The sequence below is a fragment of the Heliobacterium chlorum genome (assembly GCF_014502795.1).
GTDB classification, from domain to species: domain Bacteria; phylum Bacillota; class Desulfitobacteriia; order Heliobacteriales; family Heliobacteriaceae; genus Heliobacterium; species Heliobacterium chlorum.
This window is the reverse complement of the sequence record NZ_JACVHF010000004.1, coordinates 173,015-219,191: the sequence shown is the minus strand read 5'-3', so window position 1 is coordinate 219,191 and position 46,177 is coordinate 173,015. Positions and strand designations below refer to the sequence as shown.

Genomic DNA, 46,177 nt, shown 5'->3' with positions numbered 1-46,177 from the left:
TAAAATAATCTTGCCTATTTGCCACTTTTCTTTAGTTTAATTTGTTAGAGGCGCATAGTAGGGGTGTCGAATGTGCGATCTAAAAATGATCATTGTGGTATCCGTGAACAGAGAACGAGTACTCATCCTTCGAAACACTTAGCTGCTACGTAAACACAAAAAAGCGACCCCGCCAATAATGGAGAGATCGCTCGGATATAAAAGGACGCGTTTGTTCATTTGGTCATACTGATCTCAAAACAGCTCGGCCCGATTTGTTCCGCTGCCGTTGTGATTCAAGCCATTCCCGAATAAAGACTCATCATACATTTATGCAATTGTAAAAACAATTATTTGACGATTTTCCTTTATCCGATCATTTGGCGACTCTGATATCGCTCGTTTTTAAGATTCTTCACCCGATTTATAGCCTGAATTAACTTCTCCAATTCAGGCCTTCCCTGGGCTCGTTTGAGCGATGCTTCAACTAGTACTAGCTCCATCATTTCTCGGCTCATTTCGCCTAGGACCTCGACTAATTCATTTGACTCACGCTCAATTAACCTCTTCGTTCCTATGCTTAACAAGGAATGTCACCTTTCCCCTAATAAGCGACTCGATTGCTAGGAACAATCTGGGCTAATCATTCAGACAAATCTCATTATATCAACACATTTCAACTATTTCCATAATTTTCTTTGAGGTTTTATAGCATTGCTTGATTACAGGTACAAACTCTCCCCTCCATGCCCCCTGCTCCTCTTAAAAGACCAACGATACTATTTACTATTCATCCACACCAAGGGGGGCAAATCGGACGTTGGTCATTACAGTGGCTTTATGTGGATAATGGGTTAGGTGAAAATTTTTAGGGAAAATTTAAGTCAATTTATCATTTCCGAAGCATAAAACAGGGATATTTCTCTCAGGAAAAGAAGACTTCAATAACAACGAATTAGCTAAATCAGGAGATGGAGTACATGAAAGTAATTGGTATTAATGGAAGTCCACGAAGAAACGGTAATACATGCATCTTAATTCAAACGATATTTGAAGAACTTAATCAGCACGGAATCGAAACCGAGCTAATCCAATTAGCCGATCATCCGATTAAGGGTTGTATTGCGTGCGGTGGGTGCGTCCTTCAAAAAAACAAACAATGTGTTGTCGTTGACGACTCCTTTAACAGTTGCTTAGAAAAAATGATTGCTGCCGACGGCATTATACTTGGTTCCCCGGTATATTCCGCTGGAGTCACTTCGCAAATAAAAGCTTTAATTGACCGGGCCAGCATCGTTTTGGCGAGTAACAGAGGTCTTTTGAAACATAAAGTTGGTGCCGCTGTAACGGCTGTCCGACGTGGTGGTGCGATCAGTGCCGTTGATACGCTGCATCATTTTCTGCACAGCAAGGAAATGTTTCTAGTTGGGTCAACTTACTGGAACATGGTTTATGGAAGAGATATTGGAGAGGTAGAGCAAGACCAAGAAGGCATGTCTAATATGAAGAATCTTGGTCAAAACATGGCGTGGATTTTGAAAAAGATTCATGGATAAGAGTCTTTCACGTATGAATTTACCGACAATCAGGGACAACAAAAGCTCGCCGTAGTTGGCGAGCTTTTACATTCATGCACTCCTAATAGATGTACTTCTCCTGAGAAGTACTACCGTTAGCCTATCCTTGACGTAATAACTTCCCCCAACCGCTGAATGCCCAGTCGGGTTGTATCCTCATTCGTACAAGAGAAGTTCAGTCGTAATGTATTGACTCCCTTTTTGTTGATATAAAAGGGGTCACCGGGAACAAAGGCCACCTTCCTCGCGATGGCTTCGTTAAACACTTCAACCGCGGAAACGCCTTCGGGGAGCGTGACCCAGAGGAACATTCCCCCTTCGGGTTTGGTGTATTCGATATCTTTGGGGAAATACTCTTCGATAGCTTCTACCATGGCATCCCTTTGGATCCCGTAGGCTTTCCGGATAGTTTGGATATGATCATCGATCGGGTAATCTGTTAACAGTTGATGAATAATCCGTTGACCGAAATAGTTCGTGTGTAAATCAGAGGCCTGCTTGGCGATGATCAGCTTCTCCATGACTTCTTTCCGTGCCACAATCCAGCCGATCCGGAACGAAGGAACTACGATCTTCGAGAAGGAACCGAGTAACACCGTGTTTTCCGGAATGAGTTTGTAAAAAGAGGGTTGTTCACTGCCTAAGAAGCGCAATTCGCCATAAGGGTCGTCTTCGATAATGATGGTATTGGTTCCCCTCACGATGTCGGCGATTGCGTTCCGCTTTTCCAAGGTGTAGCTAATGCCGGCCGGGTTATGAAAGTTGGGAACGCAGTAAAACAGTTTTATGTTGTGGTTTCGAACAGCTTGTTCGAATTTTTGAATGTCAACGCCGTCGGTCTCTAACGGAATCGGATGAAATGTCGGCTTATATAAGGAGAAGGCTTGAATCGCCCCCAAGTAACCAGGCTCTTCCATCACCACATCATCGCCGTCATTGAGAATCGTCTTTCCTAATAAGTCTAATCCCTGCTGGGACCCGGCTGTGATGAGAATATCATCAGGGTCAACATCGATGTTCTTTCTCGTCTTATACCGCTGTGCGATCCACTCTCTCAGTCCCAGAAAGCCCTCCGATGCACTGTACTGCAAGACATCAGCACCGAATAAATCGAGGACTTTGTTGGTGGCCCTTTTGATTTCGTTTACAGGGAAAAGGTCTCGATTGGGCAAACCACCGGCAAATGAAATGATAGATTCATCGACGGTAACCTTTAAGATTTCTCGAATGAAAGATCTCGGTACATCGGTGATTCTATCAGAGAAAATCCCGTTCACAACGTACACTTCCTTATCCAATGTTTCTTACTAAGTATACGCCTATTTTTCCTACGATTTCAAACGAATCATGACTTTTTCTAGGGATGTTGCTTATACCCGAAGGAACCACTGGTTTCAATTTTGTGTAAAAATAATTAATGCAATTACATAATTCGACAAGATTCACTCGATTCATAGTGCATAATGAAGAAAAAACAGTATATCGGGTGATATGATTGTCGTATATACTTGATAAACCAACGCATAAATCGGACTTTAACCTACTTTATTTATTTCCCATCATCATGGTGTCCACTACTTTAACGTCGATTGCCTTCGAGCCTTTTTGGAGCTCCCATTACCAGGTAACACATAGCCTGATTGAAGGCATCTGTATCTACCTTGCATTCACCGGTTTTATTATCGCATTGACCTTATTTAAGCGGGCTCCCCAAGAGATCCAGTTACTCGGCGTCGGCTTTTTATCAGCAGCAGTATTTGATACTGCTCACATCCTATCTTCCGTGGGAGTCATTACGAACTCACTGGTTACCTATGATTTAGCCGGTCGGTATTGGGTCGCCGGCAGGTTAGTAGAAGCAATTGTATTATATTTAACGACACAAGGGGTTTCTTTTCGGTATAATCGCTGGCTTTGCTTTTCTGTTACATTTGCTGTGGTGTCCCTTCTTTCATTCGCCTTTTGGCGTTTTCCTAACTTACTTCCTCCTCTGTATCTGGTAGGGGTAGGCGCTACATTGACGAAAGCCATCATTGAATATACGATTGTGGCCATCTTTTCGTTAAGTTTGATACAAATTTATCGTACCTATGCGGGTGAACATTTTTTTAATAAACGTCATGTCGTCTTAGCGATTCTGACTGCGATCCCGGCGGAACTCATCTTCGCCGTCTTCCCTTCCACGACTTCTTTTCAAAGTGCTTGGGGCCATTGTCTGAAAATCTGTTATTATTATTACCTGTTTAAAGGCATTTTTGCCAACACCATTATTTATCCGTATCAGCAGATGGAACAATCGTCCGAACGATTCATGCTATCTTTCCATTCCAGCCCCGTGATGAAGGCTATCGTTTCTGTAAAAGACTATAGATTTATTGATGTCAATCAAGCCTATTTAAACAACACCGGTTTTACCCGAGAGGACGTCATCGGCAAAACACAACGAGAAATCAGTTGTCTAGCACTGGACACCCACCAATTGATTGCGAACGGACCCGTAAGTAATCTCCAAATCAAGTACAACACCAAACAGCGTCATATCAGAGAGGCTATTTTAAACACGGAAGTTATCCTTCTCAACGGCAATCGGTACCTTTACTATGAGTTTATCGATATCACCGAAAAGAACAGATATGAGAGAGAACTGACCCGGTTAGACCGTTTAAATATCGTCGGTCAAATGGCAGCAGGAATCGGCCATGAGGTGAGAAATCCCCTAACCACCGTTCGGGGATTTCTACAGATATTTGCCAATAATGCGGAGCTAAAAAAATACGATGATTATCTTCATTTGATGATCAGTGAACTCGACCGGGCGAACGCGATCATCACAGAGTTCCTTTCCTTAACCCGAACAAAGTCCTCTCATCAAAGCGAGCATAGTTTGAATGAAATCATCGATCATCTTATGCCCTTATTGCAAGCAAAAGCCTGGAAGGAAGATAAATCGATCACCCCCGACTTACATCCCATTCCAAAGATTCTTCTTAACGAAGATGAGATCCGTCAATTGTTATTAAACTTGATCAACAACGGTCTCGACGCCACCGAAAGAAAAGGTGCAGTAACGATACGCACCTATAGCGAAGGGGAAGCTATCGTTCTTGCTATCAAAGACGAAGGTACAGGAATTCCAGAGGAAGCACAGGAAAAAATCGGACTTCCCTTTTATACGACCAAAGCGAACGGGACAGGGCTGGGGTTAGCGACTTGTTACAAAATCGCCGAACGTCATAACGCAAAAATGGATTTTATCACAGGCTCGGAAGGAACTACATTCTTTGTCAAATTCCAACCGGTTCGTTACGAAAAAGAACACAGGACAACCAGCTTAGCCATATCGGCGTAGTAAAAAAGCGTGGCCCGCTTCGGTCACGCTTTTCTTGATCGTGATTCAAAAATAAAAGGTAAGGTTATCCGAGAGGCGAATATACCCATGTAGTTTATTTTTGGAAGGTGATTATGATGTTGATTCGCCATCGCGGCTATGAGCCAAAGGTGGATCGGACTACCTACATCGCTCCCACGTCGACGTTGGTGGGAAAGGTGACTGTGGGTCCTCATGGGAGAGTCATGTTCGGAGCGGTTGTAAACGCTGAATCATCGGAGATTACCATCGGCAAGTATGCCATCATCAGCGAAAATGCCGTGCTCCGTGGGAACAGGTCGTCTACGGACCTGCCCGTACACATTGGCGATCATGTGTTTATCGGTCCCCATGCTACGCTCCTAGGATGTACCGTCGATTCTTGTACGTACATCGCGACGGGGGCCACCGTGCTCCAAGGAGCGAAAATCGGCTCCGGTGCGGTAATTGCTGTCGGTGCCCTGGTCCATGCCATGACAGTTATCCCTAGCGGTTTTTTTGTTCCACCCTTTTCTATCGCCATTGGCGATCCTGTTACTCTCTATAGCCCCGATCAACTCGAAGCCGTCAGTGAGGCGATTCGAAAGGTCGGCTTTGCCAAAGCCGCTTTTGGTATCGAAGGAACCTTTGCAGAAAGAAAAGATCTATACCAGATGACGACAACGATCCGCGCTGATCAGTATGCGGCTCACTTTCAGGACGTAGTTCTAGATCCCCTGGATTGACTCCCTTTTATCTGCTCCAGATTAGTTTGATATCCCTTTCATCGGCTCCTTCTAAGTACACCTTGGTCACATCTTTTAGCCCTTCCGGTATTTTAATTTCAAAATTGCCCGTCCGATGTATGCGGCTCACAAGACTATAACGCAATTGCAAATAAATGATATTATGATCAACCCTGTAGTGATAACCGCTGAATCCTAGAGAACTGCTCCTAGTGTCCCCTTTCAAATACAGCGCATTATCACCTTCCTCTTTGATTTGATCGATGATCACAGATTCGGGCTGAACAACTTGGCCATGGACGAACAGAGTGAACAGCCCGTAAGAACTCACCATCAGGATAAAGACAACCATCATCACTATCGTTCTTTTCGTAGAAAACAACCTTGTCACTCCCGTAACCCTCACCTGTTTGGAGGCTCCCTCTCCGGTACCCCGAAACGTACCTCAGTCTAGTCGCTCCCACCTCCGCCTCCGCCGCCGTCTCCACCACTGTCGCTGCCACAATCGCCGCCACTGTTACCTCCACAGTCACCGCCGCAATCATTACCGCTGTTGTCACAGTCTCCATCGACGTCACTACCCCAGAAATTCCAACCTCCGTCACTGCTGCTGCAATCATCGCCAGTTCCAAAGTCGACATCTCCGCCGTCACGATCGAATCTTTGACCACGGAAGATTTTCATGACTATAGCTATAACCGCTATAACAGCCACCAACAGAAAGGAGTCCATCCTCTCGCCTCCTCTACCGTTAGAATCGTTGATACCCTTCGTGGAAGATATCACAAAATCCTCCTCTCATTAGGAGAATCACATGGTATCGACTGTAAAAACGAGCGACATAAAAAACAGCCTAGGTATGTTCCTAGGCTGTTAACGGGCCAAATCTTGTCTATACGTTAAAATACCGACCAGATGACAACTACAGATAAGATTACGGTAACCATCACTTCGATGCCATTAACAAAACTTTCCCGCTTTTCATGCTCGTAATCTAATGACTGTTTCATCATGACACCTCCGCCACATTCGAAATTAAATTGTCTAATTGGGTAAACTGTAAAGTTTCTTCGCAAATTCATTATAAAGTAGGTTTATTAATAATTACTACTAGTATTGAAAATTTAATAAAAGTGCGTAAGTTATTTCTTTAGTGCGTAAGTTATTTCTTTTCCTTATTACCGCTGTGAATAAATGAACCGCCAACATCGTAATATTCTCATCGTTTTTCCCCCTCTCCGAGCCCGCGACAAAAACAAAGAGGCCCGGTACAAAAGTACCGAGCCTCCAGTATTTCTGGTGAGCTCTTCCATAAGGATTCTTGTTGTGTTTTAATTATATGCGAGGACTCACTGTTGGTTCAACCCTCACGTATATATTTTTCCACGATTTGTTTTCCATAAGAATAGATACTTCCGAAGGCGATGGTAAACTTTTCACTGCATACCTACATCGATTCTTCAGAAACTAGATTTTACGAACAGCGAAAGGAGCGGAAAGATGTTTCAAAAGATAGACCATGTCGCCATCACCGTAAAAGACCGCGTTGCTTCAATTCGCTTTTATGAAGAGCATTTTGGTTTTCAAAAATACTATGAGCACGATGTTCCCGCCCCGGGGATTGAGAAAATTGCCTATCTTCGTTTGGGAGATACAGTCCTCGAACTGATCCACATGCCTGAGGGTCCGAAAAACAGCGGCTATCACTTTTGCCTGCTCAGTGATGATTTTGACGGAGATTTTAACCGTCTAAAAGCTGCTGGCATACCGATAGCCCAACTCCCTCATTCTTCGGCGGCACGAACTCCCGAAGAAGAAGGCTGGATACGAGTGGTATTTCTCGGTCCTGACGAAGAGATGATTGAATTTCGCGGATAGGATAGTATCTAGCGTTCTTTCATCGTCTACCACTTATTTTCTCGGTTCGGTGCATTCCCATGACACAAATATATATCGCTTAAAATTCAAGTGGCTCATCGCTTTACCAAGCTTGAGCCACTTCTTCTTTGCGTTCCTGCAATCTAAGCTTCGCTCGTGAAAAATGACTTGCCTCAATCGCCTTTCGGATTTACGCTGTCTTTTTCGACCATGAGAATGACTGTTTTCTCCGGAGCTCTTGTACGATGGACTACCCCTTTCGGAACGGTATAGCCTTGTTGGGGATGTAATTCTATCGACTCATTTTCCAGATCGATGTACAACTTGCCGGACACAACATAAAAGAACTCATCCTCCTGTTCATGCTGGTGCCAGTGAAACTCCCCCTCGATCACACCGAGCCGGACTAGTGAATCATTTACCTGCGAAAGGGTTACATTGATCCACTTTTCGGTTACGGAATCAACGATGGAAGGCACATCGATGATTTTTAGTTGACCGATTTTTTCCATCACGTTGAATCATTCCTTCCCTTGTAACCTCTTCCTTATAATGAATTACGATTTAGGAATCATAGATAAGCGATATAACGATACGCTTCGTCCTTCGATACTCGAAGGCGATTCACCCATATACGTGGCTCCCAGCTTGTCATAGAAACCTCTCGCATAGGGATCGGAAAATATGAATAAATCGGCGATTCCTTTTTCCCGGCAAATCTCTTTGATGAAAGAGATCAGTTTGGAGCCGATGCCTTTCTTTATGTACACAGGACGAATGAAAATATGCTCCAACCAGAACCCTTTCTGTACAAATACTTTTCCTGCCCAAAAGTCCTCTTTTACTTCCACCACAGACATATACCCGGCAATCTGCCCGTCAACTTCAGCCACGAAGACCATGTTGTTCTCTACGTAAGCAGGGGTAATGGTCAATTCATTTCTCCAGACATCGAAGTATTCCTTTGGGTAGTTCCAATATTGTTTCGACGAAAAAGAAATCTCCGTCAAGGTTTCGCTTTCTGCGACTTGTGCTTCTCTGATTCTCAGTTCCATAATTCTTAAGCCCCCAGATTATCCTCGTTATACCTTTTTCATCAGCTTGTTGATCATTGAGATGACTCGCTTCGAGTTGGCTTCCAGCTGTTTGAGCATTCTACGTGCTTCATCGTGGTTACCAGCCTGGTATGCCTGGGCTGCTTTCAAGGCGTATTCGTGAACCTTCTGGTGCGGCTCATCGATAGCGAGGAAATGTTTATCGTCTTTGAAGGAGTTATTTGCATCAAAATACCATTTGCCTAATGCACACTCGCGGTGAGTATTCACGTCCTCGGGACGCACTTGCTCTGTTCCGTTGATCATGTTGACGATTCGAACCTTCCAGAGTAAGTGGTCTGATTTCGCTTTGATCAGATGTTCTTCGTTCGACCAATTTTTAGACGATGAATCGACGTTGAATAGCTCCACCAAATTTCTCAGTTCTTGCGCCATGGCGCTCGATTCCTCAGCACTGGCGGCAATCGTTTCCACAGAAGCTGTCGTTTCCTCCGTCGATGCTGCCACCTGCTGGACATGAATCGCCAGGGAGTCGATGACGGTCGCAAGCGTGTTGATCAGGCTGACGATGCGGTCGGAGCTGGCTACTTCGTCCTCGGTCAGTTTGACGATACCTTGGATGGCTTGCTCTGTTTCTTGAACCGCCAGAAGGATGTTATCCAAGGCTTTGCCAGCTTCCGAAACGACCCGAACGCCTTCCTCCACTTCTTTTCGGCTCTCGTTGGTCGCTTGTACCGTTGCCTGCGTGCTGGCGGAGATTTTTTGGACCAGTGCCGAGACTTCTGCCGCCCCTTGAGAGGATTGATCGGCTAGTTTGCGTACTTCTTCGGCAACTACGGCAAAGCCACGACCAGCTTCCCCGGCTCTCGCAGCTTCGATCGCCGCATTTAAGGCCAACAGGTTCGTTTGGTTCGCCAGATTGGTGATCGTCTCCGTGATGACCCCGATTTCCTGAGAAAACTGGACCAGTTGGTTCATGAGTTTGCCCGTCTCTTCTGCCTTTTGGTTGATATTTTCCATCCGGCGTACGGTCTGCTTCACCGTTTCTTTACCAATCTCGGCTGTATCCATGGTCGCGTGGGAGGTAGCTGAGGCTTGTTTGGCCTTCTCTTTCGCCATCTGAATGAGCGAGGAAAGCTCCAACAGCACTTCCGATGACTCCAATACAGCCTCAGTGCCTCGCTCCGACTTCTCGGCTACATTTTGCATGTTCTGGGCGACTTCCTGGACAGCCACCGATACTTCTGCTGCCGACGCAGCCGTTTCTTCAGACCCTGCGGCTAGTTCGTCGGCCGCTTTGCGTGCGTGCTCCACCATTGCCGCTTGGCTTTTGACCATTTTATTGAAAGAGGCAGTCAGGTCACCGATTTCATCCATACCCTGAACGTCACCGAAGACGGTCAGGTCACCCGACCCAGCCTTAGCCATTAATCGCTCCATGTCGACAACTGGTTTGGATATAAGGCGGGCCATCCATGCCCCTAGCCCGAAAGATACCACCGTCGATAATAAAATGGCTCCCAACATGGTGTAGATCGACCGGGAAAAATCGGCCTCTACTTTTTGCTGGATCTGATTCGCTTGGGCTTCTCTGTATTTGCCTAATTCCCGGCGAAGAAGTGTGTTGGTCACGGAGTTGTTTAAATTGGCCCTATAGGCGTCTATAGCTCCCTGGCGATTTCCTTCCATCGCCAGTTGGATCGCATGGTTTCGGGCTTCACGGTTTTTCGGAATAATGTCCACCAATACTTTGACGATCGCTTGCTCTTGTTCCGATAATGTTTTTTCTTGGTATTGGGCAAACAGTTCGTTTGATTGCTTAACATTTTCATCGAGACGCTGCTTGATCTCTTTTTGTTTGTTTAGATCCGGTTCGTTGATGATTTCTAGAAGGTATTTATCGTTCATCAAGTTCAGTGCACGCGTTTCGTTCAGCCACTGTATGGGAAGTAACTGATCATGATACAACCGCTGTGATGCCTGATCCATCTCTTTCATGAAATAGAGTCCCACTCCGCCGATGGTAATGCTGAACAAAACACCAACGAGAACAACGAGGATGATCTTTTTAGAGATTTTTATGTCATAAATCCAACTCACGAGTACGATCCCTCCCTTTTTTTAGCCATCAGGTTCGTTTTAGCCACCAGGTTAGATAATCTGGTAGATGAATCATCGTCAACTACCGATGAATCCGCTCAAGTGGTATCCCTTCAAGTTTTCCATCAATGAGAGGTTTTTCTCGGGATGCATGTACATCTTAACGCTTTTTCCCACCGACTTAGGCTAGGCAGAATTGGTACAGTCGATCTTGTTCCATTTCCATAAAAAGATCTGGCGAAGCTTCTGAGATGGGGATATCGAGCCTTGATTTGATCGTAAATTCTTCTGTTCGAACACCTCCGCTATACCAATGGTACAATAATCCCATTCGTGACGTATAACCGGAGGATATAACCTCACGAATGAATTTCATCCATTTTTCCGCTTCTAAGGCATGTTCCGATGTTTCCTGTTCATCAGTACCAGGTCGCCTTAGGTTATCCGGTATGATGCCCCCCGCTTCCGTAAGCGCTTTGATCTCTCTTTCCATCTGTTCGTTTCTCCATATGGCACCTAAAACGGTTCCACAGTCACAATATCTTTTTGTCGCGGTTACTGAAAATAAAATGGTATTCTGGATATATTTATAATACCATGGTCAGATAAAGTGCTTCAATCTTTAGCCGAATATATGAAAAAACACTTTCCGACATTTGTGTCTTAGAAAAGCGATTGATTGATAAACGGCTCTATTGACTTTGACGTAACGTCATAGTTTATTCTAATTCACGAGGTGATGGGATGACCTATAAAGTAAAAGACGTGGCTGAGACGGCCGGGGTGAGCGTGCGTACCCTTCACCACTACGATCAGATCGGCCTGTTAAAGCCCACATCCACCACTGATTCCGGCTATCGGCTTTATACGGACCAGGACCTCGAACGGTTGCAACAAATCATGTTCCTTAAAGAACTTGACTTCAGTCTGCAAGAAGTTAGGGAAATCTTGGACACCCCCGGCTTTGACCGAATGCAAGCGTTGGCCTCCCAAAAGAAATTACTACTCGAAAAACGGAAACGGCTTGACGCGATTATCGACTTAGTGGACAAAACACTCTACACCATCGAAGGAGGAGACCTCATGGCGAAAAAGGAAATGTTCGAGGCTTTCGACATGACCGAAATCGAACGGCATCAGCAGCAATATGCAGAAGAAACACGCCAGAAATATGTCCGTTCTTCTGCATATCAAGAAAGCCAAAAGAAAACGGCTGGCTATTCGCAAGATGACTGGGCGGTGATTCAGACAAAGGCAAATAAAATCTATCAAAACCTCGCCGATTTGATGGATTATGAGCCATCTGAGCCTCAGGTACAAGAGGCTATCGGTCAATGGCGTCAGCACATTACGGATCACTTTTACACTTGCACCTTAGAAATTTTTCGAGGCCTCGGCGATCTATATGTGCAGGATGAGCGCTTTACGGCGAACATTGACGGCATAAAACCGGGTCTTGCCGCCTTTATGTGTGAGGCGATGCATATCTATTGTGACCGGAACGCAGAATAACCTTCCTCGTCACCAAATCGAGTCGATTACTATCACCAAATGGTAATAAGTCTATATCTGATTCATCGCAAAAAAGCCGTCTCCGATGTAAAACCATATTGGAGACGGCTTTCTTTGATTCGAAAAGGAATCCTGACATAGACCCTGAGGATAGACTCCCATTTAGAGGTCCGGATTTAGGTTAAGCATCTTCGCTACGGCCACCGCCGCATCGGCACGAGTAACCTTTTGGTCAGGTACAAATCGGCCATCCTGAGCCGGTACGATTCCAAGCGCATCGGCAATGACAGCATAGCCGATTCCTTCAGCCGGGACTGCATCGGCATCGCTGAAGGGAACTTTATAGATTTGACTTAGCCGGGCAGAACGTTCCAAGCCACAATAGCGGACAATAATTTTCGCTAGGTTCAACCGGTCGATTTTATCTTCTGCCTTTACATCGGCATCAATCCAATTATTCTGGCGAGCGTAGCGCATCACATCTTCATCCCTCGATAGGGGACCAACCTGTTTTCCAAACTGAGTATCATAGATGGCCCGCAGCAGTGAAACGGTTGTGATTTCTTCATCGGGATGAAAGTCCTCGCCATATTCGCGGAACAGATTCATCTGAGCGAGAAGTTTAATCTCTTTTTCGCCTCGATGTCCACGGGTGTCTTGAAAGATATCCCTTATAGGAAGGGCGATAGCTTGTCCGCTCCAGTCGAGCGGCTGACCTGTCCTCCCATCGATGCTGTTGTACCCGCTCATCCCTGGCTTTAAAACAGGTTGATAGACTAACTTTGGTGTTTTGGCATCAAGGGGGCTTAGCGCCGTCGTATAGCATAAGGTCATTGGACTATAGGCAAGGTATTTATCGGCTGCTTGCTCCGGAGAAAGCAGTCCATCGAGGGTTGGAAAGGAGACATCTTCATTCCACTCACTAGTAAAGCTGGCAATGCGTTTGTTCACTGTATCGACATTGACCTCTAAATAGTTTTGCATAAAGGGCACGCCATTGACCATCTGCCGGTATCTGAACGTTTGATAGGGCATATTCTTTCCATCTGCACGAACGAAATTTCTCATGTCGTAGTTGTCCAGTTTTGTCTGGGGAAATTTCTTCGACTGCACCGTTTTAAGGAACTCCTCAGCGATCGGCTGTGCTTCCTGGCGGTTCATTTGACCTGGCAGATTCTCCGATGCCGTAAATGTTTCGAAGCGATATAATTCTCCGGTCTTGGCACTGACTGCGGCACTCGCAACCATCTCATGACTTTTATTTGCTACCCAATAAAAAGACCAAACCGGGCCTTGTTTATCGTCGGGATTGTCCAGTAATTGGGCAGAATTTAAGATTGAATCAGGAGGCAGTGCCAACCACTTCATTATCGCTGCGAGGGCCGTCTCTTTTTTCACCAGATCGTTCGAAAGCTTTATGGCTGCTTGTTCCTGCGGTGTCCATTTAGCGTTATCCGGGATGCCACCTCCCATTCCGCCCATACCGCCACCTACAAAACCATATTCTTCATAAAACATAGGCGGTGGTGTGATAGGCTTGCCCGTAAACGCGTCGATATTCCCGTCGGCCCGGTTGTACATCCGGTAGACAATTTTGGCCTGCCTCTTCTCTTTGGGATTTGAATGTACGCCTTCCTGCAGTATGTATTGCAGTTCCAGCATCGGCGTATTCTTAAAGGTTTCTACCGCTTGCTGGATAGAAATCAAGTTCTGCGGAGGAAGCAATGGCTCCTTATTCCATGTAAAACTATAGTTGTTTACATGACCGTCGCTGCCAGCCACAGAAATGGATACGCCATCTCCCGGAAAGGGGATCCCGTTGGCTTTACGCCGCCATTCAAAATGGTAGTATCCCTCTCTCTCCCAAGGAGACCATTGAACACCGTCGACGGAGTTATCAAGTAATTCCATTTCAGCGATCTGTTCGTCACCGAGAGTTTTTTGCATGATAGCTTTGGCCTTGGCCAGAGCCCCCTGGCGGGAGATGTTTCGTGTTTTGTAGGCGTCTGGACGCATACTGCCGCCGCCCCTCGATTCGAACATGTTCAAGATCATTCCTGTGTCGGCATCAATGCGAATATTGATACTTCCCTCTTCCCCTACCTTCTGACAACTCCAATTTAACGACCAGAAGTGATTTTTATCAGAGGTCTCGTAATTAGAGGTAAATTGGTCATACTCTGGAGGGAGCTCAAAACAGGATCGGGCCAATTGAATCGCTTCTGCCAGTGTAGAAGCACTTTTCTTCTTGGCTTGTGCTGTGGAGAGCACCTCCACATTTGCCGTTGATGGGATTTCAGCAAATCCGATTGGGACTGCCGAAGTCAGCAACAGGGCCGTCAAACTGGCGGCGAGAAGCTTGGGGACCGGTTTGCGCATATGTACGTTCTCTTCCTTTCTCCAATAGGATTGGGATGTTATGTACTTATTAGATGTTGTATATATGACGTTTTCTGGAATAGAAAGGTTCCCCTTTTTTCAACTAGCAAAAGGCTGTCCCTTTCCCTTTATTCAAATTTATTCACGCTTCTTTTCACGATTCCAACCAGCGTCGCACCTAAGCAGATGAGCAGGATTACTTCCCCTAAAATCATGACTGGAATGTAATAAACGGCGATAGCTAGATTTGCACTGACGCATCCACCGATCAGCGCGAACCCTAGATATCGTTTTATTTTTTCTGAAAACCAGACCTCATTCCACATTAGCCCTGCGAGAAGTACCAAAATCGAAAAACCAATCCCGTGCGCATGTTGTGCGTTGATCCTATTCCACCGACTTGTTGCATCCCAATATAAAGCCAAACTGTTGTCTGCAACAGCTTGCTTGATGAGAGCTTCGAATACTCCATGCTGGTATCCCAGGTAATAGCCATAAATACAGTAGACCAAAACCCCGAAGAGACCGAAGACCAGTAAAGTCCGACGCATGGGACGACCTCCCTTGTTCAAGCGTTACTTTTCATTTTTAATAGTAAATTTATGAAGCTTTACGATTTGTATGTCACCGGTGAAAGTATAATAAAAGACTGCCTCTAGATCGGGCAGTCTTTTTTATCAAGAGTTAGTCTTTAATTGTCCACTCATTTCCTTTACCCATCCGATGAGGTCGATTAGTAATGTTCCCCGTTCTCATAGTACTTTTCTTCGTTCAGCACGATGAAGTAGACTTCCACCTGTTCATATCCGGCGTCACGGACATAACTGTCGATGACCTTCGCCGCTTTATCTTGAATCTCTTGTCCCCGGTCAAACCAGTTTACCTGAATAAAGGGATAGGCCTTCGTGATCTCCCCGTCGGCGATAAAAGTCGAATGGATTTGCTCGATAGTAAAATAATCTCGTGGGCAACCGATGACCTCACTGAGTTCGTCGACGAGAGGCTTGCTGATCCTTTTAATGTCGTTTAGTTCCATGCCTCGTATCATGATTTGCGGCATACTTCATCTCCTCCCTACTTCTTTCCCGTAGTCTATTATGTACAAGGTGCTATCGTAGCGGCTACGAAATTACTTGATTAATGGAGACAGTTCTTTGAATAACTCTGTTCCCGCTCGCTTGAGTAGGTCGAAAAACACTGTTTCCGTGTTTGTTACGACGGCACCCATGGAGGCCATCAACTCGAGTCCGTTCCGGCGGTTATCATCATCTCTGGAACAAACTGCATCGGAAACCACGAACACACGATATTTATCGCGCAGTAAGTCCCGAACGGTTTGAAAGACGCAGACATGGGTCTCCATCCCGGCCACGATGATTTTTCTACGCTTCATTTGAACAAGGCAGGACATGACTTCTCCCGTACAGCCGGAAAAGGTGATTTTCTCAAAGTGGTGGGCGTCCTTAAGATTGTCCGCAAGGGCTGTGACCATTCTCCCCAACCCCTTCGGGTACATCTCTACATAAATGATCGGGACGCCGAGACGTTTGGCGGCAGCGATGAGGACGCCCGTCTTACGAACTACTTCATTGCCCCGCTCCATCACCGCATAGAGTCGCTCCTGAATATCGATGATCATCAGGACCGTACTTTTTGCATCGAGGTAATACTTGTCCATACCTTTTCTCCTTAAGAAAGGTTTTACTCAGCTACGGTGATTAATGATGACTGTAAAACCTTTCTTCTCCACATATCACCATTATCCTCCTGTATTTTGAAGTCATTACTTTACTTTTTCACAGCGAGATGTCCTTGGATAAATTCGACGATCTCATTCATCGCCTGCCGTGCCTCTGGTATAAAGGCCGGCAAAAAAGGATAGCAATGAACCATTCTCTCTCCCACTCGCAAAGTGACATCGACACCCGCTGCTTTCGCATTTTTCGCGAAGGCGATGGAATCATCGAATAGCTCATCATCTTCTCCCGCATTGAGGAGTAGAGGAGGCAGCCCGTGAAGCTCACCATAGAGCGGGGATATCCATGGTAACGTGGGGTCCTTATCACCGGCGTAATATTTACTGAACACGGTCCACGAATTCAACGGAGCTAGGGATACTTCGTTTTTTGACCGGTAAGAGTCTCCTGTGCACTTCAGATCTGTCCAAGGAGAGATGGCTACGGCAGCAGCGGGAAGGGCGATCTGTAAGTCCCGGAGGGCCAGCAACAGGGCTAAGGCTAGACCGCCGCCAGCCGATTCTCCTGCGATCAGCATATTCGACGGTGAAAACCCTTGGCCTAAAAGCCATCGGTATACATCGACGGCATCGTCGATAGCGGCCGGGTAGGGATGCTCAGGCGCTAGACGGTACTCGAAGAGCAATGCCGTTATACCGGTGCTCTTGACAATTCTTGCGACGATCGCGCGGTGATCACTGCAAGAGCCTGAAACATATCCCCCGCCATGAACATAGACGATAAGTTTATCTTTCGGCTGCTCTGATGGCTGGATCCATTCTGCCGTGATGTTGTTGATTTGCAAGGGTGTTACGTCGATCCCTTCCGGTAACTTCCCAAATAAGCGAGCGCCCTTTTCACAGTCTTCGCGGAACTCAGCGATCGACGTAGTAAAATCAAAATGGGTTCTTCGCTTGCGCTGAAAGCGCAATAAATGGCGGTGCTCCAGTACAAAACGAAATAAACGAGCCTGGATGCTCGGCATTTTAATCCTCCTCTAGGTAATTTGGTTTAACTCACGCTTTCGCTCCCTGAATAAAGAGATCGATGCATTGCTCGATACTACTTTGAACCGAAAGCCCCTCAGGTTCTAAATAGCACTGTTTTACGACCTCGACGAAGGCAAACTCACAGAGATCGACCAACACATGGGTCGGCACATCGTCTCGAATTTCCCCGCCTTTTTGTCCCATATGGATGATCTCCTGTGCTACTAAGTAAAATCCACTTTTCTCACTATCGTCTTGCTTGAAGGACACCATATTCCGCATTCGGTATACGATGTATTTTTCGAAAAACTCTTTGTTCGCCAATACTCCTTCCATCAATTCGTGGAAGATGACCGTCATGCGAGAGCGTGTGTCCGGCAGTTCCTGTAAGCGCAGCATCCTTTCGGCATTTTTTACACGAAAGGTCCTCTTGATATGCTCGTCAATGATCGCTTCCTTGACGGGGAAGTAATTATAAAGGGTTCCTTTGGCGATATCGACCTCCCGGGCGATTTGCTCCATCGTCGTCGCCTCAAAACCCTGTTGCTTAAATAACTGCAAAGCAACGGCAATGATCTTCTTTTTGGTTTCTTCCTTTTTTCTCTCCATCCGCCCCTGGCCGATAGGTTCGTTGGTGGGCATCGATTTCACATCCTAGAAAGAATTTTATTATCTTTGTTGTTCCGTATCGTAGATTTCTGGGCCTTGGCGACTTTTGAATTACGCATATTTTCGATTACGTATATATTTTGACTACGCATGTTTTTTGACTACGTATGTTTTTGAACGTAGTACAGTTTTATTCTTCGTATAGATAGTACCAAGACAGTAAAAGAAACACAACCCTGAAAGTGACTTAGACAGAAAGAAAAACGGGCTTGCCCCCGATGAAAGGAGACAAACCCGTCTTTATCTTGACTCTTCAATGATTTTCTGTTGTTCCAGATAAGCTTGCAGCAGCCGGACGACCTCATTGATCCGCTCTAAGGCGTTAATCTCCGCTCGTAGCCGCGAGGCGCCTCGTATGCCTTTTAAGTACCAACTCAAGTGCCCCCGCATCTCACGGACGCCCCGGTCTTCCCCCTTCATCGCTACCATGCGTTCCAGGTGAATGAGGGCTTGCCGGATCCTTTCTTCTGCAGTGGGAGGAGGCGGCAATTCACCTGTTTCGACCCAGCGGACCAGGCGAGAGAAGATCCAAGGGTTACCCATACTGCCACGGCCGATCATGACACCGGCACAACCTGTCTCAGCTAGCATCCGCATAGCGTCCTCGGGCTCCCAGATGTCTCCGTTACCGATGACCGGGATCGAGACATTCTCCGCTGTCGCACGAATGATAGACCAATCGGCTTTGCCGGAATAGAACATCTCCCGCGTCCGCCCGTGGACGGTGACCGCTCGGACACCGACACTCTCCAGTCGCCGGGCCAGTTCCGGAGCCACGATTTGGCCGCCAGACCAGCCGGATCGCATCTTGACGGTGACAGGAACTTTGACGGCGTTGACGACAGCTTCGGCGATTTTTACGGCCAAGTCCGGTGTCTTCAGGAGGCAGGAGCCTTCCTGATTGCGGACGATCTTCGGCGCCGGGCAGCCCATATTGATATCGATAATCGAGGCGCCTTCCGCTTCCACTATCTGCGCCGCTTTCGCCATCACATTCGGTTCAGAACCAAAGATCTGCAGAGCAATAGGCCGCGGCTCCCCCGCGATATCCAACAGTTCTAAGGTGTTGCGATTGCCGTAGGTGAGCGCCTTGTCCGATATCATCTCTGTGTAGACTAAGGGACAGCAATGGTCTTTGAGCACCGACCGGAAGGGTTTATCCGTAATTCCCGCCATAGGTGCAGCAAAAAAGGGCAGTGAGATGGTCCAGGGACCGATGCGTACCGGTTTTACCTGCTTCAAGCCCATTTGGACCAGTGGCTGCCTCTCTTCTCCCTGATTTCCTTCCCTATGCTGTTGCTGGGGCATAATTTTTTCGTCTCTATTCATGCTTCCATCCATTTATCATTCATCACATATGTCAGATTTCCATGCTGCTGTATCGCTATTTTACGGGGCTATTGTACCTCGTAAATATTAGATTTCGCAGATTTGAACCTCATAGAAGAATCTGGGGTGTAATGACAGAGTGAGCGTTCCTATTATCAATTTGCCCGTGATTTTTGATAAATAATCCGCAGCCCTTCCAGCGTAAGCCACTGGTCGACCAGATCGATCGTCTTCGTCTCTGCTGCGATGAGCTCAGCCATTTCACCGGTCGCGATCACTTGGGTCTCTTCGCCGAGTTCCTTCTTCATCTGTGTCACGATTCCGTCCACTTGTCCGGCAAAACCGTAGATAATTCCGGCCTGCATGCCTGTGACAGTGTTTTTCGCGATGACCCGCGGCGGTTTGACCAGTTCGATCCGGGGCAGTTTCGCCGCCCGGGCAAAGAGCGCTTCCGCCGATACGACTACACCTGGAGCGATGGCGCCGCCGATGTACTCCCCTTTTGCAGAGATGGCCGAACAAGTCGTCGCCGTGCCGAAATCGACGATGATCAACGGTCCGCCATAGCGTTCAAAAGCGGCCACAGCGTTGACAATCAGGTCGGCACCGATTTCTTTGGGGTTTTCCATGATCACCGGCATACCTGTTTTCGTCCCGGGGCCGATGATCATAGGGGTGAGTCCGAAATAAGCGCGGCTCATCCGCTCCAGTGTCGGCGTGAGCGGCGGCACGACCGAAGATATGACAATCGCTTTGACAGCCTTCGGATCGACGCCGTCAAAGCGAAAAAGGTTGCGGATCAAGATGGCATATTCGTCAGACGTTCGGTTGCGATCGGTCGATAGTTTCCAGTGAAACTTCAACTCCGGTTGAGGCTCCAGTTGAAAGATCCCCAACACGATGTCGCTGTTCCCCACATCAACGGCCAAAATCATAGCCTTGTCCTCCTTCCGGCCGGAGGCTCACTTCGCCGCTGATCAGGCGTTGTAGTTCCCCGTCTTCGTTTCGGACCAGAAGGGCGCCGTCCGTGTCGATGCCTTCCGCCTGACCTAGCCATTCCTGCTTTCCAGCGATGATCCGTACCGTTGTCCCCATCCCCGCCGCTCGGGCCAGCCACTCCTCTCGCAGCTGTCCAAAACCATTTTGCAGCCAGTGGTCGTAGTCGGCTTCAAAGAAACTGAGCAATGTGGTCAGGAATCGAATCCGGTCGACCGGTTCACCGCCGGCGATGGCCGCCGATGTGGCTACGTTAGCCACGTCACCGGGAAAGTCGGCCGGCTGTTGGTTTAGGTTGATCCCGATGCCGACGACGAGATAGTTGACGGCTTCCATCTCCGCATTCAGTTCTGTCAGGATCCCGCAGAGTTTTTTTCCGTTCACCAGGATGTCGTTGGGCCACTTGATCTGGGGCCGGACCGCTGTGACTGCCTCTAAGGCTTTGCAGACAGCCACCGAAGCGAGCAGCGTCACCTGGGGCGTCTGTCCTAAGGGAATGCGAGGACGCATGATGAGGGACATGTAGATACCCAGGCCAGGCGGAGAATACCAACCGCGGCCTAAGCGGCCTCGACCGGCCGTCTGCTCTTCCGTCAGCACGACGGTGCCCTCCAGGGCGCCTTGCCGGGCCAGTTCCTTGGCGGTTATATTGCTTGAAGGCAAGCTCGTATGAAAATGATAGTTACGGCCGAAGCGTTCCGTCTCCAGCCGCGGTTCCACTTCGGCAGGGATGAGAAAGGTGCTCGCCCGCTCTAGTTTGTAACCAAGTCGGGTATGCGCTTGGATTTCATAGCCTTCCTGACGGAGGGCGACGATATGTTTCCATACGGCGGAACGGCTCATTCCTAATGTGCGGCTTAAATCTTCCCCGGAAAGATATCCGTCGGCTTTTTTTAAGGCTGCCAATATGGCTTTACGTGGCATCGGCGCTCCCCCGTTTAATCTCTTCCACGTCCAGGCTGATGTCTAAAGATTTGATGCTGTGGGTCAGCGATCCCATGGATATCAAGTGCACTCCTGTCTTGGCGATCTCTACCAGGCTTTCCTCCGAAACGCCGCCCGAAGCTTCAATCAAAGCATTTCCGCCGATCATGCGTACCGCTTCCTTCATCACATCGGGTGCCATGTTGTCAAGCATAATGATGTCGGCCTTCGCTTCTAAGGCTTCGGCGACACCGGCCAAATCTTCCACTTCCACTTCGATCTTGACGGTATGGGGAACAGCCTGCCGGGCTTGGCTGACCGCTTGAGCGATGCCGCCAGCCATTTTGATGTGGTTGTCTTTAATCAGCACGCCGTCGTAAAGGCCGAAGCGGTGATTTTTGCCGCCGCCGATGCGGACGGCGTATTTTTCTACCGAGCGCAGTCCCGGTGTGGTTTTGCGAGTGTCCACAATGCGAGCTTGATAATAAGCGACTTGCTCGACGCAACGGGCTGTTTTAGTCGCGATGCCGGACAAGCGCTGCAGAAAGTTTAAGGCGACCCGCTCACCGATCAGCACCGAACGGGCGCTGCCGAAGACTTCGGCGATGACGGTCCCTTTCTCCACCTTATCTCCCTCTTGGACCATGGCCTCAAAACGCAAGCTCGGGTCCACAGTCTCAAAGACCCTTTGGGCCACCGGAAGTCCGGCGATCACTCCGGCCTCTTTCGCATGGATAATCCCTCGCGTGTAGGCATCAGCGGGAACCAGATTCATCGTCGTCAGGTCGCCGTTGCCAATATCCTCCCGCAGCGCCCGGGTAACGAGTTCACGAATTTCCGGATCGAACAGTTCCATCGTACCACCCTCTCTAACTGCGCTTGTTTATACGGACATGATGATGTGCCGGAGCCACTGCAAGCGGCTTTCGGGATAATCCACACGGTAGTGTCCGCCTCGGCTTTCGCTGCGCGTCTGTGCGGCTTTGGCCGTTAGCCGGGCTAACAAGTGCATATTGGCTGCTTCCACTGCCCGAGTGACCGTGCTTTGCTGGGCGACAGTTCCGTCGATCCCACCGAGGGCTTCCAGGGCAGACCGTAAGCTGTCGGCGGAGCGCCAGAGGCCGACTTTTTCCCACATGATCTGCTGCACTTTCGCCGCGACCAGATCGGCCTTTTCCGGAGCTTCCCCGTCAGGAAGGCGATCATAGAGGCTGTCTTTGCCCCAGGGACCGTGGTAGATCTGCCGGTTTAAGCGTTTCCCCAGCCAGTGCAGTCCTCCTTCCACGATACGGGCACCAAAGACGAGCCCTTCGAGGAGAGAGTTCGAGGCGAGACGGTTCGCGCCGTGAACACCGTTACAGGCAGCCTCACCACAGGCGTATAAGCGGGGGATATTCGTTTGCCCCCAGAGATCGGTACGGATCCCACCCATGAGGTAATGAGCTGCCGGGGCTACGGGGATGCGTTCCTGAGGAACTTGAATGCCGTAGGAGTGGCAGGTTCTCGATATCCAAGGAAAACGCTTGGCAAAGCTATCTTCTTCCATGTGACTCACGTCGAGAAGGACGGAAGGAGCACCGGTTTCGGCCATCTCTTTCCATATCGCCAGGGCGACCACGTTCCGCGGGGCCAGTTCTGCCAGTTGGTGGTACCGAGGCATAAACCGCTCGCCACGGCTGTTATATAGCTTTGCTCCTTCTCCGCGAACCGCTTCGGAGATGAGAAAGGTCGGCCAGCCTGCTTTCGTAAGCGCCGTCGGGTGAAACTGGACAAATTCCAGATCCATGATTTCAGCACCGGCCCGGTAGGCGGCGGCAATGCCGTCGCCGGTCGTCACTTCCGGGTTGGTCGAGTATTTGTACAGCTGGCCGTTTCCGCCGGTAGCCAGCACCGTCAACTTACCCCGGTATATATGTAAGCCTTGGCTGGAGTTCCAGGCCAACAGGCCCATGCATTGGCGGTCTTGGTTCAGCAGGATGTCGATGACATGGGTATCTTCATGGATTCCGATTTCCTGGTGAACCTGGCATTGTTCCCAGAGGCTGCGACGGATTTCTTCCCCGGTTGCGTCGCCGCTGGCATGGAGGATCCGGCGCCGGGAGTGTGCGCCTTCGCGGGTCAGGGCTAATTCCCCTTCGATAGTGTCAAACTGTGTACCCATGCGAATCAGTTCTTCGACCCTTGTCGGGCCTTCACTGACAAGCACTTCCACGGCCATCACGTCGTTCAGTCCTGCGCCGGCTTCCAAGGTGTCTTGCAAGTGCAGCGACGGTGAGTCACTGCGATCGATGGCCGCAGCAATCCCCCCTTGGGCCTGTCCCGTGTTGGAGTCTTCGATTTTGCGCTTGGTCAACAAGGTGACCCGGCCGTATTCTACGGCTTTCAGCGCCGTATAGAGACCGGCTATCCCGCTGCCTACGATCAAAAAATCCGTCTCGACCTCCGGCAGGCGGGTGATGTCGAAGGGGACTAAATAGCGCCGGAACACGGCAAAGCCTCCTTAATGCGGAAACAGCCGCCGGCAGTACGCCGGTGGCTGCTCTCACTTCTGCGATTCTATAACGTTTCGTTGCGGAGGGCGCCTAGACGATCGCCAACATTTTCTCCAAGGAAGCCAGTGCTTTTTCCCGGATAACCGGGTCAACAGTGATGCGGGGGCGCATTTCCTGGAGGGACCAAAGGACCTTTTCCAAGCTTGTCGCCTTCATGTTGGGGCAGATCAATTGGCGCGTCGCCAAGTAGTAATTTTTCAGGGGCGCTTTCTTGCGCAGCGGATGCAGCACGCCTTCTTCCGTGCCGATGATGAAGGAGTCTTTCGGTGAATTGACAGCGTAATTGATGAGACCCGTCGTCGAAGCGACAAAGTCGGCTTTTGCTACCACTTCCGGTTGACACTCAGGGTGAACGATCACTTCGGCTTCCGGGTGTTCCGCTTTGGCCTTGTCGATGTCGGCTGCGGTGAGGCGGTCGTGAGTGTTGCAATAACCTTCCCAGAGGATGATGTCCTTGCGCCCCGTTTGCTGAGCGACCCAGTGCCCTAGGTTCTTATCAGGAATAAAGAGAATGGGCCGGTCTTTCGGAAGCGATTGGACGACTTTAAGGGCATTGGAAGAGGTACAACAAATATCGCATTCGGCCTTTACATCAGCCGAGGAGTTGACATAGGCGACGACTTGGACGCCGGGGATCTCCGCTTTGCGTTTGCGCAGCGCTTCTGCCGTCACCATGTCAGCCATGGGACAACCGGCATTCTCTTCCGGAAGCAGGACGATTTTATCGGGTGATAAAATGGCTGCGCTTTCCGCCATAAAGTGAACACCGCAAAAGACGATCACGTCCGCGTCGGTTTTGGCGGCCTGCTGGGCAAGCTGCAATGAGTCGCCGACATAATCGGCCACTTCTTGAATTTCGGGCCGCTGGTACACGTGTCCTAAAATGACTGCATTGCGTTCTTTTTTTAGTTTTGTCAGTGTATCGGATAAGGACGCGAACTTCTCCGGGTCCATCGGTCGAGGACTCAAGTGCCTACCCCTTTCCATTCCCCGGCCTGCCGAAAAAAATTTTGTGAGGCAGGCAAAATATATGATTATTCTAGCCCAGGGAGCTTTTTATTGTCAAGAAAGGTCGGTCGGCCCCGTCGTCCGAGCTTTTTCCACGGTCGTTTGGTGGATGATCCGGTTGTCATCGCCGACGAAGACGACGGTCGGCTTGTGTCGACGAGCTTCCTCATCGGTGTACATGCCATAAGTGATCAAGATGACCTTGTCGCCCGGTTGGACAAGCCGGGCGGCTGCACCGTTTAAGCAGATCATGCCGGAGCCTCGTTTACCGGTGATGACGTACGTCTCAAAACGGGCGCCATTGTTATTATTCACGACCTGGATCTTTTCATTCTCCAGGATGTCGGCAGCATCCATCAGGTCTTCGTCGATGGTGATGGAACCGACATAATTCAAATTGGCCTCCGTGACGGTGGCCCGGTGAATTTTCGATTTATGCATCATGCGAATCATTCGGTTACACCTCCATGACCAGGTTGTCGATGAGTCGAGTTTTACCAAAGCGCACAGCTAAGGCAATGAGACATTCGCCTTCGAGGCGCTCCATCGGCTGGATGAAGCGGTTGTCCACGATTTGCACATAGTCGATGTTGGCGAGCGGTTCCGCTTCGATGACCTCGATGATCGCCTGGCGGATCCGTTCCGCCTCTCCTTCGCCCTCTCCGATAAGCTCTTTCGCCTTTTTCAAGGACTGTGACAAGACGAGGGCGGCTTTCCGCTCCGCTGGGGAGAGGTATACGTTCCGCGAAGAGAGGGCCAGTCCATCGGCTTCGCGGACGATGGGGACGCCGACGATGGCGATACCCATGTTCAGGTCTTCCACCATCCGCCGGATGATGGCGAGCTGTTGGGCGTCTTTTTGACCGAAAAAGGCAATTTCAGGCCGAACGATGTTAAAGAGTTTTGAAACAACCGTCGTCACGCCGCGAAAGTGACCGGGACGAGCGGCGCCACAGAGGTGATCGCTGACCTGCTCCACTTCGACAAAGCTGGAGTATCCCTTGGGGTACATATCTTTGACGGCGGGTGCGAAAATGACGTCCACTCCGGCTGAATCGGCCAATTGGCTGTCCCGGGTGAGATCGCGAGGGTATTCTTCATAGTCTTCCCCGGCACCAAACTGAAGAGGGTTGACAAAGATGCTCACAACGACTTTTTCACAATTTTCTTTGGCCCGGCGCATGAGGGCCAGGTGCCCTTCGTGGAGGTAGCCCATGGTGGGAACCAGTCCGATGGTATGGCCGACCCGGCGCTGTTCTTTCGCCCAGGCCATCATTTCGTTAACACTGCTGATAAGGCGCATATATGGAAAAACCTCCTTCTTCCGCCGTTTTTCCCGTGAGGAAACGGTGAGGAAGAAGGAGGTCGAGTCTATCGTCATCACAATCGACACTGAACTGCCATGCTGCCGTCCATGCCGAATTTTTAAGACGTTGTTGACCTGCTTCCGATATTCCTTCCGTCTCGGTCCCAGGAGGCTCCAAGCGGTGAAATGGATAGCATTTTTGGGGCTGCTGTCTTGAAAGTGCCGCTTCCATCGAGATTGGAATACAGCCTTCCTACAAAATTCAGCACTTTATATTGTAACGGAGCTTTTCGGTACATGCAAGATCACATCGCTGGAATCGTTCAGACGGCTTACATGCTGGCGCGTTGTCATGCCGTCTAAATGAATGTAGTCGGGGGCGATCTCTGCCAGCGGCAGAAGGACAAAGGCCCGCTCGTACATGCGTTCATGTGGGACGATTAGGTCGTCCGTGCGAACGACTTGATCGCCGTAAAGGAGCAAATCTAAATCGATCGTCCGCGGTCCCCAGCGTAAGGTTCGCTCCCGTCCCAGTTCCTTTTCCGTCTCCAGTAAAACCCGGAGCAGTTCCTGCGGTGTCAACCAACTGAGGATGCGGGCGACGCCGTTCATGAAATCATCTTGGTCTGTAAAACCGACCGGTTTTGATAAGTACCAGGAGGAGTGGTCCACCACGGCAAGGCCGGGCACCTGGGCCAGCATCCGCAGCGCCTGCGTAAGGTTACCGGCTTTATGGCCCATATTGCTGCCCAGTCCGATAAAGCAAGGCGTCGGTGCCGACCGAAACATCTCCACGGTCATCGAACGGAAAATGCCGGGAACCGGGGCTTTTGGCTTTTGAACACGGACTCGGATGCCTTGCACCTTGGGAAAGCGCCCGTAGACGGCTTCGATGATGCTGTTCGCCACAGCTTCAATCGAGGCTTTGGGCGGACCCTCTAGGATTCGCTTGACTTCTTCGTAGACTTCACCATAATGGACTGACTCTTCCACCTTGTCCCACTTGCCTGCCCGCGCGAGGTCCACATGGAGGTCTAGGTCGACTTGAAAAGGTTGCCCGAGCACCGTTTCCTCCGGCAGAGCGCCATGGTAGCCGTAAAAGGTCATGCCCTCCAGTAAGATACGATCGGTTGTCGACGGCAGGTCTTTACTCCCGCTCTCTTTCATATCTTCTTTCACCCCCTATCGTCAAAGCGTTACTCCCTATTCGGGGTCTGCGCACCATCGCATCGGTCATCTTCGCTGCCCTCGCATTGGCTAAGACATCGTGAACGCGGACGATATCGACACCCTTAGCGATGCCAAAGGCAGTCGTGGCGAGGGTGCCTTCAAGGCGCTCATCGACAGGCAGATTGAGCGTTTTAGCGATGATGGATTTTCTCGAAGTGCCCAGTAGGATCGGCTGGCCGAGCACTTTTAGTTCGCCGAGACGGTGCATCACTTCTAGGTTATGATCATAGGTCTTGCCAAAGCCAATCCCTGGATCGATGATGATCGCTTCTTGGGGCACACCAGCGTCTCTCGCCCGGTCGATGCTCCCTTGTAAAAAAGTAAGTATGTCTCCCATAAGATCGTTGTATTCGGTCCCCTCTTGGTTATGCATCACGACGACAGGCGCACCGTAGGCGGCCGCGACGGCAGCCATCTCAGGATCTCCTTGCAGTCCCCAGATGTCGTTGAGGATGTGCACCCCGGTTTCAAGGGCCTGCTTCGCCGTGGAGGCTTTATAGGTATCTACTGAAATGGGCACAGGGCAATGGGGAACGATTTCCCGCAAGAAGGGCAGCAGTCGTTCCATCTCTTCTTCCGCGGTCAGAGGCCTGTGGCCGGGACGAGTCGATTCGGCACCGATATCGATGATGTCAGCGCCTTCTTCGACCATCTCCTCTACTCGCCGGAGAGCTTCCCGGACCGTTGGGTAGGAACCGCCGTCGGAAAAACTGTCTGGCGTAAGGTTTAAGATGCCCATGATCAAGGTTCGTTCGCCAATGGGCAGCGATTTACCCCGGCAATCGAGTCGGTACGATTGTCGTCGTTCTACCTTTTCCAGGGTGGTTAAAATCGCTTGTCCCAATTTTTTTAGGCCAAAGGGTTGGACTTGTAGTTTTCGGCAAAGATCTCTGTATTGCCGCTCCGTTCCCATGAGGATCACGTCGGTCTTGTCGACGTCGAGGACGCAGGTCAGGCGGTGGACGGCGCAGTCTCCACCCCGGGCAAGCATCTCCTGCTTCAACAGGTTGGCTCCTTTGGCGGAAACACCGGTGACCCGCAAGACTCGATAGGAGCCTTTTGCCGTCATGATCGCTGTTCCAGCCGGATCGCAGCCTGTAGCTGCAATATATGCTTCCAGTTCCCTCTTATCCTGAATATCCAGCACTTGTATAGGTCCCATCCATGTCACCTACTTAGTAAATCAACGTTTCCTGCTTTTTCTTCCAGTTACAGTCGTTCGTTTGTTCACAGCGGCAGCAAAGCCGGGAGTATCCGTCTGCTCGCGCGAGGATTTGTCCCAAAAAGGTGGGGCTCATTTTCCGTTCTTTTTTCCGGTGGTGGCGAATGGCCTCAGCGATCAGGTCAATTTCGATGTCACTGAATCCACAATCTTTTAATAGGGGTTTACAAAGCTCGGCACCGACCTTGGCATGGTCTTCCCCAGTCTCATACTGTTTCCACTTGCCCATGTCATGGAGCAAAGCCGCGCTGTAGATTACTTCTTTGGCCTTTGCCTTGATCTGATCATCTATCGTTAGATTTGCCTTTTCCACGGCCTCAGCTTTTTCGTCCTTCACGGTTTCGCTGACACCTTGAATTCTAGCATCGGCGGCGTGGCTCCTCTGGTGCAAGGCCTGGGTGAACTGCCGATACTCGTCAGGAGATTCCAAAGCGAGGATGTAGGCGATGCGGGCCACATCGAGCAGGTGGGTGAGATCGTGGTGGCAAAACAAGCGGTCCTTTTCCCAGGCTGCGTTTTGTTCCAGGCATTGCAGAAAGAATGGTTGTTCTAAGATGCGTCGAACCCTGTTCAGCGTACACCCTCCCAAGGATCTTTTTGTGGGAAAAATCGTTATGTCCATTAAGAAATCCCCGGATAGGGAAATTCCCATCCGGGGACTGTTCTGCCGCTTAAAACAAGCCGACGATTTTTCCGTTTTCGTCGATATCGATGGAACAGGCAGCCGGGCGTTTCGGCAATCCCGGCATGGTCATGATGGCCCCGGTGATCGCCACGAGGAATCCGGCACCGGCAGACAGGCGAACTTCGCGCACGCCCACCGTAAAGCCCGAGGGTCGGCCGATTTTCGACATATCATCGGAGAGAGAATACTGGGTTTTCGCCATACAGATCGGCAGGTGCCCATAGCCGAGTTCGGTGAAGGTTTGAATATGTTTTTCTGCTTCGGCAGAAAAGGTGACATCACTGCCGCCGTAGACTTCCCGCACGATAGTGGCGATCTTCGCTTTGATGGGAAGTTCCGTGTCGTAGAGGACTTGAAAGCGGGAGGGCTTGTTTTCAATAGCGGCGATGACTTTTTCGGCCAACTCAATTCCGCCTTCACCGCCTTTGGCCCAGACTTCCGATAGGGCCACGTCGACGCCCATTTCCCGGCAGCGGGCGTAGACGTAGTCCAGTTCCGCTTTCGTATCGGTGGGGAAGGCGTTGATGGCTACGACAGCCGGCACGCCGAACTTGGATACGTTTTCGATATGCTTTTCCAGGTTGCCAAAACCCTCGGCTAGGGCTTCGAGGTCTTCCTGGTTCAGTTCTGTTTTCGGAACGCCGCCATGGGACTTGAGCGCCCGGACGGTAGCGACGATGACCGTACAAGCTGGTTTGAGTCCGGCAAAACGACATTTAAGGTTATAGAACTTTTCGGCGCCCAGGTCGGCGCCAAATCCGGCTTCGGTGACGCAGTAGTCGCCCAATTTCAAGGCCATTCGCGTGGCGATGACGGAGTTGCAACCATGGGCGATGTTGGCAAAGGGGCCGCCGTGGACAAAGGCCGGCGTATGTTCCAGCGTCTGCACCAGGTTCGGCTTGATGGCATCCTTCATGAGGACGGCCATGGAACCCTGCGCTTCCAAGTTTGCCGCTGTAACCGGTCGTCCGTCGTAGGTATAGGCTACAACGATCTTGGCACAGCGGGCTTTCAAATCCATCAGATCCTTCGACAAGCAGAGGATGGCCATGAGTTCGGAGGCGACGGTGATGTCGAAGCCCGACTGGCGCGGCACGCCGTCAGCCTTGCCGCCTAGGCCGATGATGGTGTTCCGAAGTGCCCGGTCATTGAGGTCGACGACTCGGCGGAAAACGACTTGACGAGGGTCTATGTTAAGGGGGTTGCCCTGCTGGATGCTGTTATCGAGCATCGCCGCCAGCAGGTTGTGGGCCGATGTGATGGCATGAAAATCACCGGTAAAGTGGAGGTTGATGTCTTCCATGGGAACGATCTGCGCGTATCCACCGCCGGCAGCTCCGCCCTTTACGCCAAAGCTGGGACCGAGGGATGGCTCCCGTAAAGCGATGACAACCTTTTTTCCCAGCCGGTGCAGGGCATCGCCGAGACCGACGGTCGTCGTCGTCTTACCTTCCCCCGCCGGGGTGGGATTGATGGCTGTCACCAGAATCAGTTTTCCGTCGGCCTGTCTTTCCAGACGGTCAAAGGCTTTTAAGGAGATTTTTGCTTTGTATCGGCCGTACAATTCAATCTCATCGTCAGGAATTCCCAGGGTATGGGCGATATCTGTGATAGGATCCATCGTGGCTTCTTGGGCGATTTGGATGTCCGTTTTCACCGGGTACCCTCCTCAGTATTCGGTCTGTTAGCTATTCTGTTGGCTTACTATTCGACTATCGCCCTTGTTTTCCCTTCCTTGCTAATTCTATCGATTTACTTCTTGCTCTTGGCAAAGTTTTTGGCCATAAACCGTTCCACTTGAATGATGTAGCGGTGATGGATGCCTTCGCCGATTTTTTCGACTTCGTCGTAGGCAGCGACCTTAAAGGTCAGTTTTTTTCCGTCTACCTCAATCAAATCGGCTTCAGCTCGTACTTTCATGCCGACGGGGGTCGCCGCAATATGGCTCGACTGGATGGAGACGCCGACCGTCCCCATGCCGTCCGGAAGCAGAGGATCAACAGCGGCAACGGCAGCCCCTTCCATGAGTCCGATCATGGCCGGTGTTGCATAGACTTGTACCCCTCCGGAACCATACTTGACGGCGGTGTTTTGAACGGTAACCAGTTCCTCTTTGTGACCTTGCAGACCCACTTTTACGTTTTCCATGAGATCCACCTTCCCTTTCGCATTCTTTGGTGTATGTGATTCACCCTCTCTTATATTCCAGGAGAATCAAAGGGTGAAACTGACGAGATGAAAAGGTCCTCGTAAGTTGGGGAATACCTTTTCATAGTTTCATGAATAAGCTGTGGATAAACCGTGAATAAGTTCATGGATAAGTCGTGGATATATGTGAGTGTGTCATCCGTTTCATTCTCTATTCGAAACCATTTTGTGCATAACTTGTGGATATCCGTAGTTAGTATGTGCATAAAGGGGGCACAGATGTGAGTAATAGGGGTTTTGCTGTGGCTAAATTCAGCTTGCCCACGATTTGATCGCACTTCTCTGTGGATAATTGTTGAAACTCAAATTATTTCAGGACTGAAACGGTTGAATATATCGCACTGAGTGCTCTTTCCAGGCTCGGGTACTTAAATGCATAACCCAACTTTTCTAGGTTGGCTGGAATCACTCGTTGCCCTTGTAAGAGCATTTCGTCGGCCATCTCACCAAAGACGAGGCGAGCCGCCCAGGACGGCATTTTTGTCCAAGCCGGTTTGCCGATGGCCTTGGCTAAGGCTCGAGTCATCTCCGTCATGGTTACGGGATTCGGACTGCACAGGTTATAGGGACCTTGCATCCGTTCGTCAGTGATCGCATGTTCGATCACCTGCAGTAGATCATCTCGGTGCACCCACGAGATCCACTGGTTTCCCTCACCGACAACACCGCCGACACCCCATTGGAACGGTCTTCCCATCTTTTCGAGCATCCCGCCACCAGCAGCGAGCACCACGCCAAAACGCAGAATGACGACTCGGATTCCTTCATCGGTCCCTTTCCTCGCTGCGTTTTCCCATTCTTTACATACCTCCGCTAGGAATCCTTCTCCCGGTCCGTTCGCTTCAGTATATGTCGCTTGTTCATGAACACCGTAATAGCCTACGGCTGAAGCATGAATTAACACCTTCGGATAGGATCTTTTCGCCTTTCGGTTGTAGCGGCAGCTCTCTATGATTTGTCCGGTTACTTGTAGTCGGCTGTCGACAATTCGCTTTTTCACATCGGCCGTCCATCGACTTCCGCCGATATTTTCCCCGGCAAGATTCACGACTATATCGATGGTCTCGAAAAATTCCTCTGGATACCGTTTATGCGAGGGTGGTATGGGGACCGACAAGATCGATTTTTTCGTCATTGTGGCGTCACCCTTATTCCGCGTCGTCACCCAAATCCGGTGACCTGCGTTGGCTAGCGACTCTACGAGAGCCTTGCCGATATACCCGGTTCCTCCCGTTACGAGGATATTCATTTTCATGCCCCCCTCTTATAGCAGTACACATCTCTAGTAATTATGTCAAGAAAAATAAAAACGAGGAGTCGACTGCTCCTCGTTTTCGATAAAAAATAATATACAATTCCAAATCCCCGGTTAGCGACGATCTCGATCATACTGAGCAAAGAAATGTAAAAAGGGAGGATAAAAACCAGCTTTTTTTGCTTTGCTTTGAAACTCCTTAAATGCTTCAATAGCTTCCCGCTTGGCCCGCAATCGCTCTTTGTCACCTTTGATGTTGATGGTAAATCCATCTTCAGTTTCTTTGAAAGAAAACTCCCAGGAACCACAAGACTTTTTGTGTTCCTGTTCGCAGGTTTGTCCGTTCTGTTCATGAGCTTCCGTCATTGGCGCTCACCTCCTTTATTGCGAATTTTGGTCAAAATGGGCCATTGCGGTGAAAGGGTTGGCTGGAATCCCGGGGGCGTTGGCGAGAATGCCATAAGAGAAGCAGGGCCAGCAGCGCTGCAATCGAGGCGGCACCTTTGGCTTCCTGGATAAATTGCTGAGTGTACAGAATCGTCCCGCAGATGATCGATGTCGCCAATAGGAGAGCCAATACTAAGCGATTTGCCAGCCGTGACTGGAACATAACGGCTCGCGTGATATCCCCTAAGTTGTCGACTTTGACGTGTAGGTCACCCAGATCGGCTTTTTTGAGAGTTCGCGCCAGCAGCGTCGGTAAAGACAAGACGGTACTGCCAAAGCTTTTGGCCCGTTTGAGTACCATGTTGGCGAGGCCGCCGTCGGTGTCATCCATCAGTTTTTTAATGTACGGGGCAGCTACTTGAGCATCCATTTGCGGATCGAGTCCGAATGCCACGCCCGTAACTGTTAGTATGGCGCGTCCAAGAAAAATCAAATGGGCCGGAATCTGCATCGGTTGTTGATAGATAAATTCACGAATCTCAGAGCCGAGGGGACCGAGATTTTTCGTCCGCTCCATTTCCTTCATCTGTTCGGACGAGTGATGATCGAGGAAAAATTGCATCGCCCGACGGACCAGGTTGACGTTGGCGTGAGGACGAAGGAAGCCCAGGTTGCCCATCGCCTCTACCATCTTTTCACTATCCCGCTCGACCAGAGCAAAAAGGAGATTTTTCAGGTTTTCTTTCATCATCGGCCGGATTTCTCCGACCATTCCGAAATCAAGAAAGACCAAGGTTCCGTCGGCTTTCACATAGATGTTGCCTTGGTGAGGGTCTGCGTGAAAAAAGCCGTCGTTTACCACCTGGTGCAGATAGGAGCGAATGAGCAGGTGGCCTAATTCTTTGCGGTCAATGCCGTTTTCCTCGATGAAAGCGTAGTCGTCGACCTTGCGCCCGTCGATAAATTCCATCGTTAAGATGCTTTTCGTGGAGTACTGCCGGTAGATGTTGGGTACGTAGATCTTTTCAAATACAGCCAAGCTCTTCTTAAACCGTTCTGAATGGGCTGCTTCAAGACGGTAATCCAATTCATTCGAGAAGGTCTGCTGCATTTCCCGGAAGATCGCGTCCATGTCCATCTGTTTCGGCAGATCTGTGAAGATTTTAGCCAAAAGCATGGTCAGTTGAATCGCTTCAAAGTCGGCATGGATGATCTCATGAATACGGGGCCGAAGAACTTTGACGGCGACTTTCTCACCTGAAGGTAAGGTGGCTTGGTGTACCTGTCCGAGCGAGGCCGCTGCCAGGGCCGTTCGTTCAAATGACGTAAAGATGGCCTCCAGCGGCTGAGATAATTCATCGGCTATTGTTCGCTCGATATGGTCGAAGGGTGCTGGGGGCACCGCATCTTGTAGTTGAGCTAGTTCTGAGGTGATTTCCGGCGGCAGAACGTCTACACGGGTGGCAAAAAATTGACCCGCTTTGATCAATAATCCACCCAGTTCGGTGGCTGTACTGCAAAACCGGGCGGCCATGCGATGATATAGCTTTGACCACCGTTCCGCCATCGCTTCTTCGCCAACTCGCCCTTCCTGTTTCTTGTACCACCAAACTTGAACGAAGAAGGCGACGAACATGCTGGTAATCCGCCAGATGCGATAGTATCTATTCATGTATTCGCTCCTTGATTTCTGCGCATATAACTATGTTGGATGGAGACGACTGTAGCCAGATTCGAACGGCGATGAAAGGTCCAGTCTTTTGGCAAGTTAGTGAAATGAATGGCATCTTAACTTTAAGTATAGAACTCGTACGCAATTTGTAAAGGTTTTTCTCAGCTTTTTTGAAATAGACAGGCCCTCTATATTCATCATATGCAACGTATTTTGTTCTTACGAATCTTTTCTACGTAATCTCTGCCAAATCCTTCTTTTTAATAGATTCCATTTGCGTAAGTAAAAAGCCGTTTTTAGTAAGTTATAGTGTTCACTATTTCTTTCGTCTTGAAAATTTACCTGTATATAAAACGTAGTTATTGCTATATTTGTGCATAATATTATTTTTTCTTGCAAAAACCCGAGCCCATTTAACTATACATTCTTTTCGCAACAAACTCCTGGTAGGGGGAGCCTGAAGCGATAGTCGAACTTTATTAAGCCATAACGGAAAAAGGACCCACGTAAGTGAGTCCTTTGCATATAGACAGATTTACTTATTCAACGATCCAGGCTTGGACGCTCCGGTCCCATTCTACGAATTCGCAGGAATCGAAATAGATGGCCAATTCCCGTTCAGCCGATTCAGGCGAATCAGAACCATGGATGACATTGCGTCCGATGTCGACAGCGAAGGTTCCACGGATGGTTCCGGGAGCAGCTTTCGCCGGATTGGTCGCACCCATCATTTCACGGGAGACAGCGACAACATCTTTACCTTCCCAGCACATGGCAACTACCGGACCGGAGATGATGTATTCAACAAGGCCGGCAAAGAAGGGTTTTCCTACATGTTCGGCATAGTGTTTTTCAGCCATTTCTTTGGTCAGTCGGAGGAACTTCATGGCGACCAGTTTGAAGCCTTTTTTCTCAAAACGGCTTACGATTTCGCCGATAAGGCCCCGCTGCACAGCGTCGGGTTTGATCATCAGATAAGTGCGTTCCATTTCTGCTTGTTCCCCTTTTTCACAAGATTCTTGGAATTCCCTATTAAAAAACCGGGGGCACGAGCCGTATGGCCCCAGCCCCCGGTTATCGGGCTAGGATACCTTTTTCATGAGTTCCGTAAACTCCGATGCTTCGATGGTTTCTTTGTCCATCAGCGTCTGCGCGATGAGGTGCAGTTTGTCTGCATTGGATTCGAGGATCTTCTTGGCTTTGCCGTAACATTCTTCGATGATCCGGCGAGCTTCTTTGTCGATGGAGAAGGCGACCGCTTCGGAGTAGTTCCGATCGCGGGCCAAATCCCGACCCAAGAAAACTTGTTCTTGCTTGTGTCCAAAGGTCAAGGGACCAAGTTCTTCGGACATGCCGTATTCGGTGATCATCTTCCGGACCAGATCGGTCGCCCGTTCCAGGTCGTTCGAAGCGCCGGTGGAGATCTCCTTCAGCACAATCGCTTCCGCCACACGGCCGCCTAAGAGCATGGTGACCTGATCGAGTAGGTGGGACTTGGTCATGTAGTGACGATCTTCCTCGGGAAGCAATAAGGTATATCCGCCGGATCGACCGCGAGGGATAATCGAGATCTTGTGAACCGGATCGGTATGTTCCAACAAACCACCAACGAGAGCGTGACCGGCTTCGTGATAACTGACCAGTTTTTTCTCGAATTCGCTGATTACCCGTGCCTTTTTCTCAGGTCCGGCAATGACCCGCTCAATGGCGTCTTCCATCTCGTGCATGCCTACTTTTTTCGTGCCTCGGCGAGCGGCCAGCAGTGCCGCCTCGTTCACCATGTTGGCCAGGTCAGCACCTGTAAAGTCAGGGGTCCGGCGAGCCAATACGTCGAGGTCGATGGTTTCATCGAGGGGCTTGCCTTTGACGTGCACTCCGAGGATCTCTTTGCGTCCGCGAATGTCCGGACGATCAACGACGATCTGCCGGTCAAAACGGCCTGGACGCAACAGGGCTGGATCGAGGATGTCCGGCCGGTTGGTAGCGGCGATGATGATGATGCCTTCATTGGCGGAGAAGCCATCCATTTCAACAAGCAACTGGTTTAGAGTCTGTTCGCGTTCATCGTGACCGCCGCCTAAGCCGGCGCCCCGTTGACGACCGACAGCGTCGATTTCGTCGATAAAGACGATACAAGGCGAGTTCTTCTTCGCTTGTTCAAAGAGATCGCGAACCCGCGATGCGCCGACACCGACGAACATTTCCACGAAGTCAGAACCGGAGATGCTGAAGAAGGGAACTCCGGCTTCCCCGGCGACGGCGCGGGCCAGCAAGGTTTTCCCGGTTCCGGGAGGTCCGAACAACAATACGCCTTTGGGGATTTTCGCTCCCAGCTTCACGAACTTTTTCGGGTGTTTCAGAAAGTCGACGACTTCCTGAAGCTCTTCCTTCACCTCGTCGGCACCAGCCACGTCTTCAAAGGTGACCTTTTTCTTATCATCCGTATGCAGTTTCGCCCGGCTTTTGCCGAACTGCATCACCCGAGAGCCGCCGCCCTGGGTCTGCTGCATCATGAAGAAGAACAGTCCGACGAGTACCAGGATGGGGAGCAGTGTAGAGAACAATCCGGTCCACCACGGTGGCTCAGGAGCAGGCTTTTGGGTAAAGGGAATCTGTTTGTCCAGCACAATATCGGTGATGCGTTTGATGTCAACAGGTCCAATGGTGGTAAATCGATTTCCGTCTCTTTTCACGCCGGTAATCTCTGTGCGGTCCCGTTCGCTGACTGCGTTCAGTTCTTTAATCTGATCCGTCACCAGCAGCTGATAAAACTGAGTGTACGAGATGGGTTCCTGCGCAGGTTCCGGTGTCTTGGTCACCCGTAATACGGAGATGGCCAAGAGAACGATGAGGATATATATTGCCAGGTTTTTGACAATCCGGCTCACGCGTAACCTCCTCCCACTGTTCCGGCACGCCCGCAAGATTCTAAGTTTTTACGGGTGAACTGGCAGCGAGTTAATGGGAAATTTCAGCCATTCCTAGTCATTTTAGCACAGAATCGTTCAGCATATCAAATAGTTTTGCCATACCATTGAAACGTTATCACGTCTTGTTCCGGTTGTTCGATGGTGTCGTGACAACCGGTCCAGTAACCGATTACCCAAAGAACCTCCTCTCCTGATGTCAATAACGGAATTCGATTACGGAGTTGCCTTGGGATTTTCTTGTCAATAAAGAACTCTTTGAGCTTCTTTCTTCCGGCTCCACCCGCCAGGGAAAGCCAATCGCCCGGTCTACGGTTGCGAATCGAGAGTGGACCCCGTTGGAGCACCTCCGCTTTTAATTGCAAAGTGCTCTTCATCGCCTGGGTCGGCGGACCCTCGTCATGCATGAGACTTACCGGTTTCTCCGTGCGAAGCGTTACCTCGAGACTACCTTCCGCTTCAGGTATCTCCAACAATACCGAATGATTCTTCTCCTCAGGGATCGCAATCGGGTAAAGGAAGTCACAGTTCCCCAACCAGGGCAATTTTTCGTAAATACGAAGAATACCGCCCTCATTGATTAAGTACTTTCCCCCGACCTGATCGACGATTCCACTTCGGCCGAGGTTTTTTTGGAGTTGATCCAAAATCGCGTCGGTTTTTTCCGAGCCAAGGCTTTCAGGCTCGAGAAATCGACGGAGGACTCGCCGTCGAAGGGCGAGGGGAAGATCGATTAGCGCTTTGACCTTTAGTCCTTCCTCCTGTTGCACCTGACCGTAAACGAGTTCACACTCCCTGTCTAGGAATTCTGCATCAGCGCGTAGTAGATCGGCGTTCCGACAGAGTGTCTCTACCAACTTAGGGTTAAAGTACAGCAACGCTGGCATGATCTGATGACGTATCCGATTACGCGTATAAGCATCAGAATCATTGCTGCTGTCATGACGCCAGTTCTGCCCTTCCGCGTTCAAGAACGCTTCGAGCTCTTTCCGGCGAAAAGGAAGCAGCGGACGCACGAAAGGTCCCCGTTTTGCAGGTATTCCGCTTAACCCTTTAATTCCACTGCCGCGAAGCATGTGAAATAGCACGGTTTCAGCCATATCGTCGGCATGGTGGGCGAGTGCAATCCACTGGGCTCCGGCCTGTTCCGCTGCGCGACGGAGGAAGTCGTAGCGCAGGCGGCGAGCTACCTCCATCTTTGTTCCTGGTTCTTGTAGCCACCATTTTGGCGGTGCCGTTTCTGAATAGAGCGGTACTTGCAGCCGGTTGGTTAACTCAGCCACGAAGTCCGCGTCTGCATCAGATTCTTTTCCTCGCATGCTATGGTTATAGTGGGCTGCAGCCAGTTCAAGATCGATTTGAGGCGATACTTTTTTGAACAAGAGGAGCAAGCTGACCGAGTCGGCTCCACCCGATAGGGCGATTAAGACTCGTTCTTTGGGCTTATTGATTCCAAGCTGGCAAAGGGATTGAGAAAATCGCTGTAGCAAATGGTTCACCCTGTCTCACCGCGAACTTTACGCTTAGCTTCATCATTTCTACATCAATCTTACCTTTCCCTGCCCGCCTTGGCGAATTTCACCTATCCTGTAGCTTCTCCTGAATTTGCCACCGTCAAACCGTTTTACGGTCCCCTTCTGCGGAACCCCTTCGGCCCTGCAAGTCGATGACGACAACGGTGGCATCGTCTTTAGCCTTGCCGTCATTGTGCTGCAGTGCTTCTTGCAAGATCCGCTGGGCCAGTTCCTTTGTATCGTCTACGGCCAACTGTTCTAATAGGGGGATCAGCCAATCTTGCGAATTTTTCTCACGACGTGCGTCAAAGATTCCGTCGCTCACCAGAATCAATCGATCTCCCGGCAACAGCGAGAGGTTTATCGATTCTACTTCTAGGTTCTTCAGTATACCCAGAGGCAATGAAGCGTTTTGCACGATTTGCACTCGGTGCCCCCGCTTTAAGTAACTCGGCGACGCACCAAGTTTGAATATCTCTGCCTCCGCCGTAGATACATCAATAACGGCCATATCCACCGTCGCAAAGGATTCCTCTTCTGTCGCCAGAGCAACGAGCGAGTTCACCGAATGTAACGCCTCTCCCGGGAAGATACCCACCCGGCAGAGATGTTCTAACATGGAGAGGGTGGATGCGCTTTCTCTTGCTGCTCGCGGGCCTACTCCGGAACCGTCGCTCAATGCGACCACCTTTCGTCCCCCCGGCCCATCCCAATAGCCGGTGCTATCGCCGGCGACGGCGCTGCCGTAGCGAGGTGTCTGAGCAACAGCCACGTTTAAACGGTAAGGCTGTGCGGGAAGTAAACGAAAATAACAGGCAGAGGAAGAATGACAATCCGTCTTTCCTACCATAATGGGCTTCCCCAGCAAGTCTGCTGCTGTTGCCGCAGCGTACTCGGCACAAGGCCAGCTGCCGGAACAACCGGGGCCAACTACATCGACGTGCCAGTCATCAATGTCGTCAGAAATGTTCGCCTTGTCCAAACGAAATCCTCGTTCCTGCAATGCTCTGCTTAGATGCTCCGTGATTTTTTCTGGTGATCGGATTGCCTCCAATTCTCTGACTAAAGAAGCCATCCAACCGGCGATCCCACGGAACTGAGCGCCAACAAGGCCTCTTCCTTCTTGCAGGCGACGACGCCAATACCGATCTATGGTGATACTCTCTAACAAACTGGAAATAGCCGCGGAAAGTTCCCCCAGTCGAGCACATCGGCGAGCCAGTTGCGGTGTCAATTCTTTGGAGGAGACCATCCCCTTTTCCTCGATATGATTAAAAAGTTCCTCTAGGTACTGTCGTGTACGTTCGGCATCGCGCTCCCAGCACAAGCCATAGCTAGAACAGAGTTTACATACCCGCTCTTCGATGGCTTTATATAAGGGGTCGCGAATTTTTTCTGGATTTAGTGAAACCGGCTGCGATACTTCGTCAAAAGTAACCGCCAATTGTCCAAACATGCGGCCCATCTCTTCCAGCTTCTCGGCCAGCTTCTTACGGTTGTTTTCTAACTCTAACGCAGCGATGGCTGCAGCGTCTCGCTTGGTTATCCGCTTGCGAAGCGCCTGAAGCCATGATACAGGCCAGAAAAAGAGCACTGTTCCTGCCACGGTCGCTTCTAATAGAGCTTGCTGTACTTCCCTGCTTCCACCCATATAGATAGATAACAGCAGATGTCCTAAAAAGAAACCGCCAAGCACACCCGGCTTTGCCCAAGGTCGAAAGACTCCCGCTAACAACCCGGACAGCGCAAACAGCGCCATCGATGAGGGAGCTCCAAATGAAGTCAATGAGGGTAGCAATCCTACGGCTATTCCCCCGACGGCTCCGCCGCCGGCGCCAAAGATGTAAGCGCTGAACAACAAGATAAGATTCGCTGCTATTGTCTGAAGGGAAAGTCCGTATACAGGTTCTAGTGGAATGCCTAATAGGACTAACAATCCCATCACGGTGATACAAGTCAGCTCGTCCCGATTGAGCCTGTCTCCGTCCCTCACTTGCATCGCCTTTTCCACCGCAAAGAAGATGACCGTCGCGACAGCTGCAAAAAGGCCCTCAAAGGCAACTAAAATGCCGCCGTAAAGGGACGGTGTCAGCCATGCCATAGTTATGCCTTCCACTGTCCATAAAGACGCCGCCGTAAGTCCAGCTAAGACTCCGACAGGCCACTGACGCTTTCGGACCAGAACGGCTGCCCCAATAGCGGCGACCATCCATGCCGTCAGTTGTGCGACCGGGTGTAGGCCCAATGGATCATCTGGTATCCCCAAGGGATAGGACCAAGAGGCCCGCAAACTGAGCCATCCAGCAAAGGCCCCTGACAAACTCCAGATCAGGCGGTCCGGACGTCGTACGGCGATCACCGCTAGCACAGCCGGTGCGGATACAGCTAATCCCCCAAGCAGGGTTCCTCGTGCTAATAAGAATACAACTATCCACCAAACCCACTGTGTCGGCTCTTTTAATTCTGCGAGAGCCTTTTGTAAATGCTTATGTACGCCTTGGGTAATCCCCCCGACCCGATGGTACACTTTTCGTACCGAACCTGTTAGCGACATTATGAAGGCTACTAAACTTTTGACCGCATTTCCCTGAAATCCTCCGCTTGAGGAGCCGCCTTTTTTGGTTTTGCGATCTCTCTGCCTACTCGCTTTTTTAGAATCGGGCACCCGTTCCCGGCGAAAGGGATACACAGTCGGCTCTTCCCACAAGCCCCATCCCCCGCTTTACAACTAGTCTACAATGTAATGGTATTTTTTACCATTATACATTTGCAGAGGGGGCGAATCTTGTCGGGTATGCAAAGATATATCGCTAAATATTTCGAGAAAATCCTACAAACTGAGCGCATTACCGTATTGTTCGTTCGTGAATCTGTTGAGTTTAAGACTATGTTGCAAATTTTTAATAAAAAAACGGTTGTGATGGGTAATCACAACCGTTGCGTATGCTCTGTTACATTATTTTCGAGATTTAATGATCTTTGTATTAGTAGCTAGCCGACAAGCCCGCTGTCATCATCTTGGGTTGCCAGCTTAAATTGTGATCTACCAGCACTTGTTCCGAAACTAATTTCCCACAGACCAGCACGACGGGTACTCCACCGCCGGGATGGACGCTCGCACCAGAGAAATAGAGATTGGGAACTTCTTTCGATTTGATGTGCGGACGGAAATAGCCGGACTGGAAGAGTGACGGTGCGAGACCAAAAGCGGCTCCCTGGTATGTATTGAAACGATTCTGGAAAGTTTCCGGCGTGTAAATTCGCTCAAACTCGATATGTTTGCTCAGATCGGTCAATCCTTGACGTTCCAGTTTCTTGATCACCAGTTCGCGATAACGATGAGTCTCCTTTTTCCAGTCGATACCGCTGGACAGATTGGGAACCGGGACCAGCACATAGATGATATCTTTGCCCGGCGGAGCGACAGTATCATCATATTTGGTAGGTCTATAGACATACATAGCCGGATCTTGTGGGAGTTGCTGACGCGTAAACAACTCGTCCATGCTGTACTTGTAGTCCGGTGTGAAATAGATATTGTGTAAATGCAAATTATCGTAGCGGCGATTTACGCCTAAATAGAGCATAAAGGCACCGCAAGTGACTTCCATACTGTTTAATTTCTGGGGCGTATACTTCCCACGATGGGACCCCGGAACGAGATTCTCCATGGTGTAGGGAAAATCGGCGTTCGAGATGACTACGTCAGCCTTGAGCACTTCGCCATTTGCCAGACGGACGCCGACAGCACGACCCTGTTCGATGAGGATCTGCTCGACTTCGGCATTCACCCGCAAGGATCCGCCAAACTCACCCAAAAGCTTGACCAGCGCCTGGGTGATCGCGTTCATACCGCCCTTAGGATACCAAACACCACTCAGTCCGTGCTCTACGTAACCGATCAGGGTGTAGATGGAGGGGGCATCAAAGGGCGATACACCCAGGTAGATCGCTTGAAAGGTCAGGGAGATACGTAACCGTTCGTCCTTGATGAATCGCGCAATGTCATCGTACATGTTGTTCAAGGTGCGAAGCTGCATCATACCGATGAGTGTATCGATGTTGAAAAAATCGCTTGGTTTGGTAAAGGATTTTTCGATGAATTTTTCTCGGGCCACCTGGTAGCGCCGGTGAATCTGGGCCAGGTATTTCAGGTAACCGTCCACATCGTCGGGATTGAAGGACCGGATTTCGTCGAGCAATTCCTTTAGGTCGATAGACGGCTTCATACAGGTTCCGTCAGTAAAATGCAGGTGGTAGCAGGGATTCACCCGGACGAGGTCCAGGTAGTCCTCGATGCTCCGGCCCAGATCCTTAAAATATTGATGAAACACATCGTTCATCATCATGATGGTCGGGCCCACATCGATGCTATACCCTTCGGCCTGAATGGCGCTCAAACGGCCGCCCGGGGTCGCTTCCTTTTCCAGAACGGTGACGTCCCAGCCCTGGTTCGCCAGGCGCACGGCGGCACTTAAGCCGCCGGCGCCGGATCCGACCACAATCACTTTACCCAGGTTTTTTGCTGTATGTTTCACGCCAATTACACCCCATATCAGTGCTTTTTTGTCGAAGATCAATGCTGCATTGGGGGCACTAGATTGCGGCTATTGGCAACCGGTCCCTTATGCCGGGACGCTGACCCCTTCGATTTCATCCTCAATATCCTGATAAATCTCCATGAGCTTTTCTAGCTTATCTGGATCGGCATCCCAGAACCCGCGGTTGTTCGCCTCAAGGAGGCGGCGCACAATGCCCCGTAAAGCGTGGGCATTCAGCTCTTTCAGCCGGTTGCGCATGTTCTCGTCGGTGATATAAACCTCTGTGATTTCGTCATAGACCCAATTGTCGACGGCCTCTGTCGTGGCACTCCAACCGAAGGTGTTGTCTACCCGAGACTGGATTTCGCGAACCCCTTCATAGCCGTGCTTGAGCATGCCTTCATACCATTTCGGGTTCAAAGTCTTAGTCCGAGTTTCGAATCGGACCATTTCTTCGATATTGCGAATCTGTACTTTTGGTGTCGTCGTATCTGCAACGAGGACATTCGGTTTTTCGCCGCGTATGCTCTTGACCGCTGCCGACACACCGCCAAGGTACTCGTAGTAATGGTCGATATCGACGATGCCCACTTCCGACGAGTCCACGTTTTGGAAGCTTGTGTCTACATTGGAGAGGGCAGAACGATAGATCTCATCGGCCACTTCTCCGCGAACTTGTTTTCCGTAGGCGAAGCCTTTGCGCTTGATGAAGGTGTCGGCTAACTCACCAGCTTCTTCCCATGCGCTGTTTTCGACCATCTGGTTCACGTTGCCGCCATAACTGCCGGGAGCGTTAGAGAAGACCCGCGTAGCCGCCTGCTCTATAGAAATATTCATTTCTTCGGCCTGCGCCAAGGTATGTTTACGAATATAGTTCATCTCTAGCGGTTCTTCAGCACGAGCCGCCATTTTGACGGCTTCGTCGAGAAGTTCCATCTGGTTTTGGAACATATCCCGGAAGATACCGGAGACGGTGACGACGACGTCTATACGGGGCCTTCCCAGTTGTTCCAGGGGGATTAGGCGGAGCCTGGTCATCCGGCCCAGATCGTCTGGCATCGGTTGTACCCCCATCAATGCCATGGCTTGGGCGATGCCTTCGCCATAGGTCTTGATGTTGTCGGTACCCCAAAGGACGACGGCGATGGACTCGGGGTAGCTGCCATTGGATTCGTAAAGCTTCTTCAACATCATATCGGCAACCCGCTGACCAGCTCGGATAGCCACAGAGGTGGGGATTGCCTGTGGATCGAGAGCATGGATGTTATGCCCCGTCGGAAGGGTTTTCGGGTTACGAACAGGATCGCCGCCCGGTCCGGGGATCGCGTAGTGGCCGGATAAGACCCTGCAGATTCCGTTCATCTCTTCCGCCGTGATGATGTCTTTTAACACGTTTTGTAGGTATAAGTAGGACTTGGCCGCAGCAGCAGTGTCCAACTCAAAACCTTGATGGACTTTTTCTTTGAGATGTTCCTGCATAGACTTCGCAGCGATGACTTCCGATTTGGTCCGTAAGAAGCGGAATCCTCCCCGTTCGTCTTTTTCGAGGAACTCGCTGATCATCTTCTGAATACCGAGATGGACCGTTTCCCGGACGAGTTCTAACTGCTCGATGGCGGTCTGATCGCCCGATTCGGAGCGCCGTTCGATCTCGGCAAAGGTAGATCCAAGGGCTGTGGCCACTAACCCAGCGAGTGATTGCACTCCAAGTTCAGGGCGATCGAAGTAACTGATGGCCATCAGATAGTCACCGAGAGTCTGAGCGTGAGGCGCTTCGCCCAAGATATGTAATCCTGTCGGGATGAGGCGGTTTTCCAAATCGGTCAGGTACACGTAGAGCTTGCCGATGAATTCCTGACCGGGTTCTTTCGGGATGGGCACATCCTTGTCGAGATGTAAGGCGAGCACTTTCTCTATGATGGTCTCCAAGATAGACTGACCACGGCCATTGTGCCGGTTTTCGCCCCACATGCTGATCAGATCTTTGAGATCTCTCAGGTCTTTATAGAGACCGGCATTTTCAGCAGGTGGTGTCAGGTAAGAGACCAAGGTAGCGGCGCTGCGCCGTTTGGCGATGGTCGCCTCGGAGGGGTTGTTGACGCTGTAGAGGTAGAAGTTTGGTACCGGGCCGAGGAGGCGATCGGGCCAGCAGGCGTCAGTAAGGCCCACTTGATGTCCCGGCATGAACTCTAAGGCGCCGTGGGTGCCGAAGTGCAACAGCGCATCGGCTTTGTATACTTTATCGAGCCAGCGATAGAAAGCCATGAAGCCGTGGTGCGGAGAGGCGGAACGGGTAAAGAGCAGCTTGATAGGATCGCTCTCATAACCAAAGGATGGTTGAACACCGATAAAGACGTTGCCAAAGTGGCGTCCAAAGATGAGCAGATCCTGTCCGTCTGTGTTTAACTCCCCAGGCGGTTGTCCCCAGGTTTCGGCGATTTCCCGCCAATGGGGA

General features: G+C 50.2%; 40 protein-coding genes (1 of these 40 only partly in view). 5 read left to right on the top strand and 35 right to left on the bottom strand.

Annotated elements, in window-relative coordinates; all coding sequences use genetic code 11:
• Positions 1 to 959 precede the first annotated feature (959 nt).
• Positions 960 to 1,535 (top strand): flavodoxin family protein, encoded by a 576-nt coding sequence (locus tag H1S01_RS07020; RefSeq protein WP_188039368.1) that lies wholly within the window; start codon positions 960 to 962, stop codon positions 1,533 to 1,535.
• 116 nt (positions 1,536 to 1,651) lie between these two features.
• On the opposite strand, the gene H1S01_RS07015 is transcribed toward H1S01_RS07020, so the two are convergent.
• Positions 1,652 to 2,833, bottom strand: coding sequence for an aminotransferase class I/II-fold pyridoxal phosphate-dependent enzyme (locus H1S01_RS07015; RefSeq protein WP_188039367.1), 1,182 nt, complete (start codon positions 2,831 to 2,833; stop codon positions 1,652 to 1,654).
• Positions 2,834 to 3,120: 287 nt separating this feature from the next.
• Between H1S01_RS07015 and H1S01_RS07010 the strand changes: the two genes are divergently transcribed.
• Together H1S01_RS07010 and H1S01_RS07005 are read left to right on the top strand one after the other, a co-directional pair.
• Positions 3,121 to 4,905 (top strand): MASE3 domain-containing protein, encoded by a 1,785-nt coding sequence (locus H1S01_RS07010; RefSeq protein WP_243237128.1) that lies wholly within the window; start codon positions 3,121 to 3,123, stop codon positions 4,903 to 4,905.
• A 116-nt stretch (positions 4,906 to 5,021) separates the two neighbouring features.
• Positions 5,022 to 5,648, top strand: a complete 627-nt coding sequence (locus tag H1S01_RS07005; protein ID WP_207732224.1) for a gamma carbonic anhydrase family protein — start codon at positions 5,022 to 5,024, stop codon at positions 5,646 to 5,648.
• A gap of 7 nt (positions 5,649 to 5,655) precedes the next feature.
• Here H1S01_RS07005 and H1S01_RS07000 read toward each other — a convergent pair whose 3' ends face one another.
• Positions 5,656 to 6,030, bottom strand: a complete 375-nt coding sequence (locus H1S01_RS07000; protein ID WP_188039364.1) for a hypothetical protein — start codon at positions 6,028 to 6,030, stop codon at positions 5,656 to 5,658.
• 68 nt (positions 6,031 to 6,098) lie between these two features.
• Positions 6,099 to 6,380: a hypothetical protein gene (locus tag H1S01_RS06995; RefSeq protein ID WP_188039363.1), complete on the bottom strand. Its 282-nt coding sequence runs from the start codon at positions 6,378 to 6,380 to the stop codon at positions 6,099 to 6,101.
• A gap of 768 nt (positions 6,381 to 7,148) precedes the next feature.
• Between H1S01_RS06995 and H1S01_RS06990 the strand changes: the two genes are divergently transcribed.
• Positions 7,149 to 7,526 (top strand): VOC family protein, encoded by a 378-nt coding sequence (locus H1S01_RS06990; RefSeq protein ID WP_188039362.1) that lies wholly within the window; start codon positions 7,149 to 7,151, stop codon positions 7,524 to 7,526.
• Between the two features lie 173 nt (positions 7,527 to 7,699).
• Here H1S01_RS06990 and H1S01_RS06985 read toward each other — a convergent pair whose 3' ends face one another.
• The 4 genes from H1S01_RS06985 to H1S01_RS06970 form a co-directional block, all read right to left on the bottom strand.
• Complete coding sequence (locus H1S01_RS06985) at positions 7,700 to 8,038, bottom strand: cupin domain-containing protein (protein ID WP_188039384.1); 339 nt, start codon at positions 8,036 to 8,038, stop codon at positions 7,700 to 7,702.
• A gap of 45 nt (positions 8,039 to 8,083) precedes the next feature.
• Positions 8,084 to 8,581 (bottom strand): GNAT family N-acetyltransferase, encoded by a 498-nt coding sequence (locus H1S01_RS06980; RefSeq protein ID WP_188039361.1) that lies wholly within the window; start codon positions 8,579 to 8,581, stop codon positions 8,084 to 8,086.
• A gap of 27 nt (positions 8,582 to 8,608) precedes the next feature.
• A complete protein-coding gene (locus H1S01_RS06975) occupies positions 8,609 to 10,681 on the bottom strand; it encodes a methyl-accepting chemotaxis protein (protein ID WP_188039360.1) in 2,073 nt (690 codons plus the stop codon).
• A 181-nt stretch (positions 10,682 to 10,862) separates the two neighbouring features.
• Positions 10,863 to 11,174, bottom strand: coding sequence for a hypothetical protein (locus H1S01_RS06970; protein ID WP_188039359.1), 312 nt, complete (start codon positions 11,172 to 11,174; stop codon positions 10,863 to 10,865).
• A 251-nt stretch (positions 11,175 to 11,425) separates the two neighbouring features.
• Here H1S01_RS06970 and H1S01_RS06965 point away from each other — a divergent pair, with 251 nt between their 5' ends.
• Positions 11,426 to 12,193, top strand: coding sequence for a MerR family transcriptional regulator (locus tag H1S01_RS06965; RefSeq protein ID WP_188039358.1), 768 nt, complete (start codon positions 11,426 to 11,428; stop codon positions 12,191 to 12,193).
• 162 nt (positions 12,194 to 12,355) lie between these two features.
• On the opposite strand, the gene H1S01_RS06960 is transcribed toward H1S01_RS06965, so the two are convergent.
• The 28 genes from H1S01_RS06960 to bchH all read right to left on the bottom strand — a co-directional run.
• The gene (locus H1S01_RS06960; protein WP_188039357.1) at positions 12,356 to 14,572 is read right to left on the bottom strand and encodes a YcdB/YcdC domain-containing protein; all 2,217 of its coding nucleotides are present in this window, start codon (positions 14,570 to 14,572) and stop codon (positions 12,356 to 12,358) included.
• Positions 14,573 to 14,700: 128 nt separating this feature from the next.
• A complete protein-coding gene (locus tag H1S01_RS06955) occupies positions 14,701 to 15,123 on the bottom strand; it encodes a hypothetical protein (RefSeq protein WP_188039356.1) in 423 nt (140 codons plus the stop codon).
• Positions 15,124 to 15,305: 182 nt separating this feature from the next.
• Positions 15,306 to 15,632, bottom strand: coding sequence for a DUF1904 domain-containing protein (locus H1S01_RS06950; protein WP_188039355.1), 327 nt, complete (start codon positions 15,630 to 15,632; stop codon positions 15,306 to 15,308).
• A gap of 69 nt (positions 15,633 to 15,701) precedes the next feature.
• Positions 15,702 to 16,250: an isochorismatase family protein gene (locus H1S01_RS06945; RefSeq protein WP_188039354.1), complete on the bottom strand. Its 549-nt coding sequence runs from the start codon at positions 16,248 to 16,250 to the stop codon at positions 15,702 to 15,704.
• 110 nt (positions 16,251 to 16,360) lie between these two features.
• Positions 16,361 to 17,293, bottom strand: coding sequence for an alpha/beta hydrolase (locus H1S01_RS06940; protein WP_188039353.1), 933 nt, complete (start codon positions 17,291 to 17,293; stop codon positions 16,361 to 16,363).
• A gap of 31 nt (positions 17,294 to 17,324) precedes the next feature.
• Positions 17,325 to 17,939 (bottom strand): TetR/AcrR family transcriptional regulator, encoded by a 615-nt coding sequence (locus tag H1S01_RS06935; RefSeq protein WP_188039352.1) that lies wholly within the window; start codon positions 17,937 to 17,939, stop codon positions 17,325 to 17,327.
• A 267-nt stretch (positions 17,940 to 18,206) separates the two neighbouring features.
• Positions 18,207 to 19,295, bottom strand: a complete 1,089-nt coding sequence (gene dusB, locus H1S01_RS06930; protein WP_341479047.1) for a tRNA dihydrouridine synthase DusB — start codon at positions 19,293 to 19,295, stop codon at positions 18,207 to 18,209.
• A 155-nt stretch (positions 19,296 to 19,450) separates the two neighbouring features.
• The gene (locus H1S01_RS06925; protein ID WP_188039351.1) at positions 19,451 to 20,230 is read right to left on the bottom strand and encodes a type III pantothenate kinase; all 780 of its coding nucleotides are present in this window, start codon (positions 20,228 to 20,230) and stop codon (positions 19,451 to 19,453) included.
• Complete coding sequence (locus H1S01_RS06920; protein WP_188039350.1) at positions 20,214 to 21,215, bottom strand: biotin--[acetyl-CoA-carboxylase] ligase; 1,002 nt, start codon at positions 21,213 to 21,215, stop codon at positions 20,214 to 20,216. The genes H1S01_RS06925 and H1S01_RS06920 overlap by 17 nt, the downstream gene beginning before the upstream one ends.
• Positions 21,205 to 22,071 carry a carboxylating nicotinate-nucleotide diphosphorylase gene (gene nadC, locus H1S01_RS06915; protein WP_188039349.1) on the bottom strand — a complete coding sequence of 289 codons (867 nt, stop codon included), beginning with the start codon at positions 22,069 to 22,071 and terminating at the stop codon, positions 21,205 to 21,207. The genes H1S01_RS06920 and nadC overlap by 11 nt, the downstream gene beginning before the upstream one ends.
• Positions 22,072 to 22,098: 27 nt before the next feature.
• The gene (nadB, locus tag H1S01_RS06910; RefSeq protein WP_188039348.1) at positions 22,099 to 23,703 is read right to left on the bottom strand and encodes an L-aspartate oxidase; all 1,605 of its coding nucleotides are present in this window, start codon (positions 23,701 to 23,703) and stop codon (positions 22,099 to 22,101) included.
• A gap of 94 nt (positions 23,704 to 23,797) precedes the next feature.
• Positions 23,798 to 24,721 carry a quinolinate synthase NadA gene (gene nadA / locus H1S01_RS06905; RefSeq protein WP_188039382.1) on the bottom strand — a complete coding sequence of 308 codons (924 nt, stop codon included), beginning with the start codon at positions 24,719 to 24,721 and terminating at the stop codon, positions 23,798 to 23,800.
• 108 nt (positions 24,722 to 24,829) lie between these two features.
• The gene (panD, locus tag H1S01_RS06900; protein ID WP_155475610.1) at positions 24,830 to 25,228 is read right to left on the bottom strand and encodes an aspartate 1-decarboxylase; all 399 of its coding nucleotides are present in this window, start codon (positions 25,226 to 25,228) and stop codon (positions 24,830 to 24,832) included.
• 4 nt (positions 25,229 to 25,232) lie between these two features.
• Positions 25,233 to 26,078 (bottom strand): pantoate--beta-alanine ligase, encoded by an 846-nt coding sequence (gene panC, locus H1S01_RS06895; RefSeq protein ID WP_188039347.1) that lies wholly within the window; start codon positions 26,076 to 26,078, stop codon positions 25,233 to 25,235.
• A 273-nt stretch (positions 26,079 to 26,351) separates the two neighbouring features.
• The gene (gene folK / locus H1S01_RS06890; RefSeq protein WP_188039346.1) at positions 26,352 to 27,248 is read right to left on the bottom strand and encodes a 2-amino-4-hydroxy-6-hydroxymethyldihydropteridine diphosphokinase; all 897 of its coding nucleotides are present in this window, start codon (positions 27,246 to 27,248) and stop codon (positions 26,352 to 26,354) included.
• Positions 27,229 to 28,473: a dihydropteroate synthase gene (gene folP / locus H1S01_RS06885; RefSeq protein ID WP_188039345.1), complete on the bottom strand. Its 1,245-nt coding sequence runs from the start codon at positions 28,471 to 28,473 to the stop codon at positions 27,229 to 27,231. Before folP ends, folK begins: the two co-directional genes overlap by 20 nt.
• A 13-nt stretch (positions 28,474 to 28,486) precedes the next feature.
• A complete protein-coding gene (locus H1S01_RS06880) occupies positions 28,487 to 29,155 on the bottom strand; it encodes an HD domain-containing protein (RefSeq protein ID WP_188039344.1) in 669 nt (222 codons plus the stop codon).
• A gap of 49 nt (positions 29,156 to 29,204) precedes the next feature.
• Positions 29,205 to 30,875, bottom strand: a complete 1,671-nt coding sequence (locus tag H1S01_RS06875; RefSeq protein WP_188039343.1) for a formate--tetrahydrofolate ligase — start codon at positions 30,873 to 30,875, stop codon at positions 29,205 to 29,207.
• Positions 30,876 to 30,970: 95 nt separating this feature from the next.
• Positions 30,971 to 31,366: a thioesterase family protein gene (locus tag H1S01_RS06870; RefSeq protein ID WP_188039342.1), complete on the bottom strand. Its 396-nt coding sequence runs from the start codon at positions 31,364 to 31,366 to the stop codon at positions 30,971 to 30,973.
• Between the two features lie 367 nt (positions 31,367 to 31,733).
• A complete protein-coding gene (locus H1S01_RS06865; RefSeq protein ID WP_188039341.1) occupies positions 31,734 to 32,675 on the bottom strand; it encodes a TIGR01777 family oxidoreductase in 942 nt (313 codons plus the stop codon).
• A 120-nt stretch (positions 32,676 to 32,795) separates the two neighbouring features.
• Positions 32,796 to 33,047: a hypothetical protein gene (locus H1S01_RS06860; protein WP_188039340.1), complete on the bottom strand. Its 252-nt coding sequence runs from the start codon at positions 33,045 to 33,047 to the stop codon at positions 32,796 to 32,798.
• Positions 33,048 to 33,078: 31 nt separating this feature from the next.
• Positions 33,079 to 34,740: an ABC1 kinase family protein gene (locus tag H1S01_RS06855; protein ID WP_188039339.1), complete on the bottom strand. Its 1,662-nt coding sequence runs from the start codon at positions 34,738 to 34,740 to the stop codon at positions 33,079 to 33,081.
• A gap of 539 nt (positions 34,741 to 35,279) precedes the next feature.
• Positions 35,280 to 35,729 (bottom strand): nucleoside-diphosphate kinase, encoded by a 450-nt coding sequence (gene ndk / locus H1S01_RS06850; RefSeq protein WP_188039338.1) that lies wholly within the window; start codon positions 35,727 to 35,729, stop codon positions 35,280 to 35,282.
• A gap of 93 nt (positions 35,730 to 35,822) precedes the next feature.
• Positions 35,823 to 37,628 (bottom strand): ATP-dependent zinc metalloprotease FtsH, encoded by a 1,806-nt coding sequence (gene ftsH / locus H1S01_RS06845; protein WP_188039337.1) that lies wholly within the window; start codon positions 37,626 to 37,628, stop codon positions 35,823 to 35,825.
• Positions 37,629 to 37,753: 125 nt separating this feature from the next.
• Positions 37,754 to 39,166 carry a tRNA lysidine(34) synthetase TilS gene (tilS, locus tag H1S01_RS06840; RefSeq protein WP_188039336.1) on the bottom strand — a complete coding sequence of 471 codons (1,413 nt, stop codon included), beginning with the start codon at positions 39,164 to 39,166 and terminating at the stop codon, positions 37,754 to 37,756.
• A gap of 115 nt (positions 39,167 to 39,281) precedes the next feature.
• Complete coding sequence (locus H1S01_RS06835; RefSeq protein ID WP_188039335.1) at positions 39,282 to 41,888, bottom strand: SpoIIE family protein phosphatase; 2,607 nt, start codon at positions 41,886 to 41,888, stop codon at positions 39,282 to 39,284.
• A 277-nt stretch (positions 41,889 to 42,165) separates the two neighbouring features.
• Positions 42,166 to 43,719: a phytoene desaturase family protein gene (locus H1S01_RS06830; RefSeq protein ID WP_188039334.1), complete on the bottom strand. Its 1,554-nt coding sequence runs from the start codon at positions 43,717 to 43,719 to the stop codon at positions 42,166 to 42,168.
• Positions 43,720 to 43,806: 87 nt separating this feature from the next.
• Positions 43,807 to 46,177: the 3' portion of a magnesium chelatase subunit H gene (gene bchH / locus H1S01_RS06825; RefSeq protein WP_188039333.1), read on the bottom strand. Its footprint extends 1,523 nt past the window's final position; the window shows 2,371 of its 3,894 coding nt (coding positions 1,524–3,894); the start codon falls outside the window, past its right edge; the stop codon is at positions 43,807 to 43,809.

Excerpts from the sequence above, each read along its gene's own strand:
- H1S01_RS07020 (WP_188039368.1), top strand. The coding sequence starts at position 960 with ATGAAAGTAATTGGTATTAATGGAAGTCCACGAAGAAACGGTAATACA.
- H1S01_RS07010 (WP_243237128.1), top strand. The coding sequence starts at position 3,121 with ATGGTGTCCACTACTTTAACGTCGATTGCCTTCGAGCCTTTTTGGAGC.
- H1S01_RS07005 (WP_207732224.1), top strand. The coding sequence starts at position 5,022 with ATGTTGATTCGCCATCGCGGCTATGAGCCAAAGGTGGATCGGACTACC.
- H1S01_RS06995 (WP_188039363.1), bottom strand. The coding sequence starts at position 6,380 with ATGGACTCCTTTCTGTTGGTGGCTGTTATAGCGGTTATAGCTATAGTC.
- H1S01_RS06990 (WP_188039362.1), top strand. The coding sequence starts at position 7,149 with ATGTTTCAAAAGATAGACCATGTCGCCATCACCGTAAAAGACCGCGTT.
- H1S01_RS06985 (WP_188039384.1), bottom strand. The coding sequence starts at position 8,038 with ATGGAAAAAATCGGTCAACTAAAAATCATCGATGTGCCTTCCATCGTT.
- H1S01_RS06980 (WP_188039361.1), bottom strand. The coding sequence starts at position 8,581 with ATGGAACTGAGAATCAGAGAAGCACAAGTCGCAGAAAGCGAAACCTTG.
- H1S01_RS06970 (WP_188039359.1), bottom strand. The coding sequence starts at position 11,174 with ATGGAAAGAGAGATCAAAGCGCTTACGGAAGCGGGGGGCATCATACCG.
- H1S01_RS06965 (WP_188039358.1), top strand. The coding sequence starts at position 11,426 with ATGACCTATAAAGTAAAAGACGTGGCTGAGACGGCCGGGGTGAGCGTG.
- H1S01_RS06960 (WP_188039357.1), bottom strand. The coding sequence starts at position 14,572 with ATGCGCAAACCGGTCCCCAAGCTTCTCGCCGCCAGTTTGACGGCCCTG.
- H1S01_RS06955 (WP_188039356.1), bottom strand. The coding sequence starts at position 15,123 with ATGCGTCGGACTTTACTGGTCTTCGGTCTCTTCGGGGTTTTGGTCTAC.
- H1S01_RS06950 (WP_188039355.1), bottom strand. The coding sequence starts at position 15,632 with ATGCCGCAAATCATGATACGAGGCATGGAACTAAACGACATTAAAAGG.
- H1S01_RS06945 (WP_188039354.1), bottom strand. The coding sequence starts at position 16,250 with ATGGACAAGTATTACCTCGATGCAAAAAGTACGGTCCTGATGATCATC.
- H1S01_RS06940 (WP_188039353.1), bottom strand. The coding sequence starts at position 17,293 with ATGCCGAGCATCCAGGCTCGTTTATTTCGTTTTGTACTGGAGCACCGC.
- H1S01_RS06935 (WP_188039352.1), bottom strand. The coding sequence starts at position 17,939 with ATGCCCACCAACGAACCTATCGGCCAGGGGCGGATGGAGAGAAAAAAG.
- dusB (WP_341479047.1), bottom strand. The coding sequence starts at position 19,295 with ATGAATAGAGACGAAAAAATTATGCCCCAGCAACAGCATAGGGAAGGA.
- H1S01_RS06925 (WP_188039351.1), bottom strand. The coding sequence starts at position 20,230 with ATGATTTTGGCCGTTGATGTGGGGAACAGCGACATCGTGTTGGGGATC.
- H1S01_RS06920 (WP_188039350.1), bottom strand. The coding sequence starts at position 21,215 with ATGCCACGTAAAGCCATATTGGCAGCCTTAAAAAAAGCCGACGGATAT.
- nadC (WP_188039349.1), bottom strand. The coding sequence starts at position 22,071 with ATGGAACTGTTCGATCCGGAAATTCGTGAACTCGTTACCCGGGCGCTG.
- nadA (WP_188039382.1), bottom strand. The coding sequence starts at position 24,721 with ATGGACCCGGAGAAGTTCGCGTCCTTATCCGATACACTGACAAAACTA.
- panD (WP_155475610.1), bottom strand. The coding sequence starts at position 25,228 with ATGATTCGCATGATGCATAAATCGAAAATTCACCGGGCCACCGTCACG.
- panC (WP_188039347.1), bottom strand. The coding sequence starts at position 26,078 with ATGCGCCTTATCAGCAGTGTTAACGAAATGATGGCCTGGGCGAAAGAA.
- folK (WP_188039346.1), bottom strand. The coding sequence starts at position 27,248 with ATGAAAGAGAGCGGGAGTAAAGACCTGCCGTCGACAACCGATCGTATC.
- folP (WP_188039345.1), bottom strand. The coding sequence starts at position 28,473 with ATGGGACCTATACAAGTGCTGGATATTCAGGATAAGAGGGAACTGGAA.
- H1S01_RS06880 (WP_188039344.1), bottom strand. The coding sequence starts at position 29,155 with ATGGACATAACGATTTTTCCCACAAAAAGATCCTTGGGAGGGTGTACG.
- H1S01_RS06870 (WP_188039342.1), bottom strand. The coding sequence starts at position 31,366 with ATGGAAAACGTAAAAGTGGGTCTGCAAGGTCACAAAGAGGAACTGGTT.
- H1S01_RS06865 (WP_188039341.1), bottom strand. The coding sequence starts at position 32,675 with ATGAATATCCTCGTAACGGGAGGAACCGGGTATATCGGCAAGGCTCTC.
- H1S01_RS06860 (WP_188039340.1), bottom strand. The coding sequence starts at position 33,047 with ATGACGGAAGCTCATGAACAGAACGGACAAACCTGCGAACAGGAACAC.
- H1S01_RS06855 (WP_188039339.1), bottom strand. The coding sequence starts at position 34,740 with ATGAATAGATACTATCGCATCTGGCGGATTACCAGCATGTTCGTCGCC.
- ndk (WP_188039338.1), bottom strand. The coding sequence starts at position 35,729 with ATGGAACGCACTTATCTGATGATCAAACCCGACGCTGTGCAGCGGGGC.